47 protein-coding genes and 1 pseudogene are annotated in these 47,986 nt (G+C 67.6%); 34 read left to right on the forward strand and 14 right to left on the reverse strand.

Annotation, left to right across the window (positions count from 1 at the left end; genetic code table 11):
- The 4 genes from AC07OQ_RS21860 to AC07OQ_RS21875 all read left to right on the forward strand — a co-directional run.
- Positions 1–372 (forward strand): ABC transporter ATP-binding protein (locus AC07OQ_RS21860; RefSeq protein ID WP_495055248.1); only part of this gene is annotated, 372 nt, incomplete at its 5' end.
- A gap of 167 nt (positions 373–539) precedes the next feature.
- Positions 540–1,685 (forward strand): branched-chain amino acid ABC transporter substrate-binding protein, encoded by a 1,146-nt coding sequence (locus AC07OQ_RS21865; RefSeq protein WP_495055249.1) that lies wholly within the window; start codon positions 540–542, stop codon positions 1,683–1,685.
- Positions 1,686–1,846: 161 nt separating this feature from the next.
- Entirely contained in the window at positions 1,847–2,434 is a 588-nt protein-coding gene (gene phaR, locus AC07OQ_RS21870; protein ID WP_495055250.1) for a polyhydroxyalkanoate synthesis repressor PhaR, read from the forward strand.
- A gap of 260 nt (positions 2,435–2,694) precedes the next feature.
- Positions 2,695–3,846: a hypothetical protein gene (locus AC07OQ_RS21875; protein ID WP_495055251.1), complete on the forward strand. Its 1,152-nt coding sequence runs from the start codon at positions 2,695–2,697 to the stop codon at positions 3,844–3,846.
- Between the two features lie 221 nt (positions 3,847–4,067).
- On the opposite strand, the gene AC07OQ_RS21880 is transcribed toward AC07OQ_RS21875, so the two are convergent.
- Together AC07OQ_RS21880 and AC07OQ_RS21885 are read right to left on the reverse strand one after the other, a co-directional pair.
- Complete coding sequence (locus tag AC07OQ_RS21880) at positions 4,068–4,451, reverse strand: hypothetical protein (protein WP_495055252.1); 384 nt, start codon at positions 4,449–4,451, stop codon at positions 4,068–4,070.
- A 103-nt stretch (positions 4,452–4,554) separates the two neighbouring features.
- Complete coding sequence (locus AC07OQ_RS21885; protein ID WP_495055253.1) at positions 4,555–4,938, reverse strand: helix-turn-helix domain-containing protein; 384 nt, start codon at positions 4,936–4,938, stop codon at positions 4,555–4,557.
- 148 nt (positions 4,939–5,086) lie between these two features.
- Between AC07OQ_RS21885 and rimO the strand changes: the two genes are divergently transcribed.
- The gene (gene rimO, locus AC07OQ_RS21890) at positions 5,087–6,487 is read left to right on the forward strand and encodes a 30S ribosomal protein S12 methylthiotransferase RimO (RefSeq protein ID WP_495055254.1); all 1,401 of its coding nucleotides are present in this window, start codon (positions 5,087–5,089) and stop codon (positions 6,485–6,487) included.
- A 160-nt stretch (positions 6,488–6,647) separates the two neighbouring features.
- On the forward strand, positions 6,648–7,835 hold the full coding sequence (locus tag AC07OQ_RS21895) for a PLP-dependent transferase (protein WP_495055255.1): 1,188 nt from the start codon (positions 6,648–6,650) through the stop codon (positions 7,833–7,835).
- Here the strand turns inward: AC07OQ_RS21895 and AC07OQ_RS21900 are convergent.
- A complete protein-coding gene (locus AC07OQ_RS21900; RefSeq protein ID WP_495055256.1) occupies positions 7,813–8,883 on the reverse strand; it encodes an adenosine deaminase in 1,071 nt (356 codons plus the stop codon). The genes AC07OQ_RS21895 and AC07OQ_RS21900 overlap by 23 nt on opposite strands.
- Before the next feature lie 146 nt (positions 8,884–9,029).
- A complete protein-coding gene (gene smpB, locus AC07OQ_RS21905) occupies positions 9,030–9,491 on the reverse strand; it encodes an SsrA-binding protein SmpB (protein ID WP_495055257.1) in 462 nt (153 codons plus the stop codon).
- Positions 9,492–9,627: 136 nt separating this feature from the next.
- On the opposite strand from smpB, the gene AC07OQ_RS21910 reads away from it, so the two are divergent.
- Positions 9,628–10,080: a type II toxin-antitoxin system RatA family toxin gene (locus AC07OQ_RS21910; protein WP_495055258.1), complete on the forward strand. Its 453-nt coding sequence runs from the start codon at positions 9,628–9,630 to the stop codon at positions 10,078–10,080.
- A complete protein-coding gene (locus AC07OQ_RS21915; protein WP_495055259.1) occupies positions 10,067–10,417 on the forward strand; it encodes an RnfH family protein in 351 nt (116 codons plus the stop codon). The genes AC07OQ_RS21910 and AC07OQ_RS21915 overlap by 14 nt, the downstream gene beginning before the upstream one ends.
- A gap of 32 nt (positions 10,418–10,449) precedes the next feature.
- On the opposite strand, the gene AC07OQ_RS21920 is transcribed toward AC07OQ_RS21915, so the two are convergent.
- Positions 10,450–10,995 carry a DUF4124 domain-containing protein gene (locus tag AC07OQ_RS21920; RefSeq protein ID WP_495055260.1) on the reverse strand — a complete coding sequence of 182 codons (546 nt, stop codon included), beginning with the start codon at positions 10,993–10,995 and terminating at the stop codon, positions 10,450–10,452.
- 139 nt (positions 10,996–11,134) lie between these two features.
- On the opposite strand from AC07OQ_RS21920, the gene guaB reads away from it, so the two are divergent.
- The 3 genes from guaB to guaA are packed head-to-tail and all read left to right on the forward strand — an operon-like array spanning position 11,135 to position 15,540.
- Positions 11,135–12,607 (forward strand): IMP dehydrogenase, encoded by a 1,473-nt coding sequence (gene guaB, locus AC07OQ_RS21925; protein ID WP_495055261.1) that lies wholly within the window; start codon positions 11,135–11,137, stop codon positions 12,605–12,607.
- A 12-nt stretch (positions 12,608–12,619) separates the two neighbouring features.
- Positions 12,620–13,891 (forward strand): TCR/Tet family MFS transporter, encoded by a 1,272-nt coding sequence (locus AC07OQ_RS21930; RefSeq protein ID WP_495055262.1) that lies wholly within the window; start codon positions 12,620–12,622, stop codon positions 13,889–13,891.
- Positions 13,892–13,905: 14 nt separating this feature from the next.
- Complete coding sequence (gene guaA / locus AC07OQ_RS21935; protein ID WP_495055263.1) at positions 13,906–15,540, forward strand: glutamine-hydrolyzing GMP synthase; 1,635 nt, start codon at positions 13,906–13,908, stop codon at positions 15,538–15,540.
- A 224-nt stretch (positions 15,541–15,764) separates the two neighbouring features.
- On the opposite strand, the gene AC07OQ_RS21940 is transcribed toward guaA, so the two are convergent.
- Positions 15,765–16,220, reverse strand: a complete 456-nt coding sequence (locus tag AC07OQ_RS21940) for an outer membrane lipoprotein (RefSeq protein ID WP_495055264.1) — start codon at positions 16,218–16,220, stop codon at positions 15,765–15,767.
- Between the two features lie 593 nt (positions 16,221–16,813).
- Between AC07OQ_RS21940 and AC07OQ_RS21945 the strand changes: the two genes are divergently transcribed.
- The 10 genes and pseudogenes from AC07OQ_RS21945 to AC07OQ_RS21990 all read left to right on the forward strand — a co-directional run bounded on the left by AC07OQ_RS21945 (position 16,814) and on the right by AC07OQ_RS21990 (position 26,033).
- The gene (locus tag AC07OQ_RS21945; RefSeq protein ID WP_495055265.1) at positions 16,814–17,485 is read left to right on the forward strand and encodes a methyltransferase; all 672 of its coding nucleotides are present in this window, start codon (positions 16,814–16,816) and stop codon (positions 17,483–17,485) included.
- A gap of 32 nt (positions 17,486–17,517) precedes the next feature.
- Complete coding sequence (locus AC07OQ_RS21950; RefSeq protein WP_495055266.1) at positions 17,518–18,756, forward strand: hypothetical protein; 1,239 nt, start codon at positions 17,518–17,520, stop codon at positions 18,754–18,756.
- Complete coding sequence (locus AC07OQ_RS21955; protein ID WP_495055267.1) at positions 18,747–19,577, forward strand: arginase family protein; 831 nt, start codon at positions 18,747–18,749, stop codon at positions 19,575–19,577. Before AC07OQ_RS21950 ends, AC07OQ_RS21955 begins: the two co-directional genes overlap by 10 nt.
- A 71-nt stretch (positions 19,578–19,648) precedes the next feature.
- Positions 19,649–20,242: pseudogene (gene cysC, locus AC07OQ_RS21960) on the forward strand (adenylyl-sulfate kinase); the annotation flags it as partial.
- A 69-nt stretch (positions 20,243–20,311) separates the two neighbouring features.
- Positions 20,312–20,626, forward strand: a complete 315-nt coding sequence (locus tag AC07OQ_RS21965; RefSeq protein ID WP_495055268.1) for an iron uptake protein — start codon at positions 20,312–20,314, stop codon at positions 20,624–20,626.
- Between the two features lie 17 nt (positions 20,627–20,643).
- A complete protein-coding gene (locus AC07OQ_RS21970) occupies positions 20,644–22,323 on the forward strand; it encodes a PepSY-associated TM helix domain-containing protein (protein ID WP_495055269.1) in 1,680 nt (559 codons plus the stop codon).
- A complete protein-coding gene (locus tag AC07OQ_RS21975; protein ID WP_495055270.1) occupies positions 22,316–22,639 on the forward strand; it encodes a DUF3325 family protein in 324 nt (107 codons plus the stop codon). The genes AC07OQ_RS21970 and AC07OQ_RS21975 overlap by 8 nt, the downstream gene beginning before the upstream one ends.
- 201 nt (positions 22,640–22,840) lie before the next feature.
- Positions 22,841–25,078: an NADP-dependent isocitrate dehydrogenase gene (locus AC07OQ_RS21980; RefSeq protein WP_495055271.1), complete on the forward strand. Its 2,238-nt coding sequence runs from the start codon at positions 22,841–22,843 to the stop codon at positions 25,076–25,078.
- 164 nt (positions 25,079–25,242) lie between these two features.
- Positions 25,243–25,821 carry a 2'-5' RNA ligase family protein gene (locus AC07OQ_RS21985; protein ID WP_495055272.1) on the forward strand — a complete coding sequence of 193 codons (579 nt, stop codon included), beginning with the start codon at positions 25,243–25,245 and terminating at the stop codon, positions 25,819–25,821.
- Positions 25,822–25,826: 5 nt separating this feature from the next.
- Positions 25,827–26,033, forward strand: coding sequence for a hypothetical protein (locus AC07OQ_RS21990; protein ID WP_495055273.1), 207 nt, complete (start codon positions 25,827–25,829; stop codon positions 26,031–26,033).
- Here the strand turns inward: AC07OQ_RS21990 and AC07OQ_RS21995 are convergent.
- Positions 26,024–27,049, reverse strand: a complete 1,026-nt coding sequence (locus AC07OQ_RS21995) for a DUF72 domain-containing protein (RefSeq protein WP_495055274.1) — start codon at positions 27,047–27,049, stop codon at positions 26,024–26,026. The two genes, AC07OQ_RS21990 and AC07OQ_RS21995, sit on opposite strands and share 10 nt — an antisense overlap.
- A 46-nt stretch (positions 27,050–27,095) precedes the next feature.
- On the opposite strand from AC07OQ_RS21995, the gene tadA reads away from it, so the two are divergent.
- From tadA to AC07OQ_RS22050, 11 genes are all read left to right on the forward strand, one after another.
- Complete coding sequence (gene tadA, locus AC07OQ_RS22000) at positions 27,096–27,656, forward strand: tRNA adenosine(34) deaminase TadA (protein ID WP_495055275.1); 561 nt, start codon at positions 27,096–27,098, stop codon at positions 27,654–27,656.
- On the forward strand, positions 27,653–28,618 hold the full coding sequence (locus tag AC07OQ_RS22005; RefSeq protein ID WP_495055276.1) for an LD-carboxypeptidase: 966 nt from the start codon (positions 27,653–27,655) through the stop codon (positions 28,616–28,618). Before tadA ends, AC07OQ_RS22005 begins: the two co-directional genes overlap by 4 nt.
- A gap of 188 nt (positions 28,619–28,806) precedes the next feature.
- Positions 28,807–31,065, forward strand: a complete 2,259-nt coding sequence (locus AC07OQ_RS22010) for an ABC transporter substrate-binding protein (RefSeq protein WP_495055277.1) — start codon at positions 28,807–28,809, stop codon at positions 31,063–31,065.
- Positions 31,066–31,079: 14 nt separating this feature from the next.
- Positions 31,080–32,063: an ABC transporter permease gene (locus AC07OQ_RS22015; protein ID WP_495055278.1), complete on the forward strand. Its 984-nt coding sequence runs from the start codon at positions 31,080–31,082 to the stop codon at positions 32,061–32,063.
- A gap of 13 nt (positions 32,064–32,076) precedes the next feature.
- The gene (locus AC07OQ_RS22020) at positions 32,077–33,525 is read left to right on the forward strand and encodes an ABC transporter permease (protein WP_495055279.1); all 1,449 of its coding nucleotides are present in this window, start codon (positions 32,077–32,079) and stop codon (positions 33,523–33,525) included.
- Positions 33,526–33,530: 5 nt separating this feature from the next.
- A complete protein-coding gene (locus AC07OQ_RS22025) occupies positions 33,531–35,390 on the forward strand; it encodes an ABC transporter ATP-binding protein (protein WP_495055280.1) in 1,860 nt (619 codons plus the stop codon).
- 1,234 nt (positions 35,391–36,624) lie between these two features.
- Positions 36,625–37,203: a hypothetical protein gene (locus AC07OQ_RS22030; protein ID WP_495055281.1), complete on the forward strand. Its 579-nt coding sequence runs from the start codon at positions 36,625–36,627 to the stop codon at positions 37,201–37,203.
- 114 nt (positions 37,204–37,317) lie between these two features.
- Positions 37,318–38,175 carry a MotA/TolQ/ExbB proton channel family protein gene (locus tag AC07OQ_RS22035; protein ID WP_495055282.1) on the forward strand — a complete coding sequence of 286 codons (858 nt, stop codon included), beginning with the start codon at positions 37,318–37,320 and terminating at the stop codon, positions 38,173–38,175.
- 24 nt (positions 38,176–38,199) lie between these two features.
- Positions 38,200–38,628 carry an ExbD/TolR family protein gene (locus AC07OQ_RS22040; protein WP_495055283.1) on the forward strand — a complete coding sequence of 143 codons (429 nt, stop codon included), beginning with the start codon at positions 38,200–38,202 and terminating at the stop codon, positions 38,626–38,628.
- A gap of 16 nt (positions 38,629–38,644) precedes the next feature.
- A complete protein-coding gene (locus tag AC07OQ_RS22045; protein ID WP_495055284.1) occupies positions 38,645–39,076 on the forward strand; it encodes an ExbD/TolR family protein in 432 nt (143 codons plus the stop codon).
- Between the two features lie 69 nt (positions 39,077–39,145).
- Positions 39,146–40,387 (forward strand): hypothetical protein, encoded by a 1,242-nt coding sequence (locus tag AC07OQ_RS22050; RefSeq protein ID WP_495055285.1) that lies wholly within the window; start codon positions 39,146–39,148, stop codon positions 40,385–40,387.
- Between the two features lie 183 nt (positions 40,388–40,570).
- Here the strand turns inward: AC07OQ_RS22050 and AC07OQ_RS22055 are convergent, their stop codons facing one another.
- From AC07OQ_RS22055 to AC07OQ_RS22085, 7 genes are all read right to left on the reverse strand, one after another.
- On the reverse strand, positions 40,571–41,329 hold the full coding sequence (locus tag AC07OQ_RS22055; RefSeq protein WP_495055286.1) for a 3-hydroxyacyl-CoA dehydrogenase: 759 nt from the start codon (positions 41,327–41,329) through the stop codon (positions 40,571–40,573).
- 188 nt (positions 41,330–41,517) lie between these two features.
- Positions 41,518–42,171, reverse strand: a complete 654-nt coding sequence (gene adk, locus AC07OQ_RS22060) for an adenylate kinase (protein WP_495055287.1) — start codon at positions 42,169–42,171, stop codon at positions 41,518–41,520.
- 138 nt (positions 42,172–42,309) lie between these two features.
- Entirely contained in the window at positions 42,310–43,077 is a 768-nt protein-coding gene (kdsB, locus tag AC07OQ_RS22065; RefSeq protein ID WP_495055288.1) for a 3-deoxy-manno-octulosonate cytidylyltransferase, read from the reverse strand.
- A gap of 58 nt (positions 43,078–43,135) precedes the next feature.
- The gene (locus tag AC07OQ_RS22070) at positions 43,136–43,339 is read right to left on the reverse strand and encodes a Trm112 family protein (protein ID WP_495055289.1); all 204 of its coding nucleotides are present in this window, start codon (positions 43,337–43,339) and stop codon (positions 43,136–43,138) included.
- Between the two features lie 5 nt (positions 43,340–43,344).
- Positions 43,345–44,364 (reverse strand): tetraacyldisaccharide 4'-kinase, encoded by a 1,020-nt coding sequence (lpxK, locus tag AC07OQ_RS22075; RefSeq protein WP_495055290.1) that lies wholly within the window; start codon positions 44,362–44,364, stop codon positions 43,345–43,347.
- Positions 44,361–44,777 carry an ExbD/TolR family protein gene (locus tag AC07OQ_RS22080; RefSeq protein ID WP_495055291.1) on the reverse strand — a complete coding sequence of 139 codons (417 nt, stop codon included), beginning with the start codon at positions 44,775–44,777 and terminating at the stop codon, positions 44,361–44,363. The genes lpxK and AC07OQ_RS22080 overlap by 4 nt, the downstream gene beginning before the upstream one ends.
- 18 nt (positions 44,778–44,795) lie before the next feature.
- Positions 44,796–45,479 carry a MotA/TolQ/ExbB proton channel family protein gene (locus tag AC07OQ_RS22085; RefSeq protein ID WP_495055292.1) on the reverse strand — a complete coding sequence of 228 codons (684 nt, stop codon included), beginning with the start codon at positions 45,477–45,479 and terminating at the stop codon, positions 44,796–44,798.
- A gap of 353 nt (positions 45,480–45,832) precedes the next feature.
- On the opposite strand from AC07OQ_RS22085, the gene xseA reads away from it, so the two are divergent.
- A complete protein-coding gene (gene xseA, locus AC07OQ_RS22090) occupies positions 45,833–47,137 on the forward strand; it encodes an exodeoxyribonuclease VII large subunit (RefSeq protein WP_495055293.1) in 1,305 nt (434 codons plus the stop codon).
- 70 nt (positions 47,138–47,207) lie between these two features.
- Positions 47,208–47,789 (forward strand): superoxide dismutase, encoded by a 582-nt coding sequence (locus AC07OQ_RS22095; protein WP_495055294.1) that lies wholly within the window; start codon positions 47,208–47,210, stop codon positions 47,787–47,789.
- The last annotated feature ends 197 nt before the right edge of the window (positions 47,790–47,986 follow it).

The raw sequence follows: 47,986 nt of genomic DNA on the forward strand, positions 1-47,986 counted from the left end.
TCGGACATGGAGCGCATCTTCGCGATCTTCCCGCGCCTGAAGGAGCGCAGGAACCAGCTGGCCGGGACGATGTCGGGGGGCGAGCAGCAGATGCTGGCGATGGGTCGGGCGCTGATGACGAAACCGAAGGTGCTGCTGCTGGACGAGCCCAGCATGGGGCTGAGCCCGATCATGGTGGACAAGATCTTCGAGGTGGTGAACGACATCCACCAGCAGGGCGTGACGGTGCTGCTGGTGGAGCAGAACGCCAGCCGGGCGCTGCAGCTGGCCAACCGCGGCTATGTGATGGAGTCGGGCCTGGTCACGATGACCGGCGAGGGCAAGACCCTGCTCAGCGATCCCAAGGTCCGCGCCGCCTATCTGGGCGAGTGAGCGCCCGCGGCATAGCGGGTGTTGTAGAGGAATGTTGTAGAGAAGAGCGTGAGAGAGCTTGCGGGATTCCGCCTGGCTCGACGAGGGACGACCGCCCGCGCGTCCTGCACCGCCCTCGGGCGGCTCGCCGTTCCGGCATTCATAAAACTGTATCGAGCGACTGATCCATGAAAAAACCTGCATTGAAGACGACGGTCTCCCTGCTGCTGCTGGCCCTGGGCGGCACCGCGATGGCCCAGGATCTGGTGGTCAAGATCGGCCACGTGGGTCCGACCAGCGGCGCCATCGCTCACCTGGGCAAGGACAACGAGCTGGGCGCCCGCATGGCCATCGATGACCTGAACGCCAAGGGCGTCACCATCGGCGGCAAGAAGGCCAAGTTCGAACTGCTGGCCGAAGACGACGCCGGCGATCCGAAGCAGGGCACGGCCGCGGCGCAGAAGCTGGCCGACTCCAAGGTCAACGGCGTGGTGGGCCACCTGAACTCGGGCACCTCGATCCCCGCGTCCAAGGTCTACAGCGATGCCGGCATCCCGCAGATCTCGCCGTCGGCGACCAACCCCAAGTTCACCCGCAACGGCTACAAGACCACCTTCCGCGTGGTGGCCGATGACGTGCATCTGGGCGGCACGCTGGGCAAGTACGCCGTCAGCTCGCTGAAGGGCAAGAACATCGCGGTGATCGACGACCGCACGGCCTACGGCCAGGGCGTGGCCGACGAGTTCGAGAAGGGCGTCAAGGGCGCGGGCGGCAAGGTCGTCGGCCGCGAGTTCACCAACGACAAGGCCACGGACTTCACCGCCATCCTGACCAGCCTGAAGGCCAAGAAGCCCGATGTGGTGTTCTTCGGCGGCATGGACGCGGTGGCCGGCCCGATGCTGCGCCAGATGAAGCAGCTGGGCATCGAGGCCAAGTTCATGGGCGGCGACGGCATCTGCACGGGCGAGCTGCCCAAGCTGGCCGCCGGCACCATGGGCGACGGCCAGGTGGTGTGCGCCGAGGCCGGTGGCGTCGAGGGCGAATCGAAGAAGTCCCTGGACGAGTTCAAGGTCAAGTTCAAGGAAAAGTACAAGGTCGAGGTGCAGATTTACGCGCCCTATGTGTACGACGCCGTGAACGTGATGGCCGCCGCGATGGTCAAGGCCGGCTCCGCCGACCCGGCCAAGTACCTGCCGGTGCTGGCCAAGACCGAAGGCTACAAGGGTGTGACCGGCACGATCGCCTTCGACAACAAGGGCGACATCAAGAACGGCGCGCTGACCTTGTTCACCTACAAGGCCGGTGCCCGCGAGCAGATCGCCGTGGTGCGCTGAGCCCCGTTAGCATCATGCGCCGCAGGGAAACTCAGGCCTGAGTTTCCCTGCGCACAAGCATGGTGCGGCGCAGGGGAAAACCCCTCCGGAGCGCAGGGGGGCGGCTTCTAGAATCGCTCGCAGTTTCTATATATACCGCCTCAGTTCCGAAGGGAGTTTCCATGGCCACTGCCCGCAGCGGCAAGACCAGCAGCAAGACGGCCGAGCATGGCGCGACGGCGCAGCAGACGCCGGCACTGCGCGTGCTGAAGAAATATCCCAACCGCCGCCTCTACGACACCCAGACCAGCAGCTACATCACTCTGGCCGATGTCAAGAAGATGGTGCTGGAAGGCCAGGCCTTCGAGGTGCGTGATGCCAAGACCGGCGAGGACCTGACCCGCTCGATCCTGCTGCAGATCATCCTGGAGGAAGAGACCGGCGGCGTGCCGATGTTCAGCACCTCGGCGCTGGAGCAGATCATCCGCTTCTATGGCCACGCCATGCAGGGCGTGATGGGCGCCTATCTCGAAAAGAACATGCAGACCTTCACCGATCTGCAGAGCAAGTTTGCCGAGCAGAGCAAGGGCCTGGCCTTCAGCCCCGAGCTCTGGACCCAGTTCATGACGGCGCAGGCGCCGGTGATGCAGGGCCTGATGGGCGGCTACATGGAGCAGAGCAAGACCCTGTTCGAGCAGATGCAGGAGCAGATGAAGAATGCCGGCGCGCTGTTCCCCGGCATGCCGGGCTTCCCGACCAAGAAGCCCTGATATAGCGGCCCGGCGGGCGCGCTGCGCCCGGCATGAGGGACAATCGACGGATGAGTGAATCCTCCGTCCTGAGCCCGGCCCAGCCTCAAGCGCCCGGCGCGGCTCCCAAGATCGGCTTCGTCAGCCTCGGCTGCCCCAACGACACCAGATCTAATTTTTGAGCATCCAATGAACGCCGTTCCGTAGATTGGAATGGTCTCGCTGGGCTGCCTGTAGATCAACGCATTGCGCGGATTCAGCGGTGTGGCGAGAGATCGTAGATGACTAGTCAGGCTGAGATCGATGAAGGCGATAGATACCTTGACTGGTTCTTTGGTGACTTGGGGGGTGTGCTTACACCTGACAAAGGTGCTTTGCAGGAGCCCTTTCTATCGTTCATTGAACGTGGGCGACGACTTTGCGAGCGAGCTTCCAAGCGGCTGCATAACCCCTTCTACATTCACTTCGGCTTCATTGCCAATCGAGATGTGCAAGCTCATGCGGGCCAGATCGGCAATGCAGTTGCCATCAACGCTGGGTTGTCCGTCGCGATAGGGCACACCTTGGATCGCATGCTTTGCGAGCCAACGATTTTTCCTGGTGTTGGTCGCCCCGAGCTTGAAACCAAGCGTGGCCCTTACCAAATCATCCGCGGCGCCATTGATGAAGACCTCGACCCGCCGACAATGCCGAACTGCCTCGTCAGGCGGCACTTCTCTGATTTGCTTTCAAGAGCTGTCTTCGATTTTGTCGCGTTCCATGAGATCGCGCACATCACTTGCAATCACCTTGTGTTAGACCCTAATTCCACTGCGGCTGCCAAGGACGGAGTGATCAGTGAAGTTCGCGACGAGGCTAGGCAGGGAGGTGTGCGCTCCCAATGTTTGGAGATGCAAGCTGATAGCTTGGCCATAATTAGCGCACTGGAGCTTGCTGACAGTGCTGTGGTGAACTTTCAGGGCGGCAGGGTTCATAGTGCGCACGCGCCAATCGAGTGGAAATTAGCTCAAGCTGCGGCATATGGCGATTTCCATCGTGGACTCTACACCGTCATGTTCGCAGTCTTCGTTTTTTTTGATTTGCTTGATCGTGCAAGGCAAAAGAGTGGCGATCTATCGCTCGGGACGCACCCGCCTCCGTCAATACGCTCGCAAGCAGTGGCTGGTATAGCTGCTGAAACCATTTGGCGCGTTCCGCACTTCAAGCTGACGTCAGACGAGGCTGTTCGTCTGGTTGCATTGCCGCTTAGAGGCGCAGCCCACGCGGTAAGTTGCTGCACCTCAGGAGCCGACCAGTTCCTCACACTCGCGGACGATCCGGCGGCAGAGGAATTCTTCAAATCGCTCGACAAGCATGCTCAAGAATGGAGCGAAGATCTGTGGAAAGCGAGCCTGCTCAGTGAGCAGTACCGATGGCCCTCGCGCCCAGCGTGAGAAGGTTGCCTGTGCGGCCTAAGCTTCTGCGAGTTGAATGCAGGATCTGACAAGGGTGAGAGCCTTCGTGCCCAGCTTCAGTTCGCCGCGAAGAGCTACGACGATGTGCACGTCGATACCCGAGGTTAGTTCTCGACATCCGCTGCCGCGCTGATCCTCTATCTGACGAACCGCCCTCACTACGTGGCGCAGCGCCGACTTCGCTTCGACGGCTGGAAATACTAAAGATCGAGATTGGTTGTCTGCGCGTCTCGCCTGACAAGCCGAGCACATGATCGAACCAGGTCGATGGTGCACCTCTGCTGCTCAACATTCAAAGCACGGAAGACACGCAGCAGCTCTTTCTCGTGTGCGGTTTCGGCGATCAAACTCTCCACTGGGGTAGGTATCGGATCAGGGCTCCCGCTTCCTGTTCTTACCCAGTCAAGGTTGACTAGGCCCTGCGGGATAGCGTTCAAGATCCTGTCGGTGAATTCCGAGCGCTTGCTGTCCCGCCTCATCATTGCGTTGATAGAGGCGACCGGGACGCCCGTCGCTCTTGCGACCTCGGGGGCTGACATGCCAGCGAGGTTGAGTGCTGTTTCGATGCGCTTGCCCAGGTTCATGTACGCCTCCCCGACGACTTTTGTTGTATGACGGGCGGGAGGATAACAACTGTGCCTAGAGCGATACCAAATGCTCGGTGTCGTCGCGGCCAAGCGACGCTTGTTACTTGGCCTTGTTAAAAGGGTCGCTCAGAAGAATCTTTGCGAACACGAGTAGGCTGGCCCTCGCCTGCGTATTCATTCGGTAGAACATGCTGACAAGCGCTTCCTCGTCTTTGTCCGTTATCGAGCAAGGGGCCGCCGGGAGGCCTGCACCATCCATGATGAACCTAGGCTCGCAGGAAAGCACTCTGGCAAGGGCGAGCAGCGTCCGCGCACTTGGTCGCCGCTTATCCGCAACTATGTTGGAGATCGCAGATTGGGACAGTCCAGCACAGCTCGCGGCTTGCGCTTGGGTCATTTCACGAATGACCAATAGCCACCCGATTCTTGCGCCTATGGACATCTGACCGAACCCGTCCGACGCTGGCACTTGACCTCGCCTCATCCCGTATCTCCCTTGTCGGCAGTCTAGGCGAGCGGTCGGGCCAGACGGGGTAGTTCAGAGGCAAGTCAGTGATAGTGCCTTGGGTTGTCATCACAGTTGAAATAGAATCCAGGGCTTTGGTGCTCGGTGGCACGTAGGAAATAGTTAAATGGAATCAAATACTTATAGCGCCCCGGTGCCGCCAAAAGTTCCCAAAGTTGCGTTCTGCAGCCTCGGCTGCCCCAAGGCCCTGACCGACTCCGAACTGATCCTGACCCAGCTGCGCGCCGAAGGCTACGAGACCTCGAAGACCTTTGCCGGCGCGGACCTGGTGATCGTCAACACCTGCGGCTTCATCGACGATGCGGTCAAGGAGAGCCTGGATACCATCGGCGAGGCTCTGGCCGAGAACGGCAAGGTGATCGTGACCGGCTGCCTGGGCGCCAAGGCCGGTGCGAGCAGCGCCGACGCCGGCAGCCTGGTGCGCGAGATCCATCCCAGCGTGCTGGCCGTCACCGGCCCGCATGCCACGCAGGAGGTGATGGATGCGGTGCACACCCATGTGCCAAAGCCGCATGACCCCTTCATCGATCTGGTGCCGGCCCAGGGGATCAAGCTGACGCCCAAGCACTACGCCTACCTGAAGATCAGCGAGGGCTGCAACCACCGCTGCTCGTTCTGCATCATCCCCAGCATGCGCGGCGATCTGGTGTCGCGCCCGATCGGCGATGTGCTGAACGAGGCGCGCGCGCTGTTCGAGTCCGGCGTCAAGGAGTTGTTGGTGATCAGCCAGGACACCAGCGCCTATGGCGTCGATCTCAAGTACCGCATGGGCTTCTGGGACGGCAAGCCGGTCAAGACCAAGCTGTTCGACCTGGTGGCGCAGCTGGGCGAGCTGGCCAAGCAGCATGGCGCCTGGGTGCGCCTGCACTATGTCTACCCCTATCCGCATGTGGACGAGATCCTGCCGCTGATGGCCCAAGGCCTGGTGCTGCCCTATCTGGACGTGCCGCTGCAGCATGCGCATCCCGATGTGCTCAAGCGCATGAAGCGCCCGGCCAATGGCGAGAAGAACATGGAGCGCATCGCGCGCTGGCGCGAGATCTGTCCCGAGATCGTGATCCGCTCGACCTTCATCGCCGGCTTCCCCGGCGAGACCGAAGGAGAGTTCCAGTACCTGCTGGACTTCATGCAGGAGGCGCGCATCGACCGCGCCGGCTGCTTCGCCTACTCGCCGGTGGAAGGCGCCACCGCCAACGAACTGGCCGGCGCGCTGCCCGAGGCGGTGCGCGAGGAGCGCCGCGCGCGCTTCATGGAGGTGGCCGAGCGCGTCTCGGCCGACAAGCTGCGCTCGCGCATCGGCGCCACGATGCAGGTGCTGGTCGATTCCGCGCCGGCCCTGGGCCGCAAGGGCGGGGTGGGGCGCTCCTATGCCGACGCGCCGGAGATCGACGGCATCGTGCGCCTGCTGCCGCCCGAGAAGGCCAGCAAGACCCTCAAGGTGGGCGAATTCACCCGGGCGCGCATCGTGGCGGCCGAGGGGCATGACCTGATCGCCCTGCCGATCTGATGGCTGTGAACCACCCCCTACGCGCTTCGCGCGCCCCCTCAGGGGGGCAGCGCCGGCCGCCCGGCAAAGCCGGATCGGCGGCGCTCGCTGGGTGAAACGGGCTGCTGCGCGGGGCAGGGTATTGCTCCGGAGAATGAATGATCCCTGGACGGAATAGGCTTTGAGCAAGACACAACGCGCGATCTCCACCGAACAGATCCATCACCCCTACCGGGCCCCCGAAGGCTGGGACGCGATTCCCGTGGGCGTCTACAAGGCCTCGACGGTGCTGTTCAAGAACACCGCCGACCTGCACCGGCCGCGCGCCCGCGACGGCCTGTGCTACCGCTACGGCCTGCACGGCACGCCCACCAGCTACACGCTGGCCGCCCGCATCGCCAGCCTGGAGGGCGGCACGCATTGCCTGCTGGCGCCCAGCGGCCTGGCGGCGGTGACCCTGGTCTCGATGGCCCTGCTGCGGCCCGGCGACGAGGTGCTGGTGCCGGACAATGTCTACGGCCAGAACCGCTACCTGACCGAGTCCTGGCTGCCGCAGTTCGGCATCACGCACAAGCTCTACGACCCGCTGGACGCGGCCGGCTTTGCCGCCCTGCTCAGCGACAAGACCAAGCTGGTGTGGCTGGAGGCGGCCGGCTCGATCACCCTGGAGTTCCCCGACCTGCCGGGCCTGATCGCGGCCTGCCGGGCGCGCGGCGTCACGACGGCGCTGGACAACACCTGGGGGGCCGGCGTGGCCTTCAAGGCCTTCGAGCTGGGCATCGACATCTCGATGCAGGCGCTGACCAAATACGCCTCGGGCGGGGCCGATGTGCTGATGGGCTCGGTCTGCACCCGCGATGCGCGCCTGCACGACCGGCTCAACCATGCGCATGAGCACCTGGGCTACGGCCTGGGCCAGAACGATGTGGAGATGGTGCTGCGCGGCCTGCCCAGCCTGGAGCTGCGCTATCGCGCCCAGGACGCGACGACGCGTGCGCTGGCGCAGTGGATGAACGAGCGCCCCGAGCTGGCCCGGGTGCTGCATCCGGCGCTTCCCGGATCGCCGGGGCACGAGCATTGGCGGGCGCTGGGTGCGGACGGCGCGGCCTGCCTGTTCACGGCCGTGTTCAAGCCCGAGTACGGCGCGGCCGAGGTCGATGCCTTCGTCGACGCGCTGCAGCTGTTCGGCATCGGCTATTCCTGGGCCGGGCCGATGAGCCTGGCCGTGCCCTACGACATGAGCCGCAGCCGCAAGCTGGCGCTGCTCTTCGAGGCCGGCGTGCCGGTGCGCTTCGCAATCGGGCTGGAGGCCGAGGCCGACCTGCGCGCCGACCTGGAGCAGGCCTTCAGCGCGCTGCGTCCGCGTTGACGCCGAGGAACACCCGGTCCAGCTCGGCGATCCAGCCGGCCTGCTCGGCCGGGCTGGCGAAGCTGGCCTCGAAGCCGTTGCGCAACAGGGTGTAGGCCGCGCTCGCGTCGAGCTCGGGCAGGGCCTCGAAACATTGGCGCAGGTTCTCGCCGAGATAGCCGCCGAAGTAGGCCGGGTCGTCCGAGTTCAGCATCACCTTCAGGCCCTGGCGCAGCAGCTCGGGCAGCGGGTGCTCGGCCAGCGTCGGCACCACGCGGAGCTTGAGGTTGGACAGCGGGCAGACCGTCAGCGGCACGGCGCGCCGGCGCAGCTCGGCCACCAGGGCCGGGTCCTCCAGGCAGCGCACGCCATGGTCGATGCGCTCGGCGCCCAGCGCGTTCAGCGCGCCCCAGATATAGGCCGGCGGGCCTTCCTCGCCGGCATGGGCCACGCTGCGCAGCCCCAGTTCGCGCGCCTTGGCGAAGACGCGGGCGAACTTCTCCGGCGGGTGGCCGCGCTCGCTGCTGTCCAGCCCCACGCCCAGCAGCCGGGCGCGGTAGGGGCGCAGCGCCTCCAGCGTGTCCAGCGCGCCCTCCTCGCTCAGATGGCGCAGGAAGCAGGGGATCAAGGCGACGCTCAGGCCCAGCTCGCGCCGCGCCCGCGCGATCGCGGCCTCCAGCCCGGCCATCACGGCGGCCAGCGGCACGCCGCGCGCCATATGGGTCTGCGGGTCGAAGAAGATCTCGGCGCGGCGGATGCGGTCGGCCGCCGCGCGTTCGAAGTAGGCATAGGCCATGTCCTCGAAATCCTGGGCCGTCAGCAGCACGCCGGCGCCGGCGTAGTAGAGATCGAGAAAACTCTGCAGGTCGGTGAAGGCGTAGGCGCGGCGCAGCGCCGCCACGTCGGCATGGGGCAGGGCCACGCCGTTGCGCTCGGCCAGCGCGAACATCAGCTCGGGCTCCAGCGTGCCTTCGATATGCAGGTGCAACTCGGCCTTGGGCGCGGCGGCCAGCAGGGCGGGCAGGGCCGCGCGCGGGATGGCGGCGAGAGGGAGCGGGCTGCTGGGCATGGTGGCGCTCCGTCCGCAGAGTGGCTTCGATGATAGCGCCGGTCCGACGGGGCCCGGCTGCGGGCTCAGCCCTTTCGGGTTCGACGCGACCTGGTGTCGCATCAGTCGGCCTCTTTGGCGAAAAGGCCAATGAGCCGCTGCGCGTCTCAGGCCTTGCGGCCTGTTGCTGCATGCCGCATCAACTGTCCTTTTTCCCGCTCCCAGTCGCGCTGCTTCTCGGTCTCGCGCTTGTCGTGCTGGGCCTTGCCCTTGGCCAGCGCGATGTCGGCCTTCACCAGGCCGCCCTTGTAATGCAGGTTCAGCGGCACCAGGGTGAAGCCGCGCTGCTCGACCTTGCCGACCAGACGCTTGATCTCGTCCTTCTTCATCAGCAGCTTCTTGGTGCGGTCGGCCTGCGGGTTCACATGGGTGGAGGCGCTGCGCAAGGCATTGATGCGGCAGCCGATCAGGAACAGCTCGCCGTTCTTGATCATCACGTAGCCGTCGGTCAGCTGCACCTGGCCGGCGCGGATCGCCTTGATCTCCCAGCCTTCCAGCACCACGCCGGCCTCGAACTGTTCGTCGATATGGTATTCGAAGCGGGCGCGGCGATTTTCGGCGATGGGCATGAGGATGGATTTGAGGGCAACAGTGCCCAATACAATCCCGGCATTGTAAGAAGCCATGAGCGCCCCAGGCGGCGGCAAGTGCCCGCCGCCACCGCCCCGATGGGGTGGTTCACCTGGGGCGGCCCGGCCTTGACCCATGAAACACGTTAGGAAGTCCGTCCTGCTCTGGTATTCGCCGCACGAGATGTACCAGTTGGTGACCGGCATTGCCCAGTATCCCGAGTTCCTGCCCTGGTGCGAGAGGTCGGAGCTGCTGGAGCAGCGCGAGGACGGCGTGACCGCCCGGCTGTCGCTGGCCTATGCCGGCGTCCACCATGCCTTCACGACGCGCAACACCCATGAGCCCGACCGCAGGGTGCTGATGACCCTGGTGGATGGGCCGTTCTCGCTGCTGGACGGCGTCTGGCAGTTCCTGCCGCTGCACAAGCCGGGCTTGGACGAGCAGGCCTGCAAGATCGAGTTCGAGCTGCGCTACGCTTTTTCCAGCCGTGCACTGGAGGCCGTGGTCAGCCCGGTGTTCGACCGCATCGCCAACACCTTCGTCGACCGCTTCGTGCAGCGCGCCGAGGTCGTCTATGGCCCCCGCTGAGGCCCCGGTCGCGCCGCTGCGGGTCGAGCTGGTCTGGAGCCCCTGTGCCGGCGATGTGCGGCATTGCTGGCTGAGCGTGGCGCCGGGCAGCACCCTGGAGCAGGCGCTGCGCGCCTGCGCCGAGTTCGCCGAGCAGTTGCCGCGCCTGGCCGAGCTGAAGATCGGGATCTGGGGCCGGATCCGGCCGCTGGACACGCCGCTGCGCGAGCGCGACCGTATCGAGGTCTACCGGCCGCTGACCGTCGACCCCAAGGAGGCGCGGCGCCAGCGCTACCGCGCCGCGGGCGAGCGCATCGTCTCGCGGCACCGGCCGCTGGCCGGAAAGGTCGGTCGCTAAGGGATCAAGGACCGCCGCCGGGTCGCCGTCGCTCAGCCGGCCCGGCACTCGCTGGCCATGATGGCGCGCGCGCGCTGCATTTCCTCGGCGCGCTGGCTGTCGTCCAGGAAGACCGTCTCGCCATTGTCGTTGCGGCGCGTCACGCGCCTGCCGTCCTCCAATGTGCGCAGAAGGCTGGTGGCCCGCTTGCAGTTCTCGGCACGCTGCTCGGCGATGCGCTTTTCCTCATCCTTCTGCTTCTTGGCCTGCTGCTCCTGTTCGAGTTTCAGCTTGGCCTGCTGCTCCTGCTCGGCCTTGCTGGGCGCGGCCGGGCCCTTTGCCGGCGCCGAGGCCGGGGCCGGGGCCGGGGCGCTGGGCGCCTGGCCATAGGGGCTGATCACCACCGCCGGGCGCTGGCCGGACGGGCGCTGCAGCACGTCCTTCTCGGGCGTGCCCTGCGGCGGGGGCAGGTCGCTGTATTGGATCTTGCCGGCCGCGTCGCGCCATTTCCACTGGGCCTGGGCCGCACCGACCAGACACAGCATCAGGGCTGCGGCACACAGGCGGAGCAGGGGGGAGGGGCGGGTGAGCTTGGGCATCGAAGAGCCTCGCGAGGTGGACCTCAAAAGTGTAGCCGGCGGCCCGGTGACAAGTTGTGTGGGGCGTGCCCTAATCCACGCGCCAGGCCGCCGCGCCGCGGCTTCCGTATAATGCCGCTTTGCGTCTGGAGCTTCCCTCATGCGCCTGCTTGGTAAAGCGCTCACCTTCGACGATGTGTTGCTGGTGCCCGCCTTCTCCCAGGTGTTGCCTCGCGACACCAGCCTTGCCACCCAACTGACCCGCAACATCCGGCTGAACCTGCCCCTGGTTTCGGCCGCGATGGACACCGTCACCGAAGCGCGTCTGGCCATCGCCATCGCCCAGGAGGGCGGCATGGGCATCGTGCACAAGAACCTGACGCCGGCCCAGCAGGCCGCCGAGGTGGCGCGCGTGAAGCGCTATGAATCCGGTCTGCTGCGCGACCCGATCACCATTTCCCCCGAGACCACGGTGCGCCAGGTGAAGAGCCTGAGCGAACAGCATGGCATCTCCGGCTTCCCGGTGCTGCTGGGCAAGAAGGTGGTGGGCATCGTCACCGGCCGCGACCTGCGTTTTGAGACCCGCAACGACGCGCCGGTCAGCGAGATCATGACCCCGGCCGAGCGCCTGATCACCGTCAGGGAAGGCGCCTCGCTGGACGAGGGCAAGGCCCTGATGCACAAGCACAAGCTGGAGCGCGTGCTGGTGGTCAACGAGGCCTTCGAGCTGCGCGGCCTGATGACCGTCAAGGACATCACCAAGCAGACCAACTTCCCGAACGCCGCGCGCGACGCCCATGGCAAGCTGCGCGTCGGCGCCGCGGTCGGCGTGGGCGAGGGCACCGAGGAGCGCGTCGAGCTGCTGGTGCGCGCCGGTGTCGACGCCATCGTCGTCGACACCGCCCACGGCCACAGCGCCGGCGTGATCGAGCGCGTGCGCTGGGTCAAGAAGAACTATCCGCAGATCGACGTGATCGGCGGCAATATCGCCACCGGCGCGGCGGCGCTGGCCCTGGTCGAGGCGGGTGCGGACGGCGTCAAGGTCGGCATCGGCCCCGGTTCGATCTGCACCACCCGCATCGTCGCCGGCGTCGGCGTGCCGCAGATCACCGCGATCGACTATGTGGCCACGGCGCTGAAGGGCACCGGCGTGCCGCTGATCGGCGACGGCGGCATCCGCTACTCGGGCGACATCTCCAAGGCCATCGCCGCGGGCGCCAGCGCCGTGATGATGGGCGGCATGTTCGCCGGCACCGAGGAAGCCCCGGGCGAGGTGATCCTGTACCAGGGCCGCAGCTACAAGAGCTACCGCGGCATGGGCTCGATCGGCGCGATGAAGGCCGGTTCGGCCGACCGCTACTTCCAGGAAAACGACGAAACCACGAATCCGAACGCCGACAAGCTGGTGCCGGAAGGCATCGAGGGCCGCGTGCCCTACAAGGGTTCGATGGTCGCGATCGTCTACCAGATGGCCGGCGGTCTGCGCGCGTCGATGGGCTATTGCGGCTGCGCCAGCATCGCCGAGATGCACGAGCGCGCCGAGTTCGTCGAGATCACCTCGGCGGGCATCCGCGAAAGCCATGTGCATGATGTGCAGATCACCAAGGAAGCGCCCAACTACCGCCTGGAGTGAGGGAGCAAGCTCTTGACTGATCCGGTGTCCACCACCGACCTCCCGACGAAGCATGGCGGCCGCAAGGCCGCCATGTCTTTCATCCTGGTCGCGGTGCTGATCGACATGATCTCGATCGGCCTCATCATCCCGGTGCTGCCGCCGCTGGTGGGCACCTTCGCCAGCTCGCCGACCGAGCACACGCTGGCCTATCTGGCCGTCACCTTCGCCTTCGGCATCGCCAACTTCTTTGGCGCGCCCATCCTCGGCGCGCTGTCGGACCGCTTCGGGCGCCGTCCGGTGCTGCTGATCGGCTTCTCGGGCCTGGCGCTGAGTTTCCTGGTCACGGCCTCGGCCACGGCCCTGTGGATGCTGGTGGCGGTGCGCCTGCTGTCCGGCGCGATGCAGGCCAATGCCTCGGTGGCCAATGCCTATGTGGCCGACATCACGGCGCCGGAGGACCGGGCCAAGCGCTTCGGCATGCTGGGTGCGGCCTTCGGCATGGGCTTCATCCTGGGGCCGGTGATGGGCGGCCTGCTGGGCGACATCGACCTGCACCTGCCCTTCTACGTGGCCGGCGGCCTGGCGCTGGTGAACTGGGCCTACGGCTATTTCGTGCTGCCCGAATCGCTGGCGCCGGAGCACCGCCGCGCCTTCGAGTGGCGCAGCGCCAATCCGGTCGGCGCGCTGCGCAGGCTGACGGCGCTGAAGGGCGTGGGCTCCCTGGTCTTCGTGATCGCGCTCTCGGGCCTGGCGCAGCTGGTGCTGCAGACCAGCTGGGTGCTCTACACCGGCTTCAAGTTCGGCTGGGGGCCCAAGGACAACGGCCTGTCGCTGTTCGCGGTGGGCGTGATGTCGGTGCTGGTGCAGGGCTTCCTGCTGCCGCGCCTCTTGAAGGTCTTCAGCGCGCAGCGCCTGGTGGTGCTGGGCCTGGCCTCCAGCGTGATCACGAACTTCGTCTGGGGCGCGGCCACCGCGGGCTGGATGATGTATGCGGTGATCGTCTTCAACGTGCTGGGCTTCGCCGCCACCACGGCGATGCAGAGCCTGATCTCCAACGCGGCCGACGCCAAGACCCAGGGCCAGACCATGGGGGCCGTCTCCTCGCTGAACAGCGTGATGGCGGTGCTGGCACCGGTGCTGGGCACGGGCCTGATGTACTTCGTGGCCGAGCTGCCCAAGGGCGACTGGCGCATCGGCGCGCCGTTCTATTTCTGCGCTTTGCTGCAGCTGACTTCTCTGTTCTTCGCCTGGCGGCATTTCAGCCGGCAGGACAACCCGGCGCCCTTGGCCCGGGCCTCTTGAATGGGTCATCCATCATGCAACACGACAAAGTCCTGATTCTCGATTTCGGCTCCCAGGTGACGCAGCTGATCGCGCGCCGCGTGCGCGAGGCCCATGTCTACTGCGAGATCCACCCGAATGATGTGTCGGATGCCTTCATCCGCGAATTCGCGCCCAAGGCCATCATCCTCTCGGGCAGCCATGCCTCGACCTACGAGGATCACGAGCTGCGCGCGCCGCAGGCGGTGTGGGACCTGGGCGTGCCGGTCTTGGGCATCTGCTACGGCATGCAGACCATGGCCGTGCAACTGGGCGGCAAGGTCGAATGGAGCGACCATCGCGAGTTCGGCTATGCCGAGGTGCGTGCCCATGGCCATACCGCGCTGCTGAAGGACATCGCCGACTTCACGACGGCCGAGGGCCACGGCATGCTGAAGGTCTGGATGAGCCATGGCGACAAGGTCACGGCCCTGCCGGAGGGCTTCAAGCTGCTGGCCTCGACACCCAGCTGCCCGATCGCCGGCATGGCCAATGAGGCCAAGGGCTACTACGCCGTCCAGTTCCACCCCGAGGTGACGCATACCCTGCAGGGCCAGGCGATGCTGACCCGCTTCGTGCGGGAGATCGCCGGCTGCAAGGGCGACTGGATCATGGGCGACTACATCGAGGAAGCCGTCCAGAAGATCCGCGAGCAGGTGGGCGACGAGGAGGTGATCCTGGGCCTGTCCGGCGGCGTCGATTCCAGCGTGGCCGCCGCGCTGATTCACCGCGCGATCGGCGACCAACTGACGTGCGTGTTCGTCGATCACGGCCTGCTGCGCCTGAACGAGGGCGACATGGTGATGGACATGTTCGCCGGCAAGCTGCACGCGCGGGTCATCCGCGTCGATGCCAGCGAGCTGTTCCTGGGCCAGCTGGCCGGCGTGACCGACCCCGAGAAGAAGCGCAAGATCATCGGCGGCCTGTTCGTCGACGTGTTCAAGGCCGAGGCCGGGAAGCTCAAGGCGAGCGGCCAAGGCAAGGCAGGGATTGACGGCCGACCGGCCGTCAAGGGCGCGACCTTCCTGGCCCAGGGCACGATCTACCCCGACGTGGTCGAGAGCGGCGGCACCAAGACCAAGAAGGCCACGACGATCAAGAGCCACCACAATGTCGGCGGCCTGCCCGAGCAGCTGGGCCTGAAGCTCCTGGAGCCGCTGCGCGAGCTGTTCAAGGACGAGGTGCGCGAGCTGGGCGTGGCCCTGGGCCTGCCGCCCGAGATGGTCTACCGCCACCCGTTCCCGGGCCCGGGCCTGGGCGTGCGCATCCTCGGCGAGGTCAGGAAGGACTACGCCGACCTGCTGCGCCGCGCCGATGCGATCTTCATCGAGGAACTGCGCAACACCCGCGACGAGGCCACGGGCAAGACCTGGTACGAACTGACCAGCCAGGCCTTCACGGTCTTCCTGCCGGTCAAGAGCGTCGGCGTGATGGGCGACGGCCGCACCTACGACTACGTCGTCGCGCTGCGCGCCGTGCAGACCAGCGACTTCATGACCGCCGACTGGGCCGAGCTGCCCTACAGTCTCCTGAAGCGCACCTCGGGCCGCATCATCAACGAGGTGCGCGGCATCAACCGCGTGACCTACGACGTGTCGAGCAAGCCGCCGGCGACGATCGAGTGGGAATGAACCAAGATCGTCCCGCACCGGCTCAAGTTGTCCTAGAAACTGCCAATAACCTCTTGTAAATCAAGGGCTTGTCGTTTCGGAACGTCTCAGGACGTTCCAGAGGCGGGCGGCACGGCCGCCCGCTACTCCTCACTTGAGGGTGGGCTCGGCTTGGGCCTTGCGGGACGAAGCAGCCTCCTGCCGGAGCGACGACCTGCGCGCCGCCGCAGCCGTCCGATCACGGCTCACACGCGATAGAGCTGGCCGTTCTCGACCATCACGCGATCGCCGACTCGCAGGTCGTCGATGCGCTGAAAGTTGTACAGGGCGATCGAGCCGCTATCCAGGCGCACGCTGACGCGATACACATCGTCGGCGCCCTTGTTGCGCTTCTCGACGTTGTTGCCGATCACCGCGCCGCCGACCGCGCCTAGGCCCGTCGCGGCTGCACGCCCGGTACCGCTGCCGATCTGGTTGCCCACGACGGCGCCGAGCACCGCGCCCAGCACGGCGCCGCCGCCTGACGTGGCGCTGGCGACTGGGACGACCTCGATGCCGGTCACGTTCCCGTACTGGGCATAGTGGCCGGCGACGGATGGTGCCACCGCTACCGGTTCGCTGCGCCGCGGGCCCGACGAGCAGGCCGTTACGAGCGCGAGCGCTGACAGTGAACACACGAGGGTGGTTTGACGGATGGACATGGTGATACCTCTCGAGCTGGGAGCACCCGGGCCGGGTGCATGACTGCAGTCTCTATCGCCACCATGGCGGCGCGCATCGGCGCAACCCGCTGACGCGGTTAAGCCGGTGTGCCGATCGCCTGTAGGGGGGCGCCTACGCCGCCCGGTCGAGCCCCAGGCGCGCCTCGGCTCGAGGCATCGAACTGCGGACCGCGGCGGCGGACCGACTGAAACCCCGCGCACAGGTGGTCAAGAAGCGCATCGCAAGTACCCGATCGACCGGCGGCGGGCTGACTCCCCTGGCGCGGGAAACGCGCGGGGGGAGGGCACGCCTTTCAATCACTACGGCTGCTGCAGGACCGCCAAAGATCCCCGGGGCGTTCTCGCTCGGGTTGACGATCGAGTGGGAATGACACCATTGCCAGCGCCGCCAAAACCGGCAATGCTTGAGACCGCGTGAGCGACCGGCCAGGGAGGCCATGAAACGATAGCTGTTGCAACGCATGGAAGGCGGCTCGAGGATCGGGGCGCATGCCCTTGAATCGACCGCGGTTCGATGATCCTCCCTGGCTGGAGCGCTTGATCCTTGCATGGCAGACCTCATGGAGGTGGCAATGGACCTGGCTAGCTTTACCGACCAGTGGCAGGCGCAGCGGCAGCAACTCTTCAAGTCCGTGCCGCCCGAAGGCCGGACGGTCCGCTATCTGGACAAGGAGTTCCTGGTCTACCCCGACACCTTCTGGCCTTTCGCCGACAGCCTGCCGCTGGTCAGGCATTTCCGGGTCGCGCCGGGCGAAAGCGTGCTGGACGTGGGCACCGGCTCGGGCGTCATCGCCGTCTTTGCCTGCTACCGGGGCGCCGGGCGGGTGGTGGGGGTGGACATCAATCCGGCGGCCCTGCGGAGCGCCACCCACAATGCCCGGCTGCACGGCTTTGCCGACACCATGACGGTGCGGCAGTCCAACCTGTTCGAGGCGCTGGGCGATGAGGAGCGGTTCGACGTCATCACCGCCAACCTGCCGTTTCGCAACAAGCCGGCGCACGATGTCGTGGCGATGTCCCAGTGGGACACCGATTTCCAGACCAACACCCGTTTCTTCGAAGGCGTGGGGCGGCACTTGAAGCCCCAGGGGCGCATCTATTTCGTGCAGTCCAACTTCGGCGAGATCGAGACCATCAAGCGTCTCGCAGGGGCGGCGGGCCTGCAAACCGAGGAACTGGCCAGCGAAGCCACCGACGCCACCCGGCGCCAGCAGTTCTTCGTCTACGAGATGACCCGGGCCTGATCGATCAACAAGGGTCTGACGCATCGGCCGCCATGGACAGCGTCCTGCAGGCGATCAAGTTGCGCCGCGCGGTGCCCCGCTCGGAGCTGGACTCGTCGGTCCGGCGGGTGGTGGTCATCCTGTCCGGTTCGCGCGGCGGGTCCAGCCTCTTCAAGGAGACCCTGGCCCGGCATGCCCGCATCGCCTCCCTCGACGGGGAAGTGGACCCCTTGCTGGCCTTGACCGGCAACGGCTTCAATCGAAATTCCGACAGCGATTGCATCGAACGGGTGGCCCATGCCGGGGAACTGGCCAGCAGCATCCTGGACGAGATTTCCTTTGCCTCGACGGAGCTTCTCGACACCGGGCTGCTGCTGAGGAAATGGAGGAACCGGCTGCTGCTGCAGTTCCCCGCGCATTTCCTGGATGCCGGTGCCGAGCAAGGCCTGGAGCGCTCGCTGGAGGCGGCCTTGAGCCGCATCGATCGTGGCGACCGCCGCAGCGAGGCCGAGTTGCAAACGTCGATTCTTGCCGCCGTGTTCGGCGACGAGCCCTGGCGCATCGGCTATTACGACGGCCGGGCCGCCGCCGGCGCGGGCCGCTTCTTCGACGAGCCGCTGAAGATCGAAGAGCCGCCCTTCGTCGTGCCCGCGCTCAGGCGGCGGCCCTTCGGCGAGGCCGATGTGCGGGATTCGGTGCTGCTGTTCAAGTCGCCATCCGACGCCTACCGCATCGGCATGTACGAGCAACTGTTCCCCAATGCCGAGGTGAGCTACATCCACCTGACCCGGGGCTTCGCGCAGTCCGTCAACGGCCTGATGGACGGCTGGCTCTATCCGCTGGGATTCTTCTCGCACGACCTCGGCAAGATCGGCTGCGAACTCGCGATCCGGGGCTATTCCGAGCGCGTGCCCTTCGGTCGCCGGTGGTGGAAGTTCGATCTGCCGCCGAACTGGCGGAAGTTCACCGACGCGAGGCTGGAGGAGGTGTGCCTGAACCAGTGGTACTCCTGCCACGAAGCCATTCTGCAAAGCGGCGTCGACACCCTGCGCGTCTCCTTCGAAGACTTCATCGCCAAGCCGGTCGCGCTGCTGGGGCGGATCACCGAGCAGCTGGGTCTGCCCGCCATGGCGCTGCCGGATGCGCTGCCCATCAGGATGGCGACCGAAGCGCCGGGCCCGCGGCGCTGGCACAAACGAGCCGCCCTGCTCATGGACCTGGGCCGGCGGCCCGAGGTGCGCGCGATGATGGGCCGGCTCGGCTATTCCATGGACCCCGACACATGGCTGTGAACGCCAGGCTTCTGCTGCCCTATCTGATGGGCCAGCGCCGTGACGGTCTGCGTCATGTGCTCGACCTCGACCCCCATCCCTGGGAGGTGCTGGCGCCCGCCCGGCTGCACGAGGTGCGGATCGACGACCCCATCGCGAAGCTGCGCAGCCTGGGCAGCCTCTACGCCCTGCTGGCCACGCGCGTCGCCGCGCTGGCCCGCAGCGGCAGCCGGCCGGTCAGCCTCGCCGGCGACTGCGTCTCGAGCCTGGGCATGCTGGCCGGGCTGCAACAGGCCGGCCAGCCGCCCGAGCGCGTGCTCTGGCTCGATGCCCATGGCGACTTCCACACCTGGTCCAGCACCCAGACCCAGTACATCGGCGGCATGCCGCTGGCCATGTTCGTCGGCCGGGTCGACCCCGGCCCCGACCCGCGCAGCCGGGCGGCACGGGCCTGCCTGGCCAGCATCGGCGTGCAGGCCTATCCGCAGCGGCAGATCGTGCTTGCCGATGCGCGCGACCTCGACCCCGGCGAACGCGAAGCCCTGCTGGACTCCCGGATCCTGCGCTGCCCGCTCGGCGAGATGCTGGAGCACCTGCAGCCGCGGGAACGCCTCTACCTGCACTGGGATACCGACGTCATCGACGACCCGGCCCATATGCCCGCGCTCAAATACCATGTCCGGCGCGGCCCCAGCGCCGCGGACATGGCGGCCTTCTTCGAAGCCCTGCGGTCCTACAACATCGTCGCCGTCTCGGTCTCCGCCTGGCATGCGGAACAGGACGCCGACCACCGTACCGCGCGGGCCTGCTTGGAGATCTTGAACATGCTGCTCGGCACCTGACGCCGCGCATGGATCGAAGGCTTCCCGATGCCGCGAAGAGGGACCCCATGAATGAGAACATGGCCGCTGCGGCCCGAAACATCCACCCGCAGCATCTGGACCTGGACAAGACCGCGCGTGCGGCTTTGAAGGGACAGCGCCCCTGCGTCGTGTGGTTCACCGGCCTTTCGGGTGCCGGGAAGAGCACCATCGCCAACCTCGTGGAGCTGCGGCTGCATGGCATGGGGTGCCATACCTACATGCTCGATGGCGACAACGTCCGTCGCGGGCTGAACAGCGACCTCGGATTCACCGAGGCCGATCGCATCGAGAACATCCGGCGCGTGGCCGAAGTGGCCCGCTTGATGGTCGATGCCGGCCTGATCGTCCTGGCCGCGTTCATCTCGCCGTTTCGTGTCGAGCGCAGGATGGCGCGATCGCTGGTGGGCGACGGCGAATTTGTTGAAGTGCATGTGGACACCCCCTTGCAACTGGCGGAGCAGCGCGATGTGAAGGGCCTGTACAAGAAGGCTCGCCGTGGCGAGTTGAAGAACTTCACGGGCATCGACTCGCCCTACGAGGTCCCGGAAGCACCGGACCTGCGGCTGAGCACCGTCGACACCTGCGCCGAGCGGGCGGCCGACCGGGTCGTCGAGCACTTGCGCATGATGGGTCGTATCGCTTGAGAGTGCCGCGCACGGCAAGACGATTCGCCCATAGAATGAGAACAATTCTCATTTCATGAAATCACCCACATGACTTCCGAACCGTCCTCCGGCGCCGTCCAGGCGCCGACCCGGCTCCACATCGCCGCGCGCGTCGCCGCCGGCCTGCTCGGCGGCTGGGCCTTTGTGTGGGGCTGCGTCACGCTGGGCGTCGCGCTGCTGCTGGCCACCGGCATGCGCTACGGCGAGGCCCTGACCCTGGCCTATCTGCTGGCCTTTCTGGTTTATCTGGGGGCCTTGCTGTGGGCCTTCGCGGCGGCCAGCCTGGCGCGGGTCTGGACCGTGCTGGCCGGCGGCGGCGCGCTGATGACGGGCCTGGCCTGGCTGCTGAGCCGGCAGGCCTGAACGGGCAGGGGAGCAAGATGTTCAAGACCTTCCGACTCTCGATGAGCTGGGTCCACACCTGGTTCGGCCTGGTGCTGGGCTTTGTGCTGATGGCCTGCTTCTTCTTCGGCTCGCTGTCGGTGTTCGACCGCGAGATCGACCGCTGGGCGATTCCCGCCTCGCGTTTCGCGCCGCAGCCCATGCCCTCCTTCGACAAGATGCTGGAGCCGGCCTTCCGCACCATCAAGCTCGACGCCGCCGCGCGCGAGGAGGCGCAGTCGCGCAACAATGGTGTGCTGCCCGAGGAACTGCCGCTGCACGAGTGGGGTGCCTACACGACGCACCGCGACCCGGTGCTGCAGATGTGGTCCGGCTTCGAACTGCCCAATCCCAAGGACCCGGACAACGACCATGCCTACGGCCTGCTGACCCTGGACCCGCGCAGCGGCCGGCCGCTGCCCGAGACCGCGCTGAAGATCGGCAGCCAGTTCTTCTACCCGATGCATTACGGCCTGCACCTGCACTGGCTGGACCTGGGCTACTGGGTCGTCGCGCTGGCCGCGCTGGCGATGCTGGCGGCCCTGGTCAGCGGCGTCGTGATGCACCGCAAGATCTTCCGCGAGCTGTTCACCTTCCGGCCCGGGAAGCACACCCAGCGCAGCACGCTGGACCTGCACAACCTGACCGGCGTGGTGGCGCTGCCCTTTCACTTCATGTTTGCGCTGTCGGGTCTGATCATCTTCGCGGGCATCTATTTCCCGCTCTCGAGCACGATGATGAAGCCGCAGGCCAAGTCCTTCGAGAAGGCCGAGGCCGCGCGCACCGGCCTGCCCGAGCATGGCGCCGGCATCGCCGCGCCGCTGGCCTCGGTCGACGCGATGGTGGCCGAAGCGCAGCGGCGCTGGGCCGCGCGCGGCATGGCCGGCGAGGTGGGCCTCTTGAGCATCCATCATGTGGGCGACCTCAATGCCACGGTCAGCATCTACCGCGCCGGCACCGACCGCGTGAGCCTGACCGGCGAGGGCATCCACTTCAACGGCGCCACCGGCCAGCTGATCCGCGAGGACGATCCGGTCACGGCGGTGAAGGGCGTCAACGACTTCATCACCGGCCTGCATCTGCAGCATTTCCGCCATTGGCTGCTGCGCGCGCTCTATTTCATCGGCGGCATGGCCGGCTGCGTCTGCATCGCCACCGGCTTCATCTTCTTCGTCGAGAAGCGCAAGCGCCAGCATGCGAAGGCCGGCACCAGCGGCGCGCGCTGGGTCGATGCGCTGGCGGTCACGACGGTGACCGGCATGCTGATCGCCACCACCGCGATGCTGGTCGGCAACCGCCTGCTGCCGGTCGACCTGCCGGAGCGCGGCCTCTGGGAGGAGCGGGTGTTCTGGGGTGCCTGGGGGCTGGCGCTGCTGCATGCGGTCTGGCGCACGGCAGCGGTGCGCGAAGCGCGCATCGCGCCGGCCTGGCGCGAGCAATGCTGGGCGGTGGCCACGCTGGCCCTGGCCGCGGCGGCGCTGAACTGGATCACCACCGGCGACCATTTGCTCAAGACCGTTGCCGAGGGCTACTGGCCGGTGGCCGGCGTCGACCTGCTGCTGCTGGTCACGGCCGGCCTGGCGCTGCTGGCGGTGCGCCGCCTCGCGCGCCGCGAACGCCGCGCGGCGCCCGCCGCCGCGGGCAGCGAGACCGCGCTGCCGGAGGTGGCCAATGCCTGAGATCCTGCTGCTGGCCGGCGCGCTGCTGGCCGCGCTGCTGGGCCTGGCCTGGCTGGCGCTGGCGATGGAGGTGCACTGGGAACAGGTGCGGGGGCGCGACGCGCCGCTGCCGCCGGGCCTGGCGCGCGCGCTGCGCATGCTGGGCGCGCTCGCCCTGTCGGCGTCGCTGGCGCTGTGCCTACGGGTCGACCATGTGTCGATGGCGGCCCTGGTCTGGGTGATGGCCCTGGCCGCGGCCGCGCTGACGCTGGCCTTCACGCTCGGCTGGAAGCCGCGTCTGCTGGCGCCGCTGCTGGCCGGCGCGGGCCGACGCTGAACGCCGCCCCCGCCATTTCGAGGCCCAACGCCACGCCCGGGCGCCAGGTGCCCCCACGAAAATTCATTTTTCGTATCGTGGATTGGAATTGCAGGAAAATGCCGGCCAGCGCCTTGGTCCCGACACGAGGGGATCGAGGTCTGGTTTTCACGCGCCTCGCTGCCATCGGCGGCCGGGCCATCATCTCCAGGACAAGTACCCATGAGCACCCAGCAGCCCAACATCATCTACACGCTGACCGATGAGGCCCCCCTGCTCGCGACGAGCGCGTTTCTGCCCATCATGCAGGCCTTCGCGGAGCCCGCCGGCATCAAGGTCGGCAGCAGCGACATCTCGGTGGCGGCCCGCATCCTGGGTGCGTTCGGCGACTTCCTGGCGCCCGAGCAGCGCGTGCCGGACAACCTGGCCGAACTGGGCAAGCTGACCCTGACGCCGGACGCCAACATCATCAAGCTGCCCAATATCAGCGCCTCGGTGGCCCAGCTGCTGGCCGCGATCAAGGAGCTGCAGGGCAAGGGCTACGCGATTCCCGACTATCCCGAGGCGCCCAAGACCGAGGAAGAGAAGGCGATCCGCGCCCGCTACGCCAAGTGCATCGGCAGCGCGGTGAATCCGGTGCTGCGCGAGGGCAATTCCGACCGCCGCGCCCCCAAGGCCGTCAAGGAATACGCCCGCAAGAACCCGCATGCGATGGCCGACTGGAGCCAGGCCTCGCGCTCGCATGTCTCGCACATGCACCACGGCGACTTCTATCACGGCGAGAAGTCCATCACCCTCGACAAGGCGCGCGAGGTCAAGATGGAGCTGCAGACCAAGGGCGGCCAGACCCTGGTGCTCAAGCCCAAGGTCGCGCTGCAGGCCGGCGAGATCATCGACTCGATGTTCATGAGCAAGCAGGCCCTGCTCGAGTTCTACGAGAAGGAAATCGAGGACGCGCACAAGACCGGCGTGATGTTCTCGCTGCACGTCAAGGCCACGATGATGAAGGTCTCGCACCCGATCGTGTTCGGCCACTGCGTGCGCATCTTCTACCGCGAGGCCTTCGAGAAGCACGGCAAGCTGTTCGACGAGCTGGGCGTCAACGTCAACAACGGCATGGTCGATCTCTACAACAAGATCGCCACGCTGCCGCAGAGCAAGCAGGACGAAATCAAGCGCGACCTGCACGCCTGCCACGAGCACCGTCCCGAGCTGGCGATGGTGGACTCGGCCAAGGGCATCACCAACTTCCACTCGCCCAACGACATCATCGTCGACGCCTCGATGCCCGCGATGATCCGCAACGGCGGCAAGATGTGGGGCGCCGACGGCCGCCTGAAGGACGTCAAGGCCGTGATGCCCGAGAGCACCTTCGCCCGCATCTATCAGGAGATGATCAACTTCTGCAAGTGGCACGGCAACTTCGATCCCAAGACCATGGGCACCGTGCCCAACGTCGGCCTGATGGCCCAGCAGGCCGAGGAATACGGTTCGCACGACAAGACCTTCGAGATCGGCGAGGACGGCGTGGCGAATATCGTCGACCTGGCCACGGGCGAGGTGCTGCTGACCCAGAACGTCGAGCGGGGCGACATCTGGCGCATGTGCCAGGTCAAGGACGCGCCGATCCGCGACTGGGTCAAGCTGGCCGTCACGCGCGCCCGCAACTCCGGCATGCCGGCGGTGTTCTGGCTGGACCCCTATCGCCCGCATGAGAACGAGCTGATCAAGAAGGTCAAGGTCTATCTGAAGGAGCACGACACCGCGGGCCTGGACATCCAGATCATGAGCCAGGTGCGCGCGATGCGCTACACGCTGGAGCGCGTGATCCGCGGCCTGGACACGATCTCGGTGACCGGCAATATCCTGCGCGACTACCTGACCGACCTGTTCCCGATCATGGAACTGGGCACCTCGGCCAAGATGCTGTCGATCGTCCCGCTGATGGCCGGCGGCGGCATGTACGAGACCGGCGCGGGCGGCTCCGCCCCCAAGCATGTGCAGCAGCTGGTGGAGGAGAACCACCTGCGCTGGGATTCGCTGGGCGAGTTCCTGGCCCTGGCCGTCAGCCTGGAAGACCTGGGCCTGAAGACCGGCAACGGCGCGGCCAAGGTCCTGTCCAAGACCCTGGACGCCGCCACCGGCAAGCTGCTGGACAACAACAAGAACCCCAGCCCCAAGACCGGCCAACTGGACAACCGCGGCAGCCAGTTCTACCTGGCCATGTACTGGGCCCAGGAACTGGCCGCCCAGACCGAGGACAAGGTCCTGCAGGCCCGCTTCGCGCCGCTGGCCAAGACCCTGGCCGAGAACGAGCAGACCATCGTCCAGGAGCTGAACGAGGTGCAGGGCAAGCCGGTCGACATCGGCGGCTACTACATGCCCGACGCCGAGAAGCTGGCTGCCGTGATGCGTCCCAGCAAGACGCTGAACGCGGCGCTGGCCGCCGTGCGCGGCTGACCTTGTCGCGCGGGCGCTGCGGCGCCCGTGAGCCACCGATCGACGGCGTGGGGGCAGGCCTTGCCTCCACGTTTTTTTTCATGGGGGAGGGCGCCAGCCCGGTCGAAGCAAGAGGCGCGTCGACCGTCGATGGCTCGGCCGCCGATTCCGCCTAGACTGCGGCGATGGCCTCGCCCGATCACCGGCCCGATCACCGGCTCTTCTTCGCGCTCTACCCGGACCGCGCCACGGCCCTGCGCATCGCCGCGCTGGCCTCGCGGCTGCGCACGCAGCTAGGCCTGAAGGGCCGGCCGCATGAACTGAACCGCTTCCATGTCACCCTGCACCATCTGGGCGACTTCGTCGGCATGCCGGCGGACCTCCGCGCGAGGGCCGAGGCCGCGGCGGCGACGCTGAGCTGGCCGTGCTTCGCGCTGAGCTTCGAGCAGTTGCTGAGCTTCACGCGCAAGGCCGGCAACCGTCCGCTGGTGCTGGGCGGCGGTGCGGGCCTGGAGGGGGTGAGCGATTTCCGGCGCGCGCTGGGCGAGGCGCTGCAGGCCGCCGGTCTGCCGGTGGAGCGGCATTTCACGCCGCACCTGACCCTGCTGTACGACGACCAGGCGGTGCCGCGGCGGGAGGTCGAGCCGATCGGCTGGACCGCCGGAGAATTCGTACTGGTCGACAGCCTGCTGGGGCGGCACCGTCATGTGGCGCTGGCGCGCTGGCCGCTGCGCGCCGCGGATGCCGCAGATGCCTCACAATGAGGCCCATGCGAGCAGCCTTGAGCATCCTGGGTCTGGTGGTGGTGCTGACCATCGTCTTGCTGCTGGGCAAGAAGCAGATGCAGGCGGTCACGCCGCATCGGGTGCCCACCGGCGCCAGCGCTGCCGGCGCGACGGCGCCCGAGGCGGCGCGCCGGCAGGTGCAGGAGGCGCTGGAGCGGGGCGCGCAGCGCGCCTCCGACGCTCAGCCCTGAGTCGCGACGATGGCCTCGGCCAGCGCGCGCACGCTCAGCGGCGCGCAGCCCTCGGCCTTGTTGCTGATCGTCACATAGGCCTTGTGGCCGGCGGCCGTGGTGCCGCGGATCACTCGGGCCAGCACCGCGCGGGTCTCGGGATCGGGATCCAGCATGCGGTCGAAGTCGCCATAGCGCTTGGCCGCCGCCTCGTAGCCGAAGGGGCCGTGCAGGCGGTTCAGATTCCAGCGGCACACCAGCGGGCCGGGCCAGAGCGCGCGCAGCAGCGGCAGCTGTGCCTGGATAGGCGGCAGCTTGGGATGCAGGCCCAGGCAGTAGGTGGCGCCGGCCTCGCGCAGCACGGCGACGAAATCCGGCCTCAGCCATTCGGGGTCGCGTACCTCCACCGCGATCACGCCGTCCGGCGCGCGTTCGCGCAGCTCGGAAGGGGCGGGCAGGGCCCGCAGCAGCGCGCGCAGGCGTTCCAGCTGTTCGGGCATGCGCGCCAGCATCGCCGGCGTCAACGGGCTGAGCTGGAACACCAGGGCACCGATCCGGGCGCCCAGGCCCTCCAGCGCCGGCCGGACGAACTCCTGCAGCGCCAGCTCGGGGTCCAGGAAGGCGGGGTTGAGCTGCTGGCCGCGCCCGCTGCCCTCGGCGCGCAGCTGGGCGTCGGCCACCAGGCTGGGCGCCTTGACGGTGAAGCGGAACGCGGGCGGTACCTGGTCGGCATAGCGCTCGTACTGGCTGGCCGTCAGCGGGCGATAGAAGCCGCGGTCGATGCTGACCGCGCGCAGCAGCGGCTGCTGGCCGTAGGCCGCCAGGCCGTGTTTGGACAGCAGGCTGTCCGAGTAGGCCTTGTCCCAGACCAGGCCGCCCCAGCCGGGGTAGGTCCAGGAGGATGTGCCCAGATGGGCCTGGACGGGCAGGGCGGCCGCGAGGGCCTGTTGGGATTCGTCGACGGGCAGGGGCCGGACCTTGGGGATGGGCGGCTTGAGCGGGGGCGGTGCCGCGTCCGGAAACAACGCATCTTGCATAAGCGCGCAAGGATACCCGGGCCCGCTTGCTACACTGCCCGGCCCCATGAACACGAGCTCTGCCACCGACGAATACGCGATGCGCCTGGCGCTGGATCAGGCGCACAACGCCCTGCTGGTCGGCGAGGTGCCGGTGGGCGCGGTGATCATGCGCGCCGGCCAGGTGATCGCCACCGGCTACAACCGCCCGATCACGACGCACGACCCGACGGCGCACGCCGAGATCGTTGCGCTGCGCCATGCCGCTACCCTGCTGGGCAACTACCGGCTGCCGGAGTGCGAGCTGTTCGTGACCCTGGAGCCCTGCGCGATGTGCGCAATGGCGATGATGCATGCGCGCCTGAAGCGCGTGGTGTTCGCCGCCCCCGATCCCAAGACCGGCGTGGCCGGCTCGGTGCTGGACCTGTTTGCGCACAAGGCCCTGAACCACCACACCCATATCGTCGGCGGCGTGCTGGCCGAGCCTTCGGCCAAGCTGCTGCGCGAGTTCTTTGCCGAGCGCCGCGCCGCCGCGCGCCAGCGCCGCCTGCAGGCGGCTTCCTCCGATGCCCCCGACTCGCCGATTCCCACCGGCGACGCCACCCACCTGGACGACGACCCTCCATGAGCTCTCTGACCCTGTTCACCCCCGCCGGCGTGCTGGCCCAGGCCCAGCCGCTGAAGCGCGCCGCCAAGCGCCTGGCCAAGCTGGGCTTCGAGGTCGAGATCGACGCCGACGCGCTGACCAAGCACCAGCGCTTCGCCGGCGACGACGCGACGCGCCTGGCGGCCCTGCATCGTGTGGCGAAGGCCGCGCCCTCGGTGGCCCTGGCCACCCGCGGCGGCTACGGCATGACGCGGCTGCTGGACCAGATCGACTGGAAACTGCTGGCCCATGCGATCGAGCATGGCACGCGCTGGGTGGGGCACAGCGACCTGACCGCGCTGCATCTGGGCCTGCTGGCGCATGCCAAGTACCGCGGCTTTGGCCTCTGGGCCGGCCCGCTGGCCTGCGACGACTTCGGCCGCAAGGAGGAGGACGGCGGCGTCGACGACGTGACCCAGGACTGCTTCACCGAGGCGATGGACGGGCTGCTGGAGGCGGTGGGCTTCCGCACCGAGGCCGGCTTCGACGGCTTCGAGGCGCGCGGCACGCTGTGGGGCGGCAATCTCTGCGTGCTCGGCTCGATGCTGGGCACCCCGCATTTCCCCAAGATCAAGGGCGGCATCCTGTTCCTGGAGGATGTCAACGAGCACCCCTACCGGGTCGAACGCATGCTGCTGCAGCTGGCCCAGGCCGGCGTGCTGGGTGCGCAGAAGGCGGTGATTCTGGGCGAGTTCAGCGCCTGGAAGAAGTCGCCGCTGGACCGCGGCTACACGCTGAAGACCGCGATCGAGGCGGTGCGCGCGCGCTGCCCGGGCCTGCCCATCCTGACCGGTCTGCCCTTCGGCCATGTGCCGACCAAGGTCTGCCTGCCGGTCGGCGCCAAGGTGGAGATGCTGGTGCAGGGGCGCGAGGCCCTGCTGGCCTGGGGCGCGGATCATGCCCACCACGATCATGGTCGGCACGACCATCACCACGCGCACTGATCCGGTGCGCCGCCCCGCGCCTGCGGGATGAAAGGCGCGCCAAAGCCCTTATGATGGCGGCCTTGCCTCCAGCGCGTGCGGCCACGAGCCGCACGGTCTTGGGGGCTCGTTGTTTTCTGATGGGTGCCCGCTCGAGCCCGACCCGATGGCTCGCCGTTCGCGCGCCCGTTCTGTAAGGATAGGTTCGCATGCAAGGGCTTCCTGGTCTCGCCGCCGCCGCGCGCGGCATCTGCTTGGCGCTGGCCGCCGCGGCTGCGGCGCTCGCGCTGACGGCCTGCAACAACAGCCCCTACGAGCTGGGTGCCGCCAAGACCAACACGATCTTCAATTCCTTCGACGAGCGCTCGCCGCGCTATCTGGATCCGGTCGCGGCCTACACCAATCCCGAGTCGGTCTACACCTACCAGATCTACGAGCCGCTGTATGCCTACCACTACCTGAAGCGCCCCTACGAGCTGATGCCCAAGGTGGCGGAGAAGGTGGTGCATCCCTACTACCTGGACAAGGACGGCAAGCGCCTGAGCGACGATGCGCCGGCGGAGCAGATCGCGCAGAGCATCTACGACATTCCGATCAAGCAGGGCATCAGGTACCAGCCGCACCCGGCCTTCGCCAAGGACGACAGGGGCAACTACCTCTATCACCACCTGAGCCGCGAGCAACTGGGCGACAAGCGTTCGCCCTGGGACTTTCCGGTGCAGGGCACGCGCGAGATGGTGGCCGAGGACTTCGTCTACACGATCAAGCGCCATGCCACGCCGCGCGTCGAGGCACCGCTGTTCGCGGTGTTCTCCGAGTACGTGGTCGGCCTGAAGGACTACGGCAAGCTGGTGCGCGCCGAGAACGCCAAGCTGCTGAAGGGCCTGCCCGAGACCCAGGCGGACAAGCCCTTCCTGGACTTCCGCCAATGGCCGCTGGAGGGCGCGCAGGCCGTCGACAAGCACACCTTGCGCGTCAAGATCCGCGGCAAGTATCCGCAGTGGCAGTACTGGATGGCGATGACCTTCATCGTGCCCCTGCCCTGGGAGGCCGATGCCTTCTATGCCCAGCCGGGCATGAGCGAGAACAGCCTGTCGCTGAACCAGTGGCCGGTGGGCACCGGCCCCTACATGATGACCGAGTACGTGCAGGACCGGCGCCATGTGATGAAACGCAACCCGAACTATCGCGGCGACCCCTATCCCTGCGAGGGCTCGGAGGCCGACCGCCAGGCCGGCCTGCTGGCCGACTGCGGCAAGACCATGCCCTTCGCCGACACCATCGTCTCCACCATCGTCAAGGAGAAGGTGCCGCGCAAGGAGCTGTTCAAGCAGGGCTATCTGGACGTGCCCGAGATCGAGCGCCCGGAATGGGGCGTGGATTTCATCGTCGACATGGAAGACTCCGACGAGGTCAAGGCCGCCTACCAGGCCAAGGGTTTCAAGTTCCCGCAGACCACCGACATCAACAGCTGGTACGTGGGCTTCAACTGGCTGGACCCGGTGGTCGGCAAGGGCGATACGCCCGAGCAGCAGATCAGGAACCGCAAGCTGCGGCATGCGCTGTCGATCGCGATCGACTGGGAGGAGGGCTACGGCCGCATCTTCCGCAGCAAGGGCGGGGTGGCCGCCCATGGCCCGGTGCCGCCGGGCGTGTTCGGCTCGCGAGAGGAGCAGCCGGGCTACTTCAACCCGGTGACGCACCGCCTGGTCGACGGCCAGGTGATGCGCCGGCCGATCGAGGACGCGCAGAAGCTGCTGGCCGAGGCCGGCTACCCGGACGGCCGCGACGCCAGGACCGGCAAGCCCCTGGTGCTGAGCTATGACTACCAGCGCACCGCGACGCCCGAGATCAAGGCGGAGCTGGACTGGATGGTCAAGCAGTACGCCAAGCTGGGCGTGCAGCTGGAGATCCGCGCCACCGACTTCAACCAGTTCCAGGACAAGGTGCTGAAGGGCAAGCACCAGATCTACTGGTGGGGCTGGCTGGCCGACTATCCGGATGCCGAGAACTTCCTGTTCCTGCTCTATGGCCCGAATGCCAAGAGCCTGCACGAGGGCGAGAACACCTCCAACTACCAGAACGCCGACTACGACCGCCTGTACCGGCGCATGCAGACCCTGGAGGACGGGGCCGAGAAGCAGCAGGTGATCGACGAGATGGTGCGCATCGCGCGCGAGGACGCGCCCTGGGCCTGGGGCTACTGGCCCTATGTGGCCCTGGCCTTCCAGCCCTGGGTGCACAACGGCAAGCCCGGCATCATGGTGCGCGACATGGCGCGCTACTACCGCGTCGATCCGGATCTGCGCGCCGTCAAGCAGGCCGAGTGGAACCGCCCGATCTGGTGGCCGCTGCTGCTGCTGGTCGCCGGCGCCGGCGCCATCGCCTGGACCACCCGCCGCTCCTTCCGCGCCCGCGAACTGGCCACGGCCAAGGGCTACACGCCGGCGCGCGGCAGCGCCGCCTGAGACCGCATCACACCATGCTGAACTACATGATCCGCCGGCTCGGCTACGGCATCCTGATACTGATCGGTGTCAACCTGTTCACCTTCTTCCTGTTCTTCTCGGTCAACACGCCGGACGACATGGCGCGCCTGAACATCGGCGGCAAGCGCGTCACGCAGGAGCAGATCGAGAAGTGGAAGACCGAGCGCGGCTACGACAAGCCGCTGTACTGGAACGAGGCCGAGGCCGGCGCACAGAAGGTGACGAAGACCATCCTGTGGGAGCGCTCGGTCTCGCTGATGCTCTTGGACTTCGGCCGCTCCGACGCGCGCCAGGCCGTCAACATCGGCCATGAGATCAAGACCCGCATGGGCATCAGCCTGCAGCTGGCGGTGCCGCTGTTCATCCTGCAGGTGATCGTCAGCACGGCCTTCGCGCTGCTGCTGGTGTTCTTCCGCAATTCCAGGATCGACTTCTGGGGCGTGGTGCTGTGCGTGCTGATGCTGTCGATCTCCAGCCTGTTCTACATCATCGTGGGCCAGTACCTGTTCTCGCGCGTGCTCAAGCTGGTGCCGATCAACGGCTACGCGCCGGGCCTGGACGCGGTCAAGTTCCTGGCCCTGCCGATCGCGCTCTCGCTGCTGTCGCGCCTGGGCGGCGAGGCGCGGCTGTACCGTGCGATGTTCCTGGAGGAGGTGGGCAAGGACTATGTGCGCACCGCGCGGGCCAAGGGCCTGTCGGAGCAGGTGGTGCTGTTCCGCCATGTGCTGCGCAATGCGCTGATCCCCATCATCACCAGTGCCGGCGCCTATCTGCCCTATGTGTTCCTGGGCTCGCTGGTGTTCGAGAGCTTCTTCGGCATCCCGGGCCTGGGGGCCTTCGTGATCGAGGCCATCACCGGCCAGGACTTCGCCATCGTGCGCACCATGGTGTTCCTCGGGGCGCTGCTCTACATCGCCACCAACGCCCTGATCGACGTGGCCTACACCTTCGTCGACCCGCGCGTGCGGCTCGCCTGACCGGCAGATCATCATGGGATTCAAGTTCGTCTTCCTCTGGACCGATGTGGCGCTGTGGGCCCTGTTCGCCGCGCTGATCGCCTATGTGCTGCGCATCCGCGCCCTGCCCAATCTGCGCGCCACCTGGGTGCGCGTGCTGCGCGATCCGGCGGCGCTGTCGGCCGGCCTGGTGCTGCTGCTCTTCCTGGCCGTGACGGCGCTGGACAGCGTGCATTTCCGCCGCGCGCTGACGAGCGGGCCCGGTGCCGCCACCTTCTATGACACGCACACCGAATCGCTGCTGGACCTGCTGCTGGCGCGCCAGATCGAGATGCGCGAGACCACCTATTCGCGCCCGCTGGACTATCAGGGCCTGAACAAGGAAAGCGTCACCGACCTAGCTGGCCAGACCTTGCGCGACTTCCCGCGCCTGGCCTTCGGCGGCGCGCATCTCACCGACCCGGCGCGGCAATGGGCCGGCGATGTGCGCGTCCGCGCGCTGGGCGGGCTGCTGGGCGGCGCGTTGCTGGCCGCTGCGGCGCTGCTGCTGTTCGCCGCCGCGCTGGCCGGCGGCCATGGCGGCTTCGTCCCGGCGCTCAGGGATCTGCTGGCCGACCGCACGCATTACCCGCTGCGCGCGCTCTGGATCACGGCGGCCGTCGCGCTGCTGCTGGCCGGGCCGGTGGCGGCGCTGATGAACCATTACCACGTATTCGGCACCGACCGCACCGGCAACGACGTGCTCTACCAGGCGCTGAAGAGCGTGCGCACCGCCTTCGTGATCGGCGCGATCTCCACGCTGGCGACCCTGCCGCTGGCCCTGGTGTTGGGCATCCTGGCCGGCTATTTCAAGGGCTGGGTCGACGAGCTGATCCAGTATGTCTACACCACGCTCAGCTCGGTGCCGAATGTGCTGCTGATCGCCGCCTGCGTGCTGATGGTGCAGGTGTTCCTGGACAAGAACCCCGGCCTGTTCGAGACCGGCGCCGAGCGCTCCGACCTGAAGATGTTCCTGCTCTGCGTGATCCTCGGGGTGACCGGCTGGGCCGGCCTGTGCCGCCTGGTGCGCGGCGAGACCCTGAAGCTGCGCGAGCTGGACTATGTGCAGGCCGCCACCGCCTTCGGCGTCAGCGACGCGCGCATCATGGCGCGCCACATCGTGCCCAACGTGATGCACCTGGTGCTGATCACCGTGGTGCTCTCCTTCTCCGAGCTGATCCTCTACGAGGCGGTGCTGACCTATGTGGGCGTCGGCGTCGACCCGGGCATGAACAGCTTCGGCGGCATGATCAACCTGGCCCGCTCCGAGATGTCGCGCGAACCGGTGGTGTGGTGGAGCTTTGCCGCCGCATTCGGCTTCATGGTGACCCTGGTGCTGGCCGCCAACCTGTTCGCCGACGGCGTGCGCGACGCCTTCGATCCGCGCGCCCGCAGCCTGCGCCCGCGCGTGCTGTCCCTGAAGAAGAAAAGCGCAAAGGCCTGACGAGCATGCTGAAGATTGACAACCTCAAGGTAGCGCTCGACGCCGATGTCGGCCTGGTGCGCGCGATCGACGGCATGCGCCTGGCGATCGCCCGTGGCGAGACCTTCGCGCTGGTGGGCGAGTCGGGCTGCGGCAAGAGCATGACCGCGCTGGCCCTGATGCGCCTCTTGCCCGACAACGGCCGCATCAGCGCCGGCCAGCTGCTGCTGGACGAGCAGGACGTGTTCGGCCTGCCCGAGGCTCAGATGCGCGAGGTGCGCGGCGGCCGCATCGGCATGATCTTCCAGGAGCCCTCGACCAGCCTGAACCCGGTGATGCGGGTGGGGCAGCAGATCGTCGAGGCGATCGAGGCGCACACGCCGCTGCGCGGCGCGGCCGCGCGCGCCAAGGCGATCGACTGGTTGCGCCGGGTTGGCATCCCCGAGCCCGAGCGTCGCATCGACGAATATCCGTTTCGCCTCTCGGGTGGCCAGAAGCAGCGCGTGATGATCGCGATGACCCTGGCGGCCGAGCCGGACTATCTGATCGCCGACGAGCCGACCACGGCGCTGGACGTGACCATCCAGGCGCAGATCCTCGATCTGCTGACGGACCTGCAGCGCGAGCGGCGCCTGGGCGTGCTGCTGATCACCCACGACCTGGCGGTGGTGTCCGGCATGGCCCACCAGGTGGCGCTGATGTATGCGGGCCAGATCGTCGAGGTGGCGCCGTCCGTCGAGTTTTTCGCGGCCCCCAAGCATCCCTATGCGCGCCTGCTGCTGCAGGCCCTGCCGGATGCGGGCCGCCGCGGGGCGGCCCTGGCGGCGATCGCCGGTACCGTGCCGCCGCTGTGGCAGGAGTTCGACGGCTGCCGCTTTGCGCCGCGCTGCAACCGCGCGGTGGCCAACTGCCATGACCAACGGCCCGAGCTCGAGACCCTGTCCGCCATGCATGCCGTGCGCTGCCGGCTCTACACCCATTCCGAGGAATTCGCGGCCGAGGTCGTGGCCGCCGTGCCGACGGTAGCCGCGCCGGGGCCTGCGGCTACCGATCCGGGGCAGGTCGCGCCGCTGCTGGAGGTGAAGAACCTAAGCGTGCGCTTCGCGCTGAAGCGCGGCCTGTTCGGTGGCGGCGGACCGCGCTACTTCAATGCGGTGGACGATGTGTCCTACAGCATCCGTCCGGGCCAGACCCTGGCCCTGGTGGGCGAGTCCGGCTGCGGCAAGACCACCTCGGGCAAGGCCATTGTCCAGCTGCTGCGTCGCCAGGCCCGGATCGAGGGTCAGGCCTTGCTGGAAGGGCGGGACCTGTTCGCGCTGGACGGCGATGCGCTGCGCGAGGCGCGCCGCCAGGTGCAGATCATCTTCCAGGATCCCTTTGCCTCGCTGAACCCGCGCATGCGGGTCTACGAGCTGCTGGAGGAGGGCGTGCTGGCGCTGCGGCCCGAGATGGACGCCGCGGCCCGCCGCCAGAGCCTGGAGACCCTGGTCGACCAGGTGGGCCTGCGGCGCGACGCGCTGGAGCGCTACCCGCACGAGTTCTCCGGCGGCCAGCGCCAGCGCATCGCGATCGCGCGCGCGCTGGCGGTAGAGCCGCGCCTGATCGTCTGCGACGAGCCCACCTCGGCGCTGGACGTGTCGGTGCAGGCGCAGATCCTCAATCTACTGCGCGAACTGCAGCGCAGCCGTGGCCTTTCCTATTTGTTCATCACCCATAACATCGGCGTGGTCGAATACATCGCCGACGAGGTGGCGGTGATGCGGTCCGGCCGCATCGTCGAGGCCGGCAGCACCGAGATGGTGCTGGGGCGCCCGAAACAAGACTACACGCGCACGCTGCTGGCGGCCGTGCCGAGGCTGCCGCGCGGCCTGCTGCAGCCGGCCTGATGCGCCAGGCTGGGACGATCCCCCAGATCGGTATGGAACTGGTCTGAGGGCTAGCCCGGTGCGCGCCGAGGGCGCGGTCCGAAGCCCGTTGCCGCATATGTCCCACTGAATCGATGCAAGTTCCCCAACGACATGATCGGCGCCTTGTGCCGATCATTTCAGGCAGACCCTCGGGCTCGCCTTCTTTCCGATGAGGCGACGTCTTCGGCAGGGGGGCGAGTCGCTGTTCCGGACGGCCGCCAGGTGCGGCGAGACGGACCTGCTGGCGCGCTGCCCGCATTGGAGGGCCGATGCCGATTGCCTGTCCACCATGCGTGACATCAGTGGCATGGCCGAGAGAGCGGTCGCGCCGATGCTCGGGCACCAGGTATGCGCGCCAATCTCCCGCTCAGCCATGAAGAATTATGTGGGCGCGGAGAACCGCCGCCCGGCTTGCAAGCTGACGCGTGCGGGGCAACCTGAGCGATGCAGGCGGCGTCGTTTCAACGCGCCCTAGGGTGGGGAGGTGCGGACCGTCTGGTCGCATTTCGGCTCGCTGTCGCGGTTCCGCGTGCCGCAGGCGCATATCCTGTGCTCCGTGTCGCCGTTCGCAATGACCGAGCGCTCGGCCATCACGGCTTGCTTGATCGCGGCCGGGGATTGCGCAAGGAAGTGCCAGCGGTTTTCCGACGGGGCGGCGACGCCTGGGCGTGGAGGTGTAAGAGGGTGTTTGCCCCTTGCCGACGCCGACCGCGAACGTCTTTCGCACAGACCTGCTTGTTTGCCTTCCGCACAAGCGGTCTTGCCCGGGTAAGCCCCAAGAGGGGCCGCGTCAGCTTGGTTTAAGATCTCGGCCTGTTCAGGATACTGCTGTAGTCTCGTTACACTCAGAGCCCTGAATATGGGTCGCCCGCAGGCCTAGCGCCGGCGGGCATTTTTTTGTTGAGTGTTCGGTTCCCACCGTGGCGCGACTTTTCGGCCGTCATGCCGGCCCTGCTGCTTGCAGAGGCTTACGAGGCTTGGTTCGTGTTGTGATACAACACCGTCCCTTGCACCCCGACGGTGCGGCGGACGCTGCCGCTTCGATGGCGGCTGGGCGGCATGACGCTTGCTATGGCCAGTGATACGGCGCTTATCCCCCGCATGCACCGATGGAAGAGTTTCGCAGTTTGATGAAGGAGCGCGCATGAACTTTGCGCAGGAGAAGCAAGGGGCATCCCGCTTCACAGGCATCAGTCTCGTGATATTGATTCACGTGCTGATCATCTGGGCGCTGGCCAGCGGCCTGGCCCGTAAGGCCATCGAGGCCGTCAAGGGCCCGATCGATGTGAAGGTGGTGGAGGAGAAGGTCAAGCCGCCGCCGCCGCCCGAAAAGGTCGTGCCGCCGCCACCCGACATGAAGGCCCCGCCGCCACCGTTCGTGCCGCCGCCGGAAGTGCAGGTCACCGCACCGCCGCCGCCCAACGCGATCCAGGCCCCGGTCAGCAATGTGCCGCCGCCGACCCGCGAAGTGGCCGCCACGCCGCCGCCCGCACCGGCGCCCGCGCCGGCGCCCGTGGCCCGTCCGGCCAAGATCACCGCCGGCATGGTCTGCACGAAGATGGGCAAGCCCGAGGTGCCGGCCGTCAACTGGGCCGGCGAGGCCCTGTACAAGGCCACCGCCACGGTCAAGGCTGGTCGCGTGACCGCCGTCGAAATCGCATCGCTGCGTGGTGGCGTGGACCGCCGTGCCCAGCGCGCGCTGATCCAGGCGATCACCGACACGCTGAAGGACACCTACGAGTGCCCGGGCGACCATGTGTTCGAGCAGGAGTTCCAGTTCCGCATCGAATAAGACAAAGCGTCCCAGCATTACGTACCCCAACACCGGGGCCGGGCCATGAGCCCAGCCCCAGTTTCTAACCTGAGTTCCGATCTCACTCGATCTCTCTAAGTAGGAGTTGACTCCATGACCTCTCGCATTTCCGGCCTGTTCGCCGCAATCGCATTTGCCGCGACCCTGGCGGTTGCCCCCTTGACCGCTTCTGCCCAGGCCGCTGATGCCGCCTCGGCAGCTCCTGCTGCCACCGAGACTGCCGCTCCTGCCGCCGACGCCGCTCCCGCTGCTGCTCCTGCCGACGCTGCCCATGCCAAGCCGGCCGACAATCCCTATGGCCTGAAGGCCATGATCGACCACGGCGACGCCGTGTCGAAGGGCGTGCTGCTGCTGCTGGTCATCATGTCCATGGGCTCCTGGTACATCCTGATCACCAAGCTGTGGGACACCCAGAAGCTGGCTTCGGAAGCCAAGGACGTGCGCGCCACCTTCTTCAAGAAGGCCAGCCTGACCGAAGGCGTCAAGGGCCTGAAGGAAACCGGTGCCTTCCGCTACATCGCCGAGTCGGCCATCGAGGCCTCGGAGCACCATGAGGGTGCCCTGACCGAGAACATCGACCACAGCAGCTGGGTGACGATGAACGTCGACCGCGCCGTTGGCGAAGTCAACAGCCGCGTCCAGGGCGGCCTGGGCTTCCTGGCTACCGTCGGTTCGACCTCGCCCTTCATCGGCCTGTTCGGTACCGTGTGGGGCATTCTGCAGGCCCTGACCGCCATCGGTGTGGCCGGCCAGGCTTCGATCGACAAGGTGGCCGGCCCCGTGGGCGAGGCGCTGATCATGACCGCCATCGGTCTGGGCGTGGCCGTGCCGGCCGTGCTGGGCTACAACTGGCTGGTGAACCGCAACAAGGCCGTGATGGGCCAGGTGCGTGCCTTCGCCGCCGACCTGCATGGCGTGCTGATGGGCAACCGCGCCGTCGCCAAGCGTTAATCCTGCCGCCCCGGAGCTTTAATCATGGGCATGAACGTCGGATCCTCATCCGGCGATGACGAAGTGGTCTCGACCATCAACACCACGCCCCTCGTGGACGTGATGTTGGTGCTGTTGATCATCTTCCTCATCACCATCCCGGTGGTGACGCAGTCGGTGACCTTGTCGCTCCCCAAGGAGACCAATGTCGTCCGCGTCACCAAGCCGGAGAACATCGAACTGGCGGTGACCAAGGACGGCGACGTCTACTGGGCGACCGCCCTGGTGCCCGACCAGGAAGCCCTGGTCGCGCGCCTGAAGAAGGTCTCGGTGCTGAACCCTCAGCCGGAAGTGCATATCCGCGGCGACGAGAAGGCACGCTACGAATCGGTGGGCCGCGTGATGGTGGCCGCCCAGCGCGCCGGCATCCTGAAGATCAGCTTCGTCACCGAGCCGCCGGCTCGCGGCGGTTGAGCGAGGAGCGAAAAGCATGGGAATGAATGTAGGTAGCTCGTCGGGTGGCGATGAACCGGAAGTGATGCTGGACGTCAACACCACGCCGCTGATCGACGTGATGCTGGTGCTGCTGGTGATGCTGATCATCACCATCCCGATCCAGCTGCACTCGGTGAACCTGGACATGCCGGCCGGCAACCCGCCGCCGCCGACCCGGGAGCCGGTGGTGCACGAGGTCTTCATCGACTTCGACGGCACGGTCAGCTGGGACGGCGTTGCGCTGCCCAACCAGGCCGCCATCGAGGCCAAGCTGGCCGAGATCGCCGCCGAGCCCGATCAGTCCGAGGTGCATATCAAGCCCAACAAGCTGGTCGAGTACGGCAACGTCGCCGCGGTGATGGCCGCCGCCCAGCGCCTGGGCGTCAAGAAGATGGGCATGGTCGGCAACGAGCAGTTCATCAACTGATGAGAAGACCCGGTTGATGGAACGCGCTGTCCGCGAGGGCGGCGCGTTTTTTTCTTAGGAGCAGCAAACATGAAACTCAAGACTCTGGCCGGCGCCGCGGTGGGCGCGGCCGCCCTGGTGTTCGGCATGGGGCCGCAAGGCCAGATCGGCTTCCCGCAGGCGCAGGCCCAGGAGAGCGTGCGCCCCGAGGTGGGCAAGCATCTGAAGGATGCCGCGGCCCTGATCAAGGCCGGCAAGCATAAGGAAGCGCTGGCCAAGCTGCGCGACGCCGAGGCCGTCGGCGGCCGCACGGCGGCCGAGAACAACGCGATCGAGGGCACGCGCTTCTCGGCCGCGATGGGTGCCAACGATCCCGATTCGATGGCTCGCGCCTTCGATGTGCTGAAGCCCCGCCTGGCCGGCGCACAGCAGCTGCAGTACATGGAGGCCGTGGCCGGCACCTATCTGCGCGCCGGCAATGCCGCGAAGGCGCTGGAATGGGCCAACAAGTATTTCGCCGCGGGCGGCAGCAGCGCCACGATGAAGACCGTGCAGCAGCAGGCCCAGTTCAAGTCCGGCGACATGAGCGCCGTGCTGAAGGACACGCTGGCCGAGGTGCAGGCCGAGGAGAAGGCCGGCCGCGCACCGAGCCAGGACAAGCTGAACCTGCTGCTCTACGCGGCCCAGAAGAAGAACGACGGCGCGACCGAGGCCCTGGCCACCGAGAAGCTGCTGAACTACTACCCGCGCAAGGAGCTGTGGGCGCAGATCCTCGGTGGCCTGCCGTCGAAGAAGGGCTTCTCGGCCCGCTTCGGCCTGGACGTCTACCGCCTCAAGCTGGCCACCGGCAATATGCGCGGCGCCGACGACTATATGGAGATGGCCCAGCTGGCCGCCCAGGCCGGCTTCCCCGAAGAGGGCAAGAAGGTGGTCGAGCAGGGCCTGGCCGCCAATGTGCTGGGCCAGGGTGCGGAGGGCGCGCGCCACAAGCGTCTGCTGGACCTGATGGTCAAGAAGATCGCCGAAGGCAAGGCCGCGCTGGGCGAGGCCGAGAAGGCCGCCAGCGAGTCCAAGGCCGGCGACGATCTGGTCAAGCTGGGTCTGGCCCAGGTGTTCGGCGGCGACAAGGCCACCGGTCTGAAGCTGGTCGATGCCGGCATCGCCAAGGGCAATCTGAAGCGTGCCGACGACACCAGGTTCTACCAGGGCCTGGCCTATTACAGCGCCGGCGACGCGGCCAAGGCGCAGAACGCCTGGCGCGCGGTCAAGGGTACCGACGGTTCCGGCGAACTGGCCCGCCTGTGGAGTATCCACGCCCGCTCGAAGAAGTGATGCCCCTCGCCCAGGTCCCGGCCCGCAGGCCGGGGCTGGGCGGTCCCCCGAGGGGGCGCCGATGCACAGCGGGCTGGCCCGCCATGCATCGGCAGGAGTCGCCCTCGGGGCGGCCCGGCGGTTGCTGCCAACAAGAAAGCCCCGCGAGGGGCTTTTTTGTTGGTCGATCCGAGGGTCAATGGATCACTTCGGTGCCAGCCGGATCGCGCCGTCCAGACGGATCACCTCGCCGTTCAGCATGTCGTTGGTGACGATCTGGTGCACCAGCTTGGCATAGTCCTCGGGCTTGCCCAGGCGCGAGGGGAAGGGCACGTTGGCGGCCAGCGCATCCTGCACCTCCTGCGGCATGCCGAACAGCATCGGCGTGCCGAAGATGCCGGGGGCGATGGTCATGTTGCGGATGCCGTTGCGCGCCAGGTCGCGCGCGATCGGCAGGGTCATGCCCACCACACCGCCCTTGGAGGCCGCGTAGGCGGCCTGGCCGATCTGGCCATCATAGGCGGCCACCGAGGCGGTCGAGATCAGCACGCCGCGCTCGCCGGTGCTCTCGGGCTCGTTCTTGCACATGGCCTCGGCGGCCAGACGAATCATATTGAAGCTGCCGATCAGATTGACGTTGATCACCTTGCTGAAGACGGCCAGGGGATGCGCGCCGTCCTTGCCGACGGTCTTCACCGCCGGGGCGATGCCGGCGCAGTTCACCAGGCCCATCAGCTTGCCCAGCGACAGCGCCTTGGCGACGACCGCCTGGCCATCGGCCTCCTGGCTGACGTCGGCCTTGACGAAGGCGCCGCCCAGTTCCTGGGCCAGGGCCTCGCCGCGCTCGACCTGCAGGTCGGCGATCACGACCTTCGCGCCCTCGCGTGCCAGCATGCGGGCCGTGCCTTCGCCCAGGCCCGAGGCGCCGCCGGTGACGATGAATACCTTGCCTGCGATCTCCATCGCGGTCTCCTTCTGTGGATGAGTTACGTTGACGTAAACGTCAATTGTGGCGCAAATAAATGGCCGCATGCGCGGCCTGTGTAGAACTTGAATGCCTTTCCCAGCGGGTGCCGCCGATCCGGCTCTGCCGGGCGGCCGGCACCGCCCCCTAGAGGGGGCGCGCACAGCGCGTAGGGGTGGGTGGTCCGTCAGCCCAGCGCGGCGAGCGCGCGTGCGGTGATCTCGTCGACCGAGCCGATGCCCTCGATGCGGCGGTACTTGGGGGCCTGGGCGTCGCCGGCGGCGGCCCACTTGGAGTAGTAGTCCACCAAGGGACGGGTCTGGGCCTGGTAGACCTCGAGGCGCTTCTTGACGGTCTCTTCCTTGTCGTCGTCGCGCTGGATCAGGTCCTCGCCGGTGAGGTCGTCCTTGCCCTCGACCTTGGGCGGGTTGAACTTGACGTGGTAGGTGCGGCCCGAAGCCGCGTGGCAGCGGCGGCCGCTGATGCGCTCGATGATGGCGCTGTCGGGCACGTCGATCTCCAGCACGAAGTCCAGCTTGACGCCGGCGGCCTTCATCGCGTCGGCCTGCGGGATGGTGCGCGGGAAGCCGTCGAACAGGAAACCCTTGGCGCAATCGGGCTGGGCGATGCGTTCCTTCACCAGGCCGATGATGATGTCGTCGCTGACCAGGGCGCCGGCGTCCATCACCTTCTTGGCGGCCAGGCCCATGTCGGTGCCGGCCTTGATGGCGGCACGCAGCATGTCACCGGTGGAGATCTGCGGGATGCCGAACTTTTGGCAGATGAAGGCGGCTTGGGTGCCTTTGCCGGCGCCGGGGGCGCCCAGAAGAATCAGTCGCACGGGGTCTCCTCAATTTTCAAGGGTGAAGGACGCCTCGCCGTGAAGAAAGTCGCCCTTGCAAAACTGCGGGCGAGGATAGCATGGCAGGGCCTACCGCCCGCTGACGCCGGCTGCGCCTGTCACGGCACGCCTTGTCACTCAGGCGTCGGCGCGCAGCAGGGCGCGCACCCGCGCCAGATCCTCGGGCGTGTCGACGCCGGGCCCCGGCTTCTCGGCGCTGACATGCACCGCGATGCGCTCGCCATGCCACAGCACGCGCAACTGCTCCAGCGACTCGATCTGCTCCAGCGGGCTGGCCGCCAGCGTCGGGAAGCGGCGCAGGAAGCCGGCATGATAGGCATAGATCCCCACATGTCTCAGCGCCGAGCCGGGCTTGAACCCGGCCTCGCCCTGGCCGTCGCGCCACCAGGGAATCGGCGCACGCGAAAAGTAGAGCGCGGTGCCGCGTGCGTCGGCCACCAGCTTGACCACGTTCGGGTTGGCGAACTCGGCCCGACCTTCCGGCGTAGCGTCCAGCGCATGGGCCACCGTGCTCATCACGCAGTCCTCGCGCTGCTGCAGCAGGGCGGCGCAGGCGTCGATCATGGCCGGCGCGATCAGCGGTTCGTCGCCCTGCACATTGACCACCAGTTCGCGGCCGTCCAGCCCCAGCAGTTCGCAGGTCTCGGCCAGCCGGTCGCTGCCCGAGGCATGGTCGGCGCGGGTCATCACGGCGCGCACGCCATGGGCCTCGCAGGCCGCTTGCACCGCGGGCGCATCGGTGGCCACCACCACCTGCCGGGCCCGGGACAGCGCCGCGCGCTGCGCGACGCGCACGATCATCGGCAGGCCATGGAGGTCGGCCAGCGGCTTGTTGGGCAGGCGCGTCGAGGCCAGCCGCGCCGGCACGATGACGGTGAAGCTCATTCGGAAACCTCCGTGCGGTGCGACGCGGTGCGGATGCCTTCGGGCGGCCGGGCGGCGCTCATGCCGGCGGAGCGGGTGCCGTGTTCGGGGCGTCCAGCGGGCGCGCCTCGTTCTCCAGCATCACCGGGATGCCGTCGCGCACGGGGAAGGCCAGGCGGTCGGCGTGGCAGATCAGCTCGCGGCCGCCGTCCTCGCCGCGTTGATGCTCCAGCGGCCCCTTGCAGAGGGGGCAGACCAGCATTTCCAGCAATCGGATGTCCATGTTCGTCAGCGGCGTGGCGGCCAGCCGTTCAGCTGTGCCAGCAGCGCCTGCTCAAAAGATGCTTCGGGCCTGAAGTCTAGCGCCACCACCCAGGCCCGCGTCGCACCCAGGCGCGCCGGGTCGAGCTTGACCGCGTCCTTTTCGGTCAGCAGCAGCTCGGTGGTGTCGGCCGGCCAGGGCAGGGCGGCGAAGTCGTAATGGTCGGGCAGGGCCAGGCCGCGCACGTCGAGCCCCAGCGCGCGCAGCATGCCGAAGAAGCGCTCCGGCTGGGCCATGCCGGCCGCCGCGGTCACCGGCCGGCCGCGCAGGGCCAGCAGCGCGGCGCTGCCGGCGGGCTCGCCGCGCCACCAGGCCGCCAGCTCCACCGCGCCGGCCAGCTGGCGCCGCGCCAGATGGCCGGGCAGCGGGGTGCTGGGGGCCGCGGCGTTGTACAGCACCAGGGTGGGTTCGGCACTCATCGGTCGGCGCTGGCGCAGCGGGCCGGCCGGCAGCAGGCGGCCATTGCCCAGGCCGCGCTCGTCGAACAGCAGCACGCTCAGGGAACGCGGCAGGCGCCAATGCTGCAAGCCGTCGTCGCTGAGCAGCAGCCGGGTGTCGGGATGGGCGGCCAGCAGCGCGCGTGCCGCCGCCACGCGGTCGCGGCCCACGGCCACCGGCGCGCCGCTGCGCAGATGGATCAGCAGCGGCTCATCGCCCACCTCGCGCGCAAGGCTGTTGTGCGTCACCAGCCGCACGCCGTCGCCGCTGCCGCCATAGCCGCGCGAGATCACGCCGGCCTTCAGGCCCTGGGCCTGCAGCAGGCGCAGCAGGGCCAGGGTGGTGGGGGTCTTGCCGGCGCCGCCGACGATCCAGTTGCCGACCACGATCACGGGCACCGGCAGCGTGGCGGTCTTCAGCCAGCCGCGGCGGTACAGCACCGCGCGCAGCGCGATCAGCGCGCCGTAGAGCCAGCCCAGCGGACGCAGGGCCTGGGCCAGCGGGCCGCCCTCGCGCCAGGCCCGCTGCAGCCGCTGCTCGGCGCTCATTTGGTCTGGGTTTGCGCGGCGAAGGTCAGGCGCGACAGTCCGGCGCGGCGCGCCGCATCCATCACATTGACCACCGTCTGGTGCGCCGCGGCGGCGTCGGCCGAGACGATCACCATGGCCTCGGCATTGCCGCCCGAGGCCTGGCGCAGCGCCGCGGCCAGCAGCTCGGGCGAGCGCCCGTCCACCGTCTCGCGGTTGATCGCGTAGCGCCCATCGGCCGAGACCGCGACGATGATCTCCCTGGGCCGGTCTTTCATCGCCTCGGCATCGGCGTTGGGCAGGGTGACCTGCAGCTCGGTGAACTTGCTGTAGGTGGTGGACAGCATCAGGAAGATCAGCACCACCAGCAGCACATCGATGAAGGGAATCAGGTTGATCTCGGGATCGTCGGCCTTGCGCTGGCGGAACTTCATCGTCTGCCCCTCCGCCGTTCAGCGCGTGCCGGTGCGCGAGGTCTGCGCCTGCGCCTGGGCCTGCAGATGGGCCTGCATCGTGGCCAATTGGGTGAAGCGGGTCAGGTGCGTCATGAAGCGCTCGCTGGCCTGCTCCAGCTCCAGCACATAGACCTCGACCAGGCCGCGGAAGTAGCGATAGCACATCAGCGAGGGGATCGCGATGATCAGGCCGAAGGCGGTGTTGTAGAGCGCGACCGAGATGCCATGCGCCAGCTGGGCCGGATTGCCGCCGGTCGGGCTCTGGCTGCCGAAGATCTCGATCATGCCCACCACGGTGCCCAAGAGGCCCAGCAGCGGCGCCGCGGTGGCGATCGTGCCCAGCGTGTTCAGATAGCGCTCCAGCTTGTGGATGGCGGCACGGCCGGCCAGCTCGAAGGTCTGGCGCAGCCGGGCGTCCGGCATGCGCGGTTCAGCGATCACGGCGCGCAGGCCGGTGGCCAGCAGCTGGCCCAGCAGCGAGTTGTCGGCCAGCTTGTTCACCACGTCGGCCGCCGGCAGCTGCTGGTTGGTGACGCCCAGCACCTCCTCGAGCAGGCTGGGCGGCGCGATCTTGGCGGAGCGCAGGCTGGAAAAGCGTTCGATGATCAGGGCCAGGGCCACGACGGAGCACAGCAGAAGGGGCCAGATCGGCCAGCCGGCGGCTTGTATGATCGAAAACAAGGGTGCTCCTCTTGATGAGACCGACGGCGGCCCGACTCCCGTGGCCGCGTTTGCTGCGCGCGATTATGGCCCGAAGCCGCGGCGCCGCCGCGCAATCCGGGTCAGGTCTTGCCCGGGGCGCCGGACAATCCACCGCACCTGTGGATAACTTTGTGGGCAAGCCGGCTGCGATGCCGTCCGGGGCCCGCAGAATCAAGCAGTTGAACACTTTGCCTCTTTTTTGAGCAGGAAAAAGATCTTGAAAAACAAGCGTTTATGCGCGTGTGACGGGCTCGTGACGGGTCGAATGGCCCGCCAGGCCCCATTTGGCGCGGCTGTGGAGTTCTACCCCCGCGCCGGCATTGGGTTTGCGCATGGTTGAGCCCTGGAAAGCCGCGCCGCAGCGTGTGGTCTGGGGCGTGGCGGGCCTGCTGAAGGCGGTGTCGGATGCCCTGCAGGCGCGCTTCGCGGTCTGCACCGTGCAGGGCGAAATCTCCGGTTTCACGCGCGCCGCCAGCGGCCACAGCTACTTCAGCCTGAAGGATGCGGAAGGGCAGGCGGGCCTGCTGCGCTGCGCGATGTTCCGCCGCGCCGGCGGCTACCTCGACTTCACGCCGGGCGACGGCCAGCTGGTCGAGCTGCGCGGCCGGCTGGCGCTGTACGAACCGCGCGGCGAGCTGCAGTTCATCGTCGAGAGCATGCGCCGCGCCGGCGCCGGGGCGCTGTTCGAACAGTTCCTGCGCCTGAAGGCCAAGCTGGAGGCCGAGGGCCTGTTCGACCCGGCCGCCAAGAGGCCCTTGCCCGCCTTCCCGCGCCGGCTCGGCGTGATCACCTCCACCGCCGGCGCCGCGCTGCACGACGTGCTGACCGCGCTGCGCCGCCGCGCGCCACAGGTCGAGGTGCTCGTCTATCCCAGCCCGGTGCAGGGGGCCGAGGCGCCGCCGGCCCTGGTGCAGGCGCTGCGCCTGGCCAACGAGCGGGCCGCGCTCGACGGGCTGGACCTGCTGCTGCTGTGCCGCGGCGGCGGCTCGCTGGAGGATCTGTGGGCCTTCAACGACGAGCGCGTGGTGCGCGCCGTGGCCGCCTCCGGCCTGCCGGTGATCTGCGGCGTCGGCCACGAGACCGACTTCACCCTCTGCGACCTGGCGGCCGATCTGCGCGCGCCCACGCCCACCGCCGCGGCCGAGCTGGCCGCGCCGGCGCGCGCGGCCGAGCTGGAGCGCCTGCGCGCCTTCGCCGAGGCGCTGCGCCGGCGCGTCGACCACCGCCTGGACGTGGCCGCCCAGCGCCTGGATCGCGCGGCGCTGCGCCTGGCACGGCCCGCCGATGGGCTGGCGCGCCAGCGCCGCCTGCTGGACCTGCTGGCCCAGCGCCGGGGTCAAGCCTTGCCGCGGCGCCTGGAGCGCCAGCAGCAGCTGCTGGCCCAGCTGCAGGCCCGGCAGGCGCGCGCCGGCGAGACCCTGCTGGGCCGCCATGCACTGCGCCTGGACGCGCTGCAGGCGCGCCTGACCGCGCTGGATCCCAAGCGCGTGCTGGCGCGCGGCTACGCCTGGCTGGATGACGGCCAGGGCCGCGCGCTCGGCTCGGTCAAGCAGCTGCCGGTGGGCGGCACGGTGCATGCCGTGCTGGTCGACGGCGAGGCCCGGCTGCAGGTCCTCGACATCCGGTCAGGGACTTGAACAAGCTGCCTACAATCGTCGCGGATCGAATGAAGAATCTTCCACCCGAACACTGAAGAGGAGTTTTGATATGGAACATACCTTGCCCGCCTTGCCCTATGCCAAGGACGCCCTGGCCCCGCACTACAGCGCCGAGACGCTGGAGTATCACCACGGCAAGCACCACAACGCCTATGTGGTGAACCTGAACAATCTGCAGAAGGGCACCGAGTTCGAGACCATGTCGCTGGAAGACATCGTCAAGAAGAGCAGCGGCGGCATCTACAACAACGCGGCCCAGATCTGGAACCACACCTTCTTCTGGAGCTGCATGAAGCCTCAGGGCGGCGGCGCACCGACGGGCGCGCTGGCCGATGCGATCAACGCCAAGTGGGGCAGCTATGACGCCTTCAAGGAAGCCTTCGTGAAGAGCGCCGTCGGCAACTTCGGCTCCGGCTGGACCTGGCTGGTGAAGAAGGCCGACGGTACGGTGGACATCGTCAACACCGGCGCCGCCGGCACGCCGCTGACCAGCGCTGACAAGGCCCTGCTGACCGTCGACGTGTGGGAGCATGCCTACTACATCGACTATCGCAACCTGCGCCAGAAGTTCGTCGAGACCTTCCTGAGCAACCTCGTCAACTGGCAGTTCGCCGAGGCCAACTTCAACTGAATAGGCGCCCCCCTGCGCGCTGCGCGCGCGCCCCTCAAGGGGGCGAGTCCATAGGACCGGCAAAGCCGGATCCTCGGGTTCCGCTGGGGAAGAGGGTCTTACTACGCTGTTGACCCAACCTGTTGATTTCCGGCAAGAACTGACCCTCAACCGTCACTGATTTCCGTTCAAACCTGACCCACGTATGAACCCTAGCC

It is taken from the genome of Roseateles sp. GW821-FHT09B06 (genome assembly GCF_059418245.1).

Excerpts from the sequence above, each read along its gene's own strand:
- AC07OQ_RS21885 (WP_495055253.1), bottom strand. The coding sequence starts at position 4,938 with ATGAGGCGAGGTCAAGTGCCAGCGTCGGACGGGTTCGGTCAGATGTCC.
- AC07OQ_RS22010 (WP_495055277.1), top strand. The coding sequence starts at position 28,807 with ATGCAAGGGCTTCCTGGTCTCGCCGCCGCCGCGCGCGGCATCTGCTTG.
- AC07OQ_RS21965 (WP_495055268.1), top strand. The coding sequence starts at position 20,312 with ATGACTTCCGAACCGTCCTCCGGCGCCGTCCAGGCGCCGACCCGGCTC.
- AC07OQ_RS21900 (WP_495055256.1), bottom strand. The coding sequence starts at position 8,883 with ATGCCCAGCAGCCCGCTCCCTCTCGCCGCCATCCCGCGCGCGGCCCTG.
- AC07OQ_RS21910 (WP_495055258.1), top strand. The coding sequence starts at position 9,628 with ATGAAACACGTTAGGAAGTCCGTCCTGCTCTGGTATTCGCCGCACGAG.
- AC07OQ_RS21875 (WP_495055251.1), top strand. The coding sequence starts at position 2,695 with ATGACTAGTCAGGCTGAGATCGATGAAGGCGATAGATACCTTGACTGG.
- AC07OQ_RS21985 (WP_495055272.1), top strand. The coding sequence starts at position 25,243 with ATGGCCTCGCCCGATCACCGGCCCGATCACCGGCTCTTCTTCGCGCTC.
- AC07OQ_RS21915 (WP_495055259.1), top strand. The coding sequence starts at position 10,067 with ATGGCCCCCGCTGAGGCCCCGGTCGCGCCGCTGCGGGTCGAGCTGGTC.
- phaR (WP_495055250.1), top strand. The coding sequence starts at position 1,847 with ATGGCCACTGCCCGCAGCGGCAAGACCAGCAGCAAGACGGCCGAGCAT.
- AC07OQ_RS22035 (WP_495055282.1), top strand. The coding sequence starts at position 37,318 with ATGACCTCTCGCATTTCCGGCCTGTTCGCCGCAATCGCATTTGCCGCG.
- AC07OQ_RS21975 (WP_495055270.1), top strand. The coding sequence starts at position 22,316 with ATGCCTGAGATCCTGCTGCTGGCCGGCGCGCTGCTGGCCGCGCTGCTG.
- AC07OQ_RS22095 (WP_495055294.1), top strand. The coding sequence starts at position 47,208 with ATGGAACATACCTTGCCCGCCTTGCCCTATGCCAAGGACGCCCTGGCC.
- kdsB (WP_495055288.1), bottom strand. The coding sequence starts at position 43,077 with ATGAGCTTCACCGTCATCGTGCCGGCGCGGCTGGCCTCGACGCGCCTG.
- tadA (WP_495055275.1), top strand. The coding sequence starts at position 27,096 with ATGAACACGAGCTCTGCCACCGACGAATACGCGATGCGCCTGGCGCTG.
- AC07OQ_RS22050 (WP_495055285.1), top strand. The coding sequence starts at position 39,146 with ATGAAACTCAAGACTCTGGCCGGCGCCGCGGTGGGCGCGGCCGCCCTG.
- AC07OQ_RS21880 (WP_495055252.1), bottom strand. The coding sequence starts at position 4,451 with ATGAACCTGGGCAAGCGCATCGAAACAGCACTCAACCTCGCTGGCATG.
- AC07OQ_RS21995 (WP_495055274.1), bottom strand. The coding sequence starts at position 27,049 with ATGCAAGATGCGTTGTTTCCGGACGCGGCACCGCCCCCGCTCAAGCCG.
- AC07OQ_RS21990 (WP_495055273.1), top strand. The coding sequence starts at position 25,827 with ATGCGAGCAGCCTTGAGCATCCTGGGTCTGGTGGTGGTGCTGACCATC.
- AC07OQ_RS21920 (WP_495055260.1), bottom strand. The coding sequence starts at position 10,995 with ATGCCCAAGCTCACCCGCCCCTCCCCCCTGCTCCGCCTGTGTGCCGCA.
- lpxK (WP_495055290.1), bottom strand. The coding sequence starts at position 44,364 with ATGAGCGCCGAGCAGCGGCTGCAGCGGGCCTGGCGCGAGGGCGGCCCG.
- AC07OQ_RS22045 (WP_495055284.1), top strand. The coding sequence starts at position 38,645 with ATGGGAATGAATGTAGGTAGCTCGTCGGGTGGCGATGAACCGGAAGTG.
- xseA (WP_495055293.1), top strand. The coding sequence starts at position 45,833 with ATGGTTGAGCCCTGGAAAGCCGCGCCGCAGCGTGTGGTCTGGGGCGTG.
- AC07OQ_RS22080 (WP_495055291.1), bottom strand. The coding sequence starts at position 44,777 with ATGAAGTTCCGCCAGCGCAAGGCCGACGATCCCGAGATCAACCTGATT.
- AC07OQ_RS22070 (WP_495055289.1), bottom strand. The coding sequence starts at position 43,339 with ATGGACATCCGATTGCTGGAAATGCTGGTCTGCCCCCTCTGCAAGGGG.
- AC07OQ_RS21940 (WP_495055264.1), bottom strand. The coding sequence starts at position 16,220 with ATGTCCATCCGTCAAACCACCCTCGTGTGTTCACTGTCAGCGCTCGCG.
- guaA (WP_495055263.1), top strand. The coding sequence starts at position 13,906 with ATGCAACACGACAAAGTCCTGATTCTCGATTTCGGCTCCCAGGTGACG.
- AC07OQ_RS21865 (WP_495055249.1), top strand. The coding sequence starts at position 540 with ATGAAAAAACCTGCATTGAAGACGACGGTCTCCCTGCTGCTGCTGGCC.
- AC07OQ_RS22005 (WP_495055276.1), top strand. The coding sequence starts at position 27,653 with ATGAGCTCTCTGACCCTGTTCACCCCCGCCGGCGTGCTGGCCCAGGCC.
- AC07OQ_RS22055 (WP_495055286.1), bottom strand. The coding sequence starts at position 41,329 with ATGGAGATCGCAGGCAAGGTATTCATCGTCACCGGCGGCGCCTCGGGC.
- AC07OQ_RS22020 (WP_495055279.1), top strand. The coding sequence starts at position 32,077 with ATGGGATTCAAGTTCGTCTTCCTCTGGACCGATGTGGCGCTGTGGGCC.
- rimO (WP_495055254.1), top strand. The coding sequence starts at position 5,087 with ATGGAATCAAATACTTATAGCGCCCCGGTGCCGCCAAAAGTTCCCAAA.
- AC07OQ_RS21950 (WP_495055266.1), top strand. The coding sequence starts at position 17,518 with ATGGACAGCGTCCTGCAGGCGATCAAGTTGCGCCGCGCGGTGCCCCGC.
- guaB (WP_495055261.1), top strand. The coding sequence starts at position 11,135 with ATGCGCCTGCTTGGTAAAGCGCTCACCTTCGACGATGTGTTGCTGGTG.
- AC07OQ_RS21945 (WP_495055265.1), top strand. The coding sequence starts at position 16,814 with ATGGACCTGGCTAGCTTTACCGACCAGTGGCAGGCGCAGCGGCAGCAA.
- AC07OQ_RS22040 (WP_495055283.1), top strand. The coding sequence starts at position 38,200 with ATGGGCATGAACGTCGGATCCTCATCCGGCGATGACGAAGTGGTCTCG.
- AC07OQ_RS22015 (WP_495055278.1), top strand. The coding sequence starts at position 31,080 with ATGCTGAACTACATGATCCGCCGGCTCGGCTACGGCATCCTGATACTG.
- AC07OQ_RS21970 (WP_495055269.1), top strand. The coding sequence starts at position 20,644 with ATGTTCAAGACCTTCCGACTCTCGATGAGCTGGGTCCACACCTGGTTC.
- AC07OQ_RS22025 (WP_495055280.1), top strand. The coding sequence starts at position 33,531 with ATGCTGAAGATTGACAACCTCAAGGTAGCGCTCGACGCCGATGTCGGC.
- AC07OQ_RS21955 (WP_495055267.1), top strand. The coding sequence starts at position 18,747 with ATGGCTGTGAACGCCAGGCTTCTGCTGCCCTATCTGATGGGCCAGCGC.
- AC07OQ_RS21980 (WP_495055271.1), top strand. The coding sequence starts at position 22,841 with ATGAGCACCCAGCAGCCCAACATCATCTACACGCTGACCGATGAGGCC.
- smpB (WP_495055257.1), bottom strand. The coding sequence starts at position 9,491 with ATGCCCATCGCCGAAAATCGCCGCGCCCGCTTCGAATACCATATCGAC.